The organism is Aeromonas sp. FDAARGOS 1409 (assembly GCF_019048705.1).
GTDB classification, from domain to species: Bacteria; Pseudomonadota; Gammaproteobacteria; order Enterobacterales; family Aeromonadaceae; genus Aeromonas; species Aeromonas sanarellii.
Map to the genome: position 1 here is coordinate 730,782 of NZ_CP077395.1, position 55,560 is coordinate 786,341.

The 55,560-nt window shown below is 63.4% G+C and carries 55 protein-coding genes, 5 tRNA genes and 1 pseudogene (2 of these 61 running past the window's edge); 34 read left to right on the forward strand and 27 right to left on the reverse strand.

Going from position 1 to position 55,560, the window contains the following annotated elements:
* From exeK to exeC, 10 genes and pseudogenes are all read right to left on the reverse strand, one after another.
* Positions 1–57, reverse strand: the start of a protein-coding gene (gene exeK, locus I6L39_RS03405; RefSeq protein ID WP_302055606.1) for a GspK family T2SS minor pseudopilin variant ExeK. 939 nt of this gene lie to the left of the window's left edge; only the first 57 of its 996 coding nucleotides appear in the window; the start codon lies at positions 55–57; its stop codon lies off the left edge, out of view.
* 4 nt (positions 58–61) lie between these two features.
* Positions 62–703 carry a GspJ family T2SS minor pseudopilin variant ExeJ gene (exeJ, locus tag I6L39_RS03410; RefSeq protein WP_042075897.1) on the reverse strand — a complete coding sequence of 214 codons (642 nt, stop codon included), beginning with the start codon at positions 701–703 and terminating at the stop codon, positions 62–64.
* 44 nt (positions 704–747) lie between these two features.
* On the reverse strand, positions 748–1,092 hold the full coding sequence (gene exeI / locus I6L39_RS03415) for a type II secretion system minor pseudopilin GspI (protein ID WP_209794007.1): 345 nt from the start codon (positions 1,090–1,092) through the stop codon (positions 748–750).
* Positions 1,093–1,166: 74 nt separating this feature from the next.
* The gene (exeH, locus tag I6L39_RS03420; protein WP_042075900.1) at positions 1,167–1,718 is read right to left on the reverse strand and encodes a GspH family T2SS minor pseudopilin variant ExeH; all 552 of its coding nucleotides are present in this window, start codon (positions 1,716–1,718) and stop codon (positions 1,167–1,169) included.
* Positions 1,719–1,723: 5 nt separating this feature from the next.
* A pseudogene (locus I6L39_RS03425) lies at positions 1,724–1,834 on the reverse strand (prepilin-type N-terminal cleavage/methylation domain-containing protein); the annotation flags it as partial.
* 47 nt (positions 1,835–1,881) lie between these two features.
* The gene (gene exeG, locus I6L39_RS03430; protein ID WP_216991036.1) at positions 1,882–2,310 is read right to left on the reverse strand and encodes a GspG family T2SS major pseudopilin variant ExeG; all 429 of its coding nucleotides are present in this window, start codon (positions 2,308–2,310) and stop codon (positions 1,882–1,884) included.
* A gap of 91 nt (positions 2,311–2,401) precedes the next feature.
* Entirely contained in the window at positions 2,402–3,622 is a 1,221-nt protein-coding gene (exeF, locus tag I6L39_RS03435; RefSeq protein ID WP_042075903.1) for a GspF family T2SS innner membrane protein variant ExeF, read from the reverse strand.
* 1 nt (position 3,623) lies between these two features.
* Positions 3,624–5,129 carry a GspE family T2SS ATPase variant ExeE gene (exeE, locus tag I6L39_RS03440; RefSeq protein ID WP_042075906.1) on the reverse strand — a complete coding sequence of 502 codons (1,506 nt, stop codon included), beginning with the start codon at positions 5,127–5,129 and terminating at the stop codon, positions 3,624–3,626.
* Positions 5,129–7,189, reverse strand: coding sequence for a GspD family T2SS secretin variant ExeD (gene exeD / locus I6L39_RS03445; protein WP_216991037.1), 2,061 nt, complete (start codon positions 7,187–7,189; stop codon positions 5,129–5,131). The genes exeE and exeD overlap by 1 nt, the downstream gene beginning before the upstream one ends.
* A 21-nt stretch (positions 7,190–7,210) precedes the next feature.
* Positions 7,211–8,065, reverse strand: coding sequence for a GspC family type II secretion system variant ExeC (gene exeC, locus I6L39_RS03450; RefSeq protein ID WP_280136282.1), 855 nt, complete (start codon positions 8,063–8,065; stop codon positions 7,211–7,213).
* 213 nt (positions 8,066–8,278) lie between these two features.
* Between exeC and hslR the strand changes: the two genes are divergently transcribed.
* The 7 genes from hslR (at position 8,279) to I6L39_RS03485 (ending at position 15,308) form a co-directional block, all read left to right on the forward strand.
* Positions 8,279–8,677 (forward strand): ribosome-associated heat shock protein Hsp15, encoded by a 399-nt coding sequence (hslR, locus tag I6L39_RS03455; protein WP_042075911.1) that lies wholly within the window; start codon positions 8,279–8,281, stop codon positions 8,675–8,677.
* A 103-nt stretch (positions 8,678–8,780) separates the two neighbouring features.
* Complete coding sequence (gene hslO / locus I6L39_RS03460; protein ID WP_209794002.1) at positions 8,781–9,665, forward strand: Hsp33 family molecular chaperone HslO; 885 nt, start codon at positions 8,781–8,783, stop codon at positions 9,663–9,665.
* Positions 9,666–9,814: 149 nt separating this feature from the next.
* Entirely contained in the window at positions 9,815–11,440 is a 1,626-nt protein-coding gene (gene pckA / locus I6L39_RS03465) for a phosphoenolpyruvate carboxykinase (ATP) (RefSeq protein ID WP_216991038.1), read from the forward strand.
* A 176-nt stretch (positions 11,441–11,616) separates the two neighbouring features.
* A complete protein-coding gene (locus tag I6L39_RS03470) occupies positions 11,617–12,282 on the forward strand; it encodes a GntR family transcriptional regulator (protein ID WP_042075918.1) in 666 nt (221 codons plus the stop codon).
* Between the two features lie 33 nt (positions 12,283–12,315).
* Positions 12,316–14,118 (forward strand): aminopeptidase P family protein, encoded by a 1,803-nt coding sequence (locus tag I6L39_RS03475; protein ID WP_216991039.1) that lies wholly within the window; start codon positions 12,316–12,318, stop codon positions 14,116–14,118.
* Between the two features lie 137 nt (positions 14,119–14,255).
* On the forward strand, positions 14,256–14,708 hold the full coding sequence (locus I6L39_RS03480; protein ID WP_216991040.1) for an N-acetyltransferase: 453 nt from the start codon (positions 14,256–14,258) through the stop codon (positions 14,706–14,708).
* A 129-nt stretch (positions 14,709–14,837) separates the two neighbouring features.
* Positions 14,838–15,308: a glycine zipper 2TM domain-containing protein gene (locus I6L39_RS03485; protein ID WP_216991041.1), complete on the forward strand. Its 471-nt coding sequence runs from the start codon at positions 14,838–14,840 to the stop codon at positions 15,306–15,308.
* Positions 15,309–15,383: 75 nt separating this feature from the next.
* Here the strand turns inward: I6L39_RS03485 and I6L39_RS03490 are convergent, their stop codons facing one another.
* Entirely contained in the window at positions 15,384–16,346 is a 963-nt protein-coding gene (locus I6L39_RS03490; RefSeq protein WP_216991042.1) for an inorganic triphosphatase, read from the reverse strand.
* Positions 16,347–16,516: 170 nt separating this feature from the next.
* Here I6L39_RS03490 and I6L39_RS03495 point away from each other — a divergent pair, with 170 nt between their 5' ends.
* A complete protein-coding gene (locus I6L39_RS03495; protein WP_042075928.1) occupies positions 16,517–17,197 on the forward strand; it encodes a TIGR00153 family protein in 681 nt (226 codons plus the stop codon).
* A gap of 23 nt (positions 17,198–17,220) precedes the next feature.
* Entirely contained in the window at positions 17,221–18,486 is a 1,266-nt protein-coding gene (locus tag I6L39_RS03500; RefSeq protein ID WP_209793997.1) for an inorganic phosphate transporter, read from the forward strand.
* Between the two features lie 110 nt (positions 18,487–18,596).
* On the opposite strand, the gene I6L39_RS03505 is transcribed toward I6L39_RS03500, so the two are convergent.
* Positions 18,597–19,835, reverse strand: a complete 1,239-nt coding sequence (locus I6L39_RS03505) for a multifunctional CCA addition/repair protein (protein WP_042075934.1) — start codon at positions 19,833–19,835, stop codon at positions 18,597–18,599.
* A gap of 229 nt (positions 19,836–20,064) precedes the next feature.
* Between I6L39_RS03505 and I6L39_RS03510 the strand changes: the two genes are divergently transcribed.
* The 5 genes from I6L39_RS03510 (at position 20,065) to mltC (ending at position 25,020) form a co-directional block, all read left to right on the forward strand.
* On the forward strand, positions 20,065–21,708 hold the full coding sequence (locus I6L39_RS03510) for an ExeA family protein (protein ID WP_042075936.1): 1,644 nt from the start codon (positions 20,065–20,067) through the stop codon (positions 21,706–21,708).
* On the forward strand, positions 21,708–22,391 hold the full coding sequence (gene exeB / locus I6L39_RS03515) for a GspB family T2SS assembly factor variant ExeB (RefSeq protein WP_216991043.1): 684 nt from the start codon (positions 21,708–21,710) through the stop codon (positions 22,389–22,391). Before I6L39_RS03510 ends, exeB begins: the two co-directional genes overlap by 1 nt.
* A gap of 86 nt (positions 22,392–22,477) precedes the next feature.
* On the forward strand, positions 22,478–23,563 hold the full coding sequence (gene mutY, locus I6L39_RS03520; protein ID WP_216991044.1) for an A/G-specific adenine glycosylase: 1,086 nt from the start codon (positions 22,478–22,480) through the stop codon (positions 23,561–23,563).
* Positions 23,560–23,832 (forward strand): oxidative damage protection protein, encoded by a 273-nt coding sequence (locus I6L39_RS03525; protein ID WP_010675742.1) that lies wholly within the window; start codon positions 23,560–23,562, stop codon positions 23,830–23,832. Before mutY ends, I6L39_RS03525 begins: the two co-directional genes overlap by 4 nt.
* 84 nt (positions 23,833–23,916) lie before the next feature.
* Positions 23,917–25,020, forward strand: coding sequence for a membrane-bound lytic murein transglycosylase MltC (mltC, locus tag I6L39_RS03530; RefSeq protein ID WP_042075942.1), 1,104 nt, complete (start codon positions 23,917–23,919; stop codon positions 25,018–25,020).
* A gap of 59 nt (positions 25,021–25,079) precedes the next feature.
* On the opposite strand, the gene I6L39_RS03535 is transcribed toward mltC, so the two are convergent.
* Positions 25,080–25,460 (reverse strand): YgiW/YdeI family stress tolerance OB fold protein, encoded by a 381-nt coding sequence (locus I6L39_RS03535; protein WP_216991045.1) that lies wholly within the window; start codon positions 25,458–25,460, stop codon positions 25,080–25,082.
* Positions 25,461–25,695: 235 nt separating this feature from the next.
* Between I6L39_RS03535 and I6L39_RS03540 the strand changes: the two genes are divergently transcribed.
* A complete protein-coding gene (locus tag I6L39_RS03540; RefSeq protein ID WP_216991046.1) occupies positions 25,696–26,703 on the forward strand; it encodes an SGNH/GDSL hydrolase family protein in 1,008 nt (335 codons plus the stop codon).
* A gap of 289 nt (positions 26,704–26,992) precedes the next feature.
* Positions 26,993–28,024 carry a porin OmpA gene (ompA, locus tag I6L39_RS03545; protein WP_042075948.1) on the forward strand — a complete coding sequence of 344 codons (1,032 nt, stop codon included), beginning with the start codon at positions 26,993–26,995 and terminating at the stop codon, positions 28,022–28,024.
* A gap of 66 nt (positions 28,025–28,090) precedes the next feature.
* Here the strand turns inward: ompA and I6L39_RS03550 are convergent, their stop codons facing one another.
* From I6L39_RS03550 to I6L39_RS03560, 3 genes are read right to left on the reverse strand one after another with little or no spacing between them, the layout of a single operon-like run.
* On the reverse strand, positions 28,091–28,657 hold the full coding sequence (locus I6L39_RS03550; protein WP_216991047.1) for a membrane integrity-associated transporter subunit PqiC: 567 nt from the start codon (positions 28,655–28,657) through the stop codon (positions 28,091–28,093).
* On the reverse strand, positions 28,654–30,303 hold the full coding sequence (pqiB, locus tag I6L39_RS03555) for an intermembrane transport protein PqiB (RefSeq protein ID WP_216991048.1): 1,650 nt from the start codon (positions 30,301–30,303) through the stop codon (positions 28,654–28,656). Before pqiB ends, I6L39_RS03550 begins: the two co-directional genes overlap by 4 nt.
* Positions 30,296–31,567 (reverse strand): paraquat-inducible protein A, encoded by a 1,272-nt coding sequence (locus I6L39_RS03560; protein WP_209793988.1) that lies wholly within the window; start codon positions 31,565–31,567, stop codon positions 30,296–30,298. The genes pqiB and I6L39_RS03560 overlap by 8 nt, the downstream gene beginning before the upstream one ends.
* 177 nt (positions 31,568–31,744) lie before the next feature.
* On the opposite strand from I6L39_RS03560, the gene hfq reads away from it, so the two are divergent.
* Positions 31,745–32,104: an RNA chaperone Hfq gene (hfq, locus tag I6L39_RS03565; protein WP_033128946.1), complete on the forward strand. Its 360-nt coding sequence runs from the start codon at positions 31,745–31,747 to the stop codon at positions 32,102–32,104.
* A gap of 138 nt (positions 32,105–32,242) precedes the next feature.
* Here hfq and I6L39_RS03570 read toward each other — a convergent pair whose 3' ends face one another.
* From I6L39_RS03570 to dapA, 3 genes are all read right to left on the reverse strand, one after another.
* Positions 32,243–32,833, reverse strand: a complete 591-nt coding sequence (locus tag I6L39_RS03570; protein WP_216991049.1) for an HAD family phosphatase — start codon at positions 32,831–32,833, stop codon at positions 32,243–32,245.
* A gap of 130 nt (positions 32,834–32,963) precedes the next feature.
* Positions 32,964–34,604, reverse strand: coding sequence for a diguanylate cyclase (locus I6L39_RS03575; protein ID WP_216991050.1), 1,641 nt, complete (start codon positions 34,602–34,604; stop codon positions 32,964–32,966).
* 95 nt (positions 34,605–34,699) lie between these two features.
* Positions 34,700–35,572 carry a 4-hydroxy-tetrahydrodipicolinate synthase gene (gene dapA / locus I6L39_RS03580; RefSeq protein WP_216991051.1) on the reverse strand — a complete coding sequence of 291 codons (873 nt, stop codon included), beginning with the start codon at positions 35,570–35,572 and terminating at the stop codon, positions 34,700–34,702.
* A 299-nt stretch (positions 35,573–35,871) separates the two neighbouring features.
* On the opposite strand from dapA, the gene rsmC reads away from it, so the two are divergent.
* From rsmC to I6L39_RS03625, 9 genes are all read left to right on the forward strand, one after another.
* Entirely contained in the window at positions 35,872–36,900 is a 1,029-nt protein-coding gene (gene rsmC, locus I6L39_RS03585) for a 16S rRNA (guanine(1207)-N(2))-methyltransferase RsmC (RefSeq protein ID WP_216991746.1), read from the forward strand.
* Between the two features lie 149 nt (positions 36,901–37,049).
* Positions 37,050–38,267: a glucose-1-phosphate adenylyltransferase gene (glgC, locus tag I6L39_RS03590; RefSeq protein ID WP_042075962.1), complete on the forward strand. Its 1,218-nt coding sequence runs from the start codon at positions 37,050–37,052 to the stop codon at positions 38,265–38,267.
* Complete coding sequence (glgA, locus tag I6L39_RS03595) at positions 38,257–39,717, forward strand: glycogen synthase GlgA (protein ID WP_216991052.1); 1,461 nt, start codon at positions 38,257–38,259, stop codon at positions 39,715–39,717. Before glgC ends, glgA begins: the two co-directional genes overlap by 11 nt.
* A gap of 116 nt (positions 39,718–39,833) precedes the next feature.
* A tRNA-Leu gene (locus tag I6L39_RS03600) sits at positions 39,834–39,919 on the forward strand.
* A gap of 56 nt (positions 39,920–39,975) precedes the next feature.
* Positions 39,976–40,061, forward strand: a tRNA-Leu gene (locus tag I6L39_RS03605).
* A gap of 45 nt (positions 40,062–40,106) precedes the next feature.
* Positions 40,107–40,192 (forward strand) — tRNA-Leu (locus I6L39_RS03610).
* Between the two features lie 45 nt (positions 40,193–40,237).
* Positions 40,238–40,323: transfer RNA gene (locus I6L39_RS03615), tRNA-Leu, on the forward strand.
* 71 nt (positions 40,324–40,394) lie between these two features.
* Positions 40,395–40,480 (forward strand) — tRNA-Leu (locus I6L39_RS03620).
* Between the two features lie 102 nt (positions 40,481–40,582).
* Positions 40,583–40,849: a late competence development ComFB family protein gene (locus I6L39_RS03625; protein WP_216991053.1), complete on the forward strand. Its 267-nt coding sequence runs from the start codon at positions 40,583–40,585 to the stop codon at positions 40,847–40,849.
* Positions 40,850–40,857: 8 nt separating this feature from the next.
* Here the strand turns inward: I6L39_RS03625 and I6L39_RS03630 are convergent, their stop codons facing one another.
* Positions 40,858–41,067 carry a hypothetical protein gene (locus I6L39_RS03630; protein WP_216991054.1) on the reverse strand — a complete coding sequence of 70 codons (210 nt, stop codon included), beginning with the start codon at positions 41,065–41,067 and terminating at the stop codon, positions 40,858–40,860.
* 300 nt (positions 41,068–41,367) lie between these two features.
* Between I6L39_RS03630 and nhaC the strand changes: the two genes are divergently transcribed.
* The 7 genes from nhaC (at position 41,368) to I6L39_RS03665 (ending at position 49,468) form a co-directional block, all read left to right on the forward strand.
* Positions 41,368–42,777 (forward strand): Na+/H+ antiporter NhaC, encoded by a 1,410-nt coding sequence (gene nhaC / locus I6L39_RS03635; RefSeq protein WP_216991055.1) that lies wholly within the window; start codon positions 41,368–41,370, stop codon positions 42,775–42,777.
* Between the two features lie 106 nt (positions 42,778–42,883).
* Positions 42,884–43,807 carry a LysR family transcriptional regulator gene (locus I6L39_RS03640; RefSeq protein WP_042075969.1) on the forward strand — a complete coding sequence of 308 codons (924 nt, stop codon included), beginning with the start codon at positions 42,884–42,886 and terminating at the stop codon, positions 43,805–43,807.
* Between the two features lie 200 nt (positions 43,808–44,007).
* Positions 44,008–45,153, forward strand: a complete 1,146-nt coding sequence (locus I6L39_RS03645) for an ABC transporter substrate-binding protein (RefSeq protein WP_216991056.1) — start codon at positions 44,008–44,010, stop codon at positions 45,151–45,153.
* A 68-nt stretch (positions 45,154–45,221) separates the two neighbouring features.
* The gene (locus I6L39_RS03650; protein WP_216991057.1) at positions 45,222–46,235 is read left to right on the forward strand and encodes an ABC transporter ATP-binding protein; all 1,014 of its coding nucleotides are present in this window, start codon (positions 45,222–45,224) and stop codon (positions 46,233–46,235) included.
* The gene (locus I6L39_RS03655) at positions 46,232–47,200 is read left to right on the forward strand and encodes an ABC transporter permease (RefSeq protein ID WP_216991058.1); all 969 of its coding nucleotides are present in this window, start codon (positions 46,232–46,234) and stop codon (positions 47,198–47,200) included. The genes I6L39_RS03650 and I6L39_RS03655 overlap by 4 nt, the downstream gene beginning before the upstream one ends.
* The gene (locus tag I6L39_RS03660) at positions 47,190–48,008 is read left to right on the forward strand and encodes an ABC transporter permease (RefSeq protein WP_216991059.1); all 819 of its coding nucleotides are present in this window, start codon (positions 47,190–47,192) and stop codon (positions 48,006–48,008) included. The genes I6L39_RS03655 and I6L39_RS03660 overlap by 11 nt, the downstream gene beginning before the upstream one ends.
* A gap of 29 nt (positions 48,009–48,037) precedes the next feature.
* Positions 48,038–49,468, forward strand: coding sequence for a gamma-aminobutyraldehyde dehydrogenase (locus I6L39_RS03665; RefSeq protein ID WP_216991060.1), 1,431 nt, complete (start codon positions 48,038–48,040; stop codon positions 49,466–49,468).
* A gap of 137 nt (positions 49,469–49,605) precedes the next feature.
* Here the strand turns inward: I6L39_RS03665 and cyoE are convergent, their stop codons facing one another.
* From cyoE to I6L39_RS03685, 4 genes are all read right to left on the reverse strand, one after another.
* Positions 49,606–50,511 carry a heme o synthase gene (gene cyoE, locus I6L39_RS03670; protein ID WP_216991061.1) on the reverse strand — a complete coding sequence of 302 codons (906 nt, stop codon included), beginning with the start codon at positions 50,509–50,511 and terminating at the stop codon, positions 49,606–49,608.
* Positions 50,508–51,518 carry a heme A synthase gene (locus I6L39_RS03675; protein ID WP_254203726.1) on the reverse strand — a complete coding sequence of 337 codons (1,011 nt, stop codon included), beginning with the start codon at positions 51,516–51,518 and terminating at the stop codon, positions 50,508–50,510. The genes cyoE and I6L39_RS03675 overlap by 4 nt, the downstream gene beginning before the upstream one ends.
* A 76-nt stretch (positions 51,519–51,594) precedes the next feature.
* Positions 51,595–51,948 (reverse strand): hypothetical protein, encoded by a 354-nt coding sequence (locus tag I6L39_RS03680; protein WP_244462917.1) that lies wholly within the window; start codon positions 51,946–51,948, stop codon positions 51,595–51,597.
* A gap of 125 nt (positions 51,949–52,073) precedes the next feature.
* Positions 52,074–52,799: an SURF1 family protein gene (locus I6L39_RS03685; protein ID WP_254203727.1), complete on the reverse strand. Its 726-nt coding sequence runs from the start codon at positions 52,797–52,799 to the stop codon at positions 52,074–52,076.
* 18 nt (positions 52,800–52,817) lie between these two features.
* Here I6L39_RS03685 and I6L39_RS03690 point away from each other — a divergent pair, with 18 nt between their 5' ends.
* Positions 52,818–53,024 (forward strand): DUF2909 family protein, encoded by a 207-nt coding sequence (locus I6L39_RS03690; RefSeq protein WP_209794132.1) that lies wholly within the window; start codon positions 52,818–52,820, stop codon positions 53,022–53,024.
* Between the two features lie 8 nt (positions 53,025–53,032).
* Here the strand turns inward: I6L39_RS03690 and I6L39_RS03695 are convergent, their stop codons facing one another.
* The 3 genes in view from I6L39_RS03695 to ctaD are tightly spaced (at most 9 nt apart) and all read right to left on the reverse strand, a layout consistent with a single transcriptional unit that may run on beyond the window.
* Complete coding sequence (locus I6L39_RS03695; protein WP_216991064.1) at positions 53,033–53,914, reverse strand: cytochrome c oxidase subunit 3; 882 nt, start codon at positions 53,912–53,914, stop codon at positions 53,033–53,035.
* 2 nt (positions 53,915–53,916) lie between these two features.
* Positions 53,917–54,471 (reverse strand): cytochrome c oxidase assembly protein, encoded by a 555-nt coding sequence (locus I6L39_RS03700; RefSeq protein ID WP_216991065.1) that lies wholly within the window; start codon positions 54,469–54,471, stop codon positions 53,917–53,919.
* A gap of 9 nt (positions 54,472–54,480) precedes the next feature.
* Positions 54,481–55,560, reverse strand: the 3' portion of a protein-coding gene (ctaD, locus tag I6L39_RS03705) for a cytochrome c oxidase subunit I (protein WP_216991066.1). 519 nt of this gene lie beyond the right edge of the window; the window shows 1,080 of its 1,599 coding nt (coding positions 520–1,599); its start codon lies off the right edge, out of view — the gene reads right to left on this strand; its stop codon occupies positions 54,481–54,483.

A 55,560-nucleotide genomic window follows, 5' to 3' on the forward strand; every position in this document is an offset into this window, starting at 1 on the left:
GAGGATGAGCAGCACCACCAGCAGAGCCATGCCCCCCTGCCTGGCGGGGCTTGTCATTGGTCTAACCGCCATTCTCGGCCCTCTGGCCACCGGCCCCTATCAGGAACTGGCGACGTATGATGCCGTAATCCTCCAGCTCCAGCTCCACCGCCAGCCCGTAGGGCAGCAGGTCGCGCTGGGTCCACTCCTCCTTCCACTGCCCCCTGTCGTAGAAGTAGAGCCGCAGCGCCGTCACCCCGGTCAGCACGGGCTGGATGCGCGGCTCGGTGCCGATGGCCGGATCCGGATAGAGGTAGCTCAGCCGCTCCAGGGTCTGCCCCTTGAGCCGCCAGCCCACCCGTTGCAGTCCGGAACGCGGCAGCATGCCATCCGGATTGAGCCAGCCACCACGAGTGAAGGCCATGCCCCAGTCGTCGCTCTGCTGGCCGAAGCGCGACGCCGCCAGCAGTACCTTGTTGTTCTCGCCGTCGATGCGACCGCTGCGCGGCACCATCTGGGTGACGTCCCGCTCCAGCAGGCTGAAGGCGAGTTGCAATTCGGAGAGGCGGGCCTCCTTGCGCTTGGCCACCTCGTCGCTGGTCAGCACCCCTTGCAGCACCTGATAGGCCCCCAGGCTCAGAGTGGCGAAGATGGCGATGGCCACCAGCATCTCCAGCAGGGTAAAGCCACTGTGGCACGATGGGCGGGTGTTGCTCTGGCTCATCGGCTGACACCGGCTCCGGATCATGGAGACACGTTGATGAATGTTCATCGGCTGAGATAGGTCCGGATCATGGCCACCGGGCTCTCTGCCTTGGGCGCGGTGCGCACCTCCATGTCCAGCGCCCTGAAGTTGCTGTCCGCCGTGGCGACACCGCGATAGCGCCAGTACCAGGTCTGTCCGGCCATCTCCTCGTCCCCTTCCACCCAGCTGTCTCCCGGCCACTTGCCCTCGAGCCTCTGCTGCACCAGCTGATTCTCCACCACCCAGGTCGCCAGGGTCTTCTGCTCCAGATAATTGAGGCCGGAGAGGTGCTCGCTGGCGGTCTTCATCACCGCCAGCCCGGCGATGGCGAACACCGCCAGGGCCACCATGACCTCCAGCAGCGTCATGCCGCGCCCCCTGCCGGGGCCACCCGCCAGAGAGGTGCGGCAAACCCGAACGCCGCCTGTGTGCCTGGTGCCCCTCACTCTTCTTCCTCTTCATCCTGCAACAGGGAGAGGCGACCGAACTCGTCCCCCCTGACGGTGCGCAGGTACTCCAGGTCCTCGTCCTGCTGGCTCAGGGTCAGCACGAAGGGGGTGAGCTCCCCCCCCGGGAAGACGAAGATCTGGGGCGTGCGCTCCTCTTCGGCACGGCCCTGTTCCTGGCGCTCGTCCGACTCGGTACGCCAGTTGAAGCCTTCCAGCTCCACCGCCAGGGTCATCCCCTCCGGCAGCTGCACCGGCCCCAGCAGCTTGTCCCCAGTCAGCGCCTGCCACTTGCGATCCTTGGCCGCGCGGGACATGAACTGCCAGCCGTTCTCCTCGACCCTCAGCCCCAGCAGCCGGCCATCCATCACCGAATACTCCTGCGCCTGCTGCAGGGTCGCCATGAAGCGGCGCGCCTGCTTGTCCAGTTCCCGATCCCCCCTGGCGCCCCCCATGCTGAGGGTGACGGCAGTGGCCACCAGCCCCATCAGCATGGCCACCAGCAGAACTTCCAGCAGGGTAAAACCGGCATGGCGACTATGCTTCATGGCGCCAGCCCCAACTGCATGGCGGTAGCCTCGAGCCGTCCCATCAACATGGCGACCAGCAACACCTCCAGCAGGGTGAAGCCGGACTGGCGACGGGCAGAGGAGGCCACCTTCATTCAGGCAGCTCCGGGGTGACGGGGTGAGCGCGACGCGGCGGGATCACTTATTGGAAATCCTTCAGGTTCCAGTTGCCGATGTCGTCATCGGTCCCGGCTTCCCCGTCCATCCCCATGCTGAAGATGTCGATCTTGCCGAACTGGCCCGGGCTCAGCAGCTGGTACTGGTTGCCCCAGGGGTCCTGCGGCAGGCGCTTGATGTAGCCCCCGTCCCGGTAGCTGCGCGGCTCGGGAGATGCGGTCGGCTTGTTGACCAGGGCATCCAGACCCTGCTCCGTGGTCGGGTAGCGGTTGTTGTCCAGCTTGTACATGTCCAGGGCGTTTTCCAGCGCCACTATGTCGGAGACGGCTTTCTGCTGATCCGCCTTCTCCTTGTTGCCCATCAGGTTGGGGACCACCAGGCTGGCCAGGATCCCGAGGATCACGATGACCACCATGACTTCCAGCAGGGTAAAACCGCGATGACGACTGTGCATTACTACTTACTCCCTAACGAATGAGATGGCGCGGGCCATCAGAAAGTGATCCATGGGTTCGACGGCCAGCCGGCCCTCGAACGCCTAAGCCTCATAAATTCACCATGTTGTTGAGCTCCAGGATCGGCTGCAGTATCGACATCACGATAAAGAGCACCACCCCGGCCATGGAGACCACCAGCATGGGTTCGAACACCCCGAGTGCTATGTTCACCTGGGTCTCGAACTCCCTGTCCTGGTTGTCCGCCGCCCGCTCCAGCATGCTGTCGAGCTCGCCGCTCTGCTCGCCTGAGGCGATCATGTGCAGCATCATGGGCGGAAAAATTCTGGTTTCATCCAGCGCCTTGCGCAGGCTGGTCCCCTCCCGCACCCGCTCGGTGGCCTCACCGATACGCATGCGGGCGTAGTCGTTGGAGAGCACCTCCCCCGAGATCTTCATCCCTTCCAGCAGGGGCACGGCACTGGCGTTGAGGATGCTCAGGGTGCGGGCGAAGCGGGCTGTGTTGAGCCCCCGGCTGACCCGGCCTATCACCGGCAGGCGCAGGATGACCTGATGCCAGTGACGGCGACGCTTGTCGTCGGTCAGCCACCAGCGCCAGACCAGAGCAGCGAGGCCGAGCAGCAGCAGGAACCAGAGGCCGTAGTGCTGCAGCAGCTCGCTGGTGCCGATGAGGAAGCGGGTGGTGCCCGGCAGTTGCTGGCCCATGTGCTCGAACTGGGCCACCACCTTGGGTACCACGGCGGTGAGCAGTATGGAGATGACGCCGATCGCCACCAGGGTGAGGACTATGGGATAGATCATCGCCTGCAGCAGCTTGGTGCGCATGTGCTGGCGCTGCTCCGTGTAGTCGGCGAGCCGGTTCAGCACCTTCTCCAGGTGACCGGACTTCTCGCCGGCCGCCACCATGGAGCGGAACAGCTGGTCGAACACGTGAGGGAAGGCCCCGAGCGAATCGGCAAGGGAATAGCCCTCCACCACCTTGCTGCGCACCGTGGCCACCAGGCTGCGCAGGTGGGCCTTCTCGCACTGCTCGGCGACGGCCTTGAGCGCCTCCTCTATGGTGAGCCCGGCCCCCACCAGGGTCGCCAGCTGGCGGGTGATGAGGGCCAGCTCGGCGGTGCTGGCGCCGCGGCGCAACAGCACGAAGCGGTTCGCCTCGCGCTTCGCCTTTTCTGTGGTCTCGTTCACCTCGAGAGGCGTCAAGCCCTGTTCGCGCAGCAGCTGGCGCACCTGGCGGGCGGAGTCCCCCTCCATCACCCCGGATTTCTGCCTGCCCCTGGGGTCGAGGGCCTTGTATTCGAACGCCGCCATCTCAGTCTTCCCGGGTCACGCGCAGCACCTCTTCGAGGCTGGTCTGGCCCTGCAGGACCTTGTCGATGCCGTCGCGGCGGATGCTGGGGGTATGGGCCCGGATCAGCCGCTCGATGGCGAGCTCGCCGCTGGCACCGTGAATCGCCTCGCGCACCGCTTCGTCCACCACCACCAGCTCGTGGATGCCGGTCCGGCCGCGATAGCCGGTGTGGTTGCACTGCTCGCAGCCCACCGGGCGCCAGATCTGCTGATCCGGTGGAAGATCCAGCCCCATGGCGAGGCGCTCCTGCTCGGTGATCGGGTGCGCGGTGCGGCAATCCAGGCAGAGGGTGCGCACCAGCCGCTGGGCCAATACCGCCAGCAGGGACGAGGAGAGCAGGAAGGGCTCTATCCCCATGTCCCTCATCCGGGTGATGGCGCCGATGGCGGTGTTGGTGTGCAGGGTCGACATCACCAGGTGACCGGTCAGCGACGCCTGCACCGCGATCTGGGCGGTCTCGAGGTCGCGGATCTCCCCCACCATCACCACGTCCGGATCCTGACGCAGGATGGCGCGCAGGCCGCGGGCGAAGGTCATGTCCACCTTGCTGTTGACCTGGGTCTGGCCCACCCCTTCGAGGTCATACTCGATGGGGTCTTCCACCGTGAGGATGTTGCGATCACGGGAGTTGATCTCGGACAGGGCCGCATAGAGGGTGGTGGACTTGCCCGAACCGGTCGGCCCCGTCACCAGTATGATGCCGTGGGGCTTGCGAATGAGATCGCTGATGATGTTGCGGTTGGCGAGCGTCATGCCGAGCTGCTTGAGCTCGAGGCGCACGTTGTTCTTGTCCAGCAGTCGCAGCACCACCCGCTCGCCGTAGCTGGAGGGCATGGTGGAGACCCGCACGTCCACGGCGCGGCCGCCGATGCGCAAGGAGATGCGGCCATCCTGGGGCACCCGCTTCTCGGCGATGTCCATCCGCGACATCACCTTGATGCGCGATACCAGCAAGGAGGCGAGCTTGCGATGGGGCCGCAGTATCTCCCGCAACACGCCGTCGATGCGAAAGCGAATGACCAGGGCCCGCTCGAAGGTCTCGATGTGGATGTCGGACGCCTCCTCCTTGATCGCCTCGCTCAGCATGGCGTTGATGAGGCGGATGATGGGGGCGTCGTCATCGGCGTCCAGCAGATCTTCGCTCTGGGGCAGCTCCTCGGCCAGGGCGAAGAAGTCCATCTCGTTGCCGAGATCCTCCATCAGCTGGCGCGCCTCGGAGGAGTCGCGCTGGTAGTGGGCCATCAGGAGCGTCTCGAACTCGTCGCTGCCAAGCTGTTCCACCTGGAAGGCGCAACCCGCCACCCGCCGCACCTCCAGCAGGGTCTGCGGGGTCACGCCCTGGCGACAGAGCAGCACTGGGGTCCCCTGGCGCTCGGTCAGGATGACCCCGAAGTTGCGGGCGAAGGCGAACGGCAGTTCCGGCAAGGAGGCCGGCAGCTCGCTGCCATCGAGCTGATAGGCGGCCATCAGGGCTTGCTCTGCACGAAGGGTTGGCTCTGGGGCTGCTGCACCATGGGTCTCACCACAGTGGTCGACTGCTGCTGCGCCTTCATCAATTCGATCTGCTTCTGCACCTCGGGGGAGAGCATCACGTCCTGGCCGTAGGCGGGCAACACCTGGCGGGTCGGCGAGGTGGCATAGCCCTCCTGGGCGGCCAGGTTCAGCTGCTCGGCGCGGAACAGGGTGTACTTGTTGCTGGAGACCCCGGTGTAGACGTTGGCGTCACGCAAGATGGTCGGCCGGATGAAGACCATGAGGTTGCGCTTGGCCGTGGTATTGGAGGTGGAGCGGAACAGGTAGCCCAGCACGGGGATGTCGCCGAGCAGCGGCACCTTGGAGACCTGCTCCTTGGTCTGTTCGTCCATCAGGCCGCCCAGCACCACTGTCTCGCCGCTCTTGACCAGCACGGCGTTCTTCACGGTGCGGGTATCGAAGGTGGGGCCCAGGTTGGCGGTCCCGGTCGCCTGGGTCTGGGCCACGCTGGAGACCTCCTGCTCGATGTTGAGCAGTACCGAGTCCCCCTCGTTGATCTGGGGCGTCACCACCAGCTTGGTGCCCACCGTCTTGCGCTCTATGGTGTTGAACACCTGATCGCTGGTGGTGGAGCTCTGGGAGCCGCTCTGCACCGGCACTTCCTGGCCGACGTTGAAGGAGGCTTCCTTGTTGTCCATGGTGACGATACTCGGGGTCGAGAGGATGTCGTTCTTGGTGTTGGTGGAGAGCGCCGTCACCAGGGCGGCCCAATCCCCCTTGTAGAAGCCCGCCGCCATGCCGCTGAAATCACTGAGCAGGTTTTCGAGCCCGTCGGTGTTGCCGTTGTCGTCGTAATCCTTGCCCGCGATGATGGCGGGGCCGATGGGCAGGCCGGTATTGGTGAACTGGGTGCCGCCGCCGTTGGCGTTGGCCCATTGCACCCCGAGGTTGAGGCCGTCACCGTCCTGGATCTCGACGATGATGGCCTCCACCAGCACCTGGGCACGGCGGATGTCGAGCTTGGCGATCACCTGCTCCAGCTCGGCCATGACGTCCGGCTGGGCGGTGATGACCAGGGCGTTGGTGGTCTCGTCCGCGGAGATGGCGAGCTGGCCGCCCCCAATGCTGGCGCCGCCGGCGGCCGTGGCCGCCGCCCCCCCCTTCTTGTCCGCCGCGATGCTGGAGCTGACGCCCTTGAGCACGTCCACCAGATCCTTGGCCTTGCCATATTTCAGATAGAAGACCCGGGTGTTGCCCTGGCTCTGCAGATCCCGGTCGAGCTGACGCACCATCTGGATGATGCGGGCCCGAGCCTTGGGCTCGCCGCTGATCACCACGGAGTTGGTGCGCTCGTCGGCCACCACCTTGGGGGAGAGCAGCAGGGAGGCGTTGGCCCCCTGATTGCTGCCGTCCTTGTTCAGATTGGTCACCAGCCGCACCATCTCGCCGGCGGAGGCGTACTTGAGCTTGATGACGTCCATGTCCTGGTCACCGGCCTTGTCCACCCGGCGCACCACCTCCACCAGGCGATTCACCACGGCCGCCCGGCCGGTGATGAGCAGCACGTTGGAGGGTTCGTAATGGACCACGTTGCCGCCGCCGGCGTTGTCGTTGAGCTGGCGCAGCAGGGGGGCCAGCTCGCGCACCGACACGTTGCGCACCGGCACCACCCGGGTCACCATCTCGTCGCCCACACCGGGATTGCTGTCATCCACCACGGGAATGGCCGAGGTCTTGGCATCCTTGGAGCGCACCACCTTGAGGACCCCGTTGTTCATGGGCACCACGGCGAAGCCGTAGACGTCGAGCACGCTCAGGAAGAACTGGTAGTACTGATCCTCGTTGAGCAGATCGTAACTGCGCACATTGATCTTGCCGCGCACCGAGGGCTCGATGATGATGGTCTTGTTCAGGTTCTTGCCGACCGTGTTGATGAACTCTTCGATGTCGGCGTTCTTGAAGCTGGCGGAATATTCGGTGGCCCAGGCAGAACCGGCCATCATCAAGGCTGCCGCCACAGTGGCGAGACGCCAGTGCTTCCCTTTATTTGTCATTCTTGGTGCTACTCCGATTCATTATTCTGACAAGCCGACATACACGTCGTAGAGCTGTCCTTGCCGCTCGACGGTGACGGTCATTTCCGTGGCACCCGCCACCTGCTGCATCGCCTGCATGGCCTGTGCGTTGTCACGGAGATCCAGGCCATTGATGCTGACCGCCAGATCGTTGGCGACCAGACCGAGCTGATTGAACACTTCCGGATTGCGGCCTGGATTGAGACGATAGCCGACCATGCGGCCATCCACCCGGACCGGGGAAATATTGAGGTAATCGGTGATCTTGCCTGGATTGCTCAGCAACTCGCTGCGCACCGAGGAGAGCTTGTCGTCCTGGGTGCCCTGCCTGGGCAGCGGCTTGCCATACTCTTCCCCGTCCAGCATCAGGGTCTCGTCGCGCCCCTCCCGGGCGATGATGACCCGGTCGGCGAACACCTGGCGGATCTTGGCCTGGGTGCCGTCGATGTAGTCACCTATGCCATAGGAGTTCTGCAATCCGTTGTGGGCGATGATGGCGATGGACTTGGCCGGATCGGAGCTCGCCAGCACCCCGTTGAGCTGGGCGTTGAGCTGGGTCTTGGGGGCATCGGCTGCGACGGCATCTGCCACCTTGCCGCCCTTGGGCTGCTGCGCCTTGCCAAACAACGAGAGGCGGCTGACATTGGCGATATCCAGGCGATTGCCGCCACTGCCCTGGGCCGAGGTGACCGATGGCTGCCAGGGGACGCTGCGGGATGGCTGGGCCAGTTCGAACAGGCGCCAGGTGAGCACGGCGCACTGCTGCGCCAGCAACAAGAGCAGCAGCCAGAACAGGGGCTGGCTGAAACGGGAGAGTGGTACGGCCTTGCAGCGAGCCAGAAGGGGGCTCAGCAAGTCATCCCTGAACGGTAGCGTCATCTTTATCAAAATTGTCTGGCATCCAAGTCGGTTGGCTATTGTGTACGGCAATGGACCCAGAGACAACCGACCGGATGGGATGAGGGGGTGAAAATCCAGATCCCGTCACACCGCCGTTCTCCCTGTTTCTATCCCCCCCCTTGCCTCTGGTATAATCAGGCGCCCTTTTCAGCCACACGGAGCCGATTCATGCCAAATCTAGCAGAAAACAGCACTCAGGTACGGCTCGACAAGTGGCTGTGGGCCGCCCGCTTCTACAAGACCCGCAGTCTGGCACGGGATCAGATCGACGGCGGCAAGGTCCACTACAACGGCCAGCGCAGCAAACCGGGCAAGACCGTCGAGGTCGGCGCCCTCGTCCGTTTCTGGCAGGGCCAGGACGAACGGGAGGTACGGGTGCTGCAGGTGAGCGAGCAGCGCAAGTCCGCCCCCCTGGCGCAGCAGCTCTATGAAGAGACCGCCGAGAGCCTGAAGAAACGGGCCGAGAACAGCGAGGCCAGGCGCTTCAACAGCCAGTTTGCCCCGAGCCCGGAACGCCGCCCCGACAAGCAGGAGCGGCGCCAGCTGATCAAGGTCAAGCAATCCTAATCTGCCTGTGTGGCCCCTTTATGACGACAGGTGGGGGAATTAGTTCCTAACCACCTGTTTAACAATGTATTTATTTTCCCCAAGAACATCCTAGGACAACATGATGAGTAACCAAGATCTCCTGTATCGCTATCTGTTCGAAGAGTACGAAGTGCGGGGGGAGCTGGTCCAGCTGGATCGTACCTATCGTCACATCATCGATGCCCAGAACTACCCGGTACAGGTACAGCAACTGCTGGGCGAGCTGCTGGTCGCCACCAGCCTGCTGACCGCCACCCTCAAATTCGAGGGCTCCATCACGGTGCAGTTGCAGGGGGACGGCCCGGTGCGTCTGGCGGTGATCAATGGCGATCACAACCAGCAGTTGCGTGGCGTGGCCCGCTACGAAGGGGAACTGCCGACGGACGGCAAGCTGCAGAGCCTGATCGGCCAGGGTCAACTGGTGATCACCATCACCCCGGAACAGGGTGAGCGCTATCAGGGCATCATCGCCCTGGAGGCCGATACCCTGGCGGCCTGCCTGGAGCAGTACTTCGCCCAGTCCGAACAGCTCGCCACCAAGCTCTGGATCAGAACCGGCCACCATCAGGGCGAGCCCCGCGCCGCCGGCATCCTGCTGCAGGAGCTGCCCGCCCAGAGCGAGGATCACAGCGCCGACTTCGAACATCTGGAGCAGCTCACCAGCACCATCAAGGACGAGGAGCTGTTCGGTCTGGAAGCGGAAGAGATCCTCTACCGCCTCTACCACCAGGACAAGGTGCGGGTGTTCGATCCCCAGGCCATCGAGTTCCGCTGCACCTGCTCCCGCGCCCGCTGTGAAGGAGCCCTGCTGCAGATAGAGAAGGAGGAGGCGGTGGCCATGGTGCAGGAGCTCGGCAAGATCGACATGCACTGCGACTACTGCGGCGCCCACTACGAATTTGATGGGATAGACATCGAAACCCTGTTCAGCAGGGCTCCCGGTAATGATGCAAACCAGTTACACTAAATAAAGGCGGGCAAAACCCGCCTTTAACTTAAATAACAAAAAAATACCCTATTTTATAAAGTTTGATGGCGATCGCTAAAAACTACCACCTAGGTGGTAGCATGGACGTCAGATAGAACCCTACACACCTCTGAACCCAGGAGAACATAATGACTATCGTGGTAGAACCCACCCTGGCCCAACAACTGAAGCTGGACCAATACGGTATCAAAAACAGCCAGGAAATCGTTCGCAACCCCTCCTATGAGCAGCTTTTCGCAGAAGAGACTCGCCCTGATCTGGAAGGATTCGAACGTGGCGTCGTCACCGAGCTCGGCGCGGTCAACGTCAACACCGGCATCTTCACCGGTCGCTCCCCGAAAGATAAATATATCGTCAAGGACGGCACCACCCAGGATACCGTGTGGTGGTCTGACCAGGGCAAGAACGATAACAAGGCGATCACCCCGGAAGTGTGGTCACATCTGAAATCCCTGGTGACCAAGCAGCTCTCCGGCAAGCGCCTGTTCGTGGTGGACGGCTTCTGCGGCGCCAACCCGGATACCCGCCTGGCCGTGCGCATCATCACCGAGGTGGCCTGGCAGGCGCACTTCGTGAAGAACATGTTCATCCGCCCGAGCGAAGCCGAGCTGAAAACGTTCGAACCTGACTTCGTGGTGATGAACGGTGCCAAGTGCACCAACCCGAACTGGAAGGAGCAGGGTCTCAACTCCGAGAACTTCGTCGCCTTCAACATGACCGAGAAGATGCAGCTCATCGGTGGCACCTGGTACGGTGGCGAGATGAAGAAGGGCATGTTCTCCATGATGAACTACTTCCTGCCCCTGCGCGGCATTGCCTCCATGCACTGCTCCGCCAACGTGGGCAAGGACGGCGACGTCGCCATCTTCTTCGGCCTCTCCGGCACCGGCAAGACCACCCTCTCCACCGATCCCAAGCGTCAGCTGATCGGCGATGACGAGCACGGCTGGGACGACCACGGCGTGTTCAACTTCGAAGGGGGCTGCTACGCCAAGACCATCAAGCTCTCCGAAGAGGCGGAACCGGACATCTACCACGCCATCCGTCGCGATGCGCTGTTGGAGAACGTGACCGTGGCGGCCGATGGCACCATCGACTTCGACGATGGTTCCCGCACCGAGAACACCCGGGTCTCCTACCCCATCTACCACATCGACAACATCGTCAAACCGGTCTCCAAGGCGGGTCACGCCACCAAGGTGATCTTCCTGACTGCCGACGCCTTCGGTGTGCTGCCCCCGGTCGCCAAGCTGACCAAGGAGCAGACCAAGTACCACTTCCTGTCCGGCTTCACCGCCAAGCTGGCCGGCACCGAGCGCGGCATCACAGAGCCGACCCCGACCTTCTCCTCCTGCTTCGGCGCGGCCTTCCTCAGCCTGCACCCGACCAAGTACGGCCAGGAGCTGGTGAAACGGATGGAAGCGGCAGGGGCAGAGGCCTATCTGGTGAACACCGGCTGGAACGGCACCGGCAAGCGGATCTCCATCAAGGACACTCGCGCCATCATCGACGCCATCCTGGATGGTTCCATCGAGCAGGCGCCGACCAAGGTGCTGCCGATCTTCAATCTGGAAGTGCCGACCGAGCTGCACGACGTGAACCCGGGCATCCTCGACCCGCGCGACACCTATGCCGATCCTACCCAGTGGGACGCAAAAGCCGTGGACTTGGCCCAGCGCTTTATCAAGAACTTCGAGCGCTTCACCGACAATGAAGAGGGCAAACGCCTGGTAGCGGCGGGCCCGCAGCTGTAAAACGGGCGGATCGCCAGCCCCCATCCCGTACCGGTCAGCCCTGCTGACCGGTATTTTTTTGGACGATGCGCGACGTATGACTCCCGCCAAGCCTTGCCTTGTGGCCCCTTGCGCGTTAGATTCAGCCAAACTTTATACAATATACAATTTTGTAACGATTCCCCTGTGACCCGATCATGACCCCACCCTACAAGACCCGCACCCAGATGGTGATGGAGAACCTGCGCGGCCGGATATTGCGTGGGGAATTTCCCGCTGGCGCCCCCCTGCGTCAGGACGCCCTCGCCAAGGAGCTGGCGGTGAGCCGGATCCCGGTGCGGGAAGCCCTGATGCAGCTGGAGGCCCAGGGGCTGGTGAAGTTCGAGGCCCATCGCGGTGCCGTGGTCACCATGCTGGACGCCTCGGCCATCGAGGAGCTCTTTTATTTGCGGGCGCTGCTGGAAGCCGATACCCTGTTCCACGCCGTCGACAAGATGACGGAAGCCACCTTCGCCGAGGCGGAGGCCATCCTCGCCCAGTTCGATCTGGCGCTGGAGTCCGGCACCCAGATCGAGCACTGGGCCGAGTTGAATCACCGCTTTCACGCCACCCTCTATCAGGCTGCCAATCGCCCCCAGGCACTGGAGCTGATCGCCCAGATCAATCTGAGCTGCGACCGCTATGTGCGCTTCGAACTGCTGTTCGCCCAGGGCGGTGTGGACAAGGCCGAGCGTGAGCACGCCCGGCTGCTGGAGCTGTGCCGCACCCGCCGCAAGCACGAGGCAGTGGTGCTGCTAAAGCAACACATCGAGGCGGCAGGCCAGTCGATCAGACAGATCCTGGCAGGCAGCCACCATCCATGAACACTCACATCACCACAATCTGGCAATAACGACATGAATCATTTCGAGATTATTGAAACCCGCGTCGCCCAGGTCAGGGCCACACTGGCCACGTTGGAACTGGACGCCTTCATCGTTCCCCACGACGACGAGCACCTGGGGGAGTACATTCCCGCCCATGCCGAGCGGCTGGACTGGATCACGGGTTTCAACGGCTCCGCCGGTCTCGCCATCATCATGGCGCAGCGGGCGGCCCTGTTCATCGACGGTCGTTATACGGTGCAGGCACGCATGCAGGCGCCGGCCGAGCTGTTCGAATTTCTCCATCTGGTGGAAGATCCCCACGTGCAGTGGCTGGCGGAGCAGCTGCCTGCCGGCGCCCGGGTCGGTTTCGACCCCCGCCTGCACAGCCTGGCCTGGTACCAGAACGCCAGGGCCGTGTTGGCGGATCGCGGCATCGCGCTGGTGCGGGTGGACGAGAACCCCATCGATCTGCACTGGGTCGATCGCCCGACCCCGGCCAAGAGCCCGGTCATCCTCTACAGCGAAGCGCTGGCGGGCCAGTCCAGCCAGGCCAAGCGCGAGATGCTGGCCAGCGATCTGCGCAAGCGCGGACTGGATGCGGTGCTGCTGACCCAGGCCGAGCCCATCAACTGGCTGCTCAACCTGCGCGGCCGTGACGTGGAGCGGCTGCCGGTCGTGCTGGGTTTTGCGGTGCTCTACGCCAACACCAGCATGGATTTCTTCGTCGACACCGACAAGATCGACTGCTTCGCCTTCAGCCAGCACGTGGGCCAGGATGTCTCCGTCTACCCCATCGACAAGCTGGGTGACGTGCTGCAACGCATCGGCGAGGATCAGCAGAAGGTGCTGGCCGACCCCAACACCGCCAACGCCTGGACCCAGCTCGTCATGGAAGAGGCGGGCGCCATCCTGGTGGCCGGTCAGGACCCGACCATGCTGCCCAAGGCGTGCAAGAACGAAGTGGAGCTGGCCGGCATGCGCGCCGCCCACCTGCGCGACGGCGTCGCCGTCACCCGTTTCCTCGCCTGGCTGGACCGGCTGGTCGCCAGCGGCTCCTTCGAGGGGGTGGATGAAGGCACTCTGGCCGACCGGCTGGAAGCCTTCCGCCACGAGCAGGAGCACTACGTCGAGCCGAGCTTCGACACCATCTCGGCGCTCGGCCCCAACGCCGCCATGTGCCACTACCGCCACACCAACGGCGTGCCGCGCGCCTTCGGCCAGGACAGCATCTATCTGGTGGACTCCGGCGCCCAGTATCTGGATGGCACCACCGACATCACCCGTACCGTGAAGGTGGGTGAAGTGAGCGATGAGCACAAGGCCATGTTCACCCGGGTGCTGCAGGGTCACATCGCGCTGGATCAGGCCCGCTTCCCCCGCGGCACCGCCGGCATCCAGCTCGACGTGCTGGCCCGCATGCCCCTGTGGCAGGCCGGCTACAACTATGACCACGGCACCGGCCACGGGGTCGGTCACTTCCTGAGCGTGCACGAAGGCCCCCAGCGCATCGCCCCCAAGGGCAGCCTGGTGGCGCTGCAACCGGGCATGGTGCTCTCCAACGAGCCGGGTTACTACCGGGAAAACGGGTTCGGCATCCGCTGCGAGAACCTAGTGGTGGTGACAGAGCAGGAGGCGCGGGGCGAGCTGCCGATGCTCGGCTTCGAGCGGCTGACCTATGTACCGTTCGATACCCGCCTCATCGATCGCAGCCTGCTGAGCCCGGCGGAATTCCGCTGGATCAACGAATACCATGCCGAGGTCTATCGTCGTCTTAGCCCGCTGCTGGACGGCGAGGATCTCGCCTGGCTGGAGCAGGCGACCAGCCTCCTCTGATGACACAGGGCCTGCGGGCCCTGTTTTTTTGCCCGCCGTCGGCCGGGGCAACCCCTTGCATCAAGCCGGTCACCCTTCTACCCTGTGCCTTTTTTGTGCTGCCGCCCGGCGGCAGAGACCTTATGCCAGGAGCCCGGATGCAGCCTCCCCCCGTTTTGCGCATTGCCACCCACGCCGACATGCACGCCATAGGACGGCTCGACGCCGACATCTTCGGTGAGGATGTCTATCCCCCCTTCTTCTTCCGTCAGGCCATGGATTTGTGGCCCGACCTGCTGGTCGTGGCGGAGCGGGAAGGCAGGCTGCTGGGCTATGCCCTGGGGGGACTCGGTCAGGATCGGTCGCAGGGCTGGCTGCTCTCCCTGGCGGTGCGCCCCGAGGCGCGCGGCTTCGGTCTGGCAGAACGCATGATGCGGCGGGTAGAGCAGGGGCTGGCGACTCTGCTGGTCGCCCGGATCAGGCTGACCGTGGATCCGGCCAATCCGGCCCAGCGCCTCTACCTGCGGCTCGGTTATTCCTTGCTGGCCGAGGAGGCGGGCTACTTCGGCCCGGGCGAGGATCGCCTGCTGCTGGGGAAGACCCTGGGCTGACCCGTTCGGGGTATGGTGCACCATACCCCCTCATAAATGGTTACATTTTGCAGGTTTGACGAGCAATCTGGTTGGCGTAAAGTGGAATCCATCACCCGATTAAACCTATGCCTGCCCAGGAGGCCCATCATGTTGAAACGCATTGCTCTCGTCACCCTGCTGGCCGCCACCACAGCCCTCACGGGCTGCGCCAACAGCGACGTCTACTCCGGCGATGTCTACACCAAGGATCGCGCCAAGCAGGTACAGACCGTCAGCTACGGCACCATAGTCTCCACCCGCCCGGTCAAGATCCAGGCCGATGAGAACTCGGTGATCGGCACCATAGGCGGCGCCGTGGTCGGCGGCCTGCTCGGCAGCACCATAGGCGGTGGCCGCGGCAGCGACATCGCCGCCGCCGGCGGTGCCATCGCCGGTGCCGCCGCCGGCAAGGCGGCCGGTGACAAGCTCAACCAGGTCGATGGCGTCGAGCTCGAGATCAAGAAAGAGAACGGCGAGTCCATCGTGGTGGTGCAAAAAGCCAGCCCCACCTTCGTACCCGGCGCCCGGGTTCGCATGACCCAGGGCAATGGCAGCATCAACGTGGCCGTGGTGAACTGATCGCCTCCATCGGACGCCATAAAAAAGGTGAGCCCAGGCTCACCTTTTTTGTCCGTCTTGTCTGCCGCTGCCGGCTCAGGCATCCTGATGCAGCCAGGCCGCGATGGCCAGTTGCAGACCCACCATACCGGCATCATGAAGCAGGGCGCGAAGTGACCCCGCCTCCCCCGCCGCCACCAGCAGGCGCTGCTGTACCAGGAGCCCGGGCAACCAGGACGGAGCCGGAGTCAGGGCGCCGGCGGCCTCGGCCACCAGGGCCACCCCTTCCAACAGGGCGTGCAGCGCCCGTTGCCGCTCGTCATCATCGCCACTCTCAAGCCAGAGCTGCTCATGGTGCTGCCAGTGTTGCAGGCCAAGGCCGATGCGCTCCTGCTGCGTCCGGCCCCCGACATCTGGCAAGGGCTGCACGGTCAGCGGCTTGCCGAGCCCCGCCAGCCGGTAGCCGCGCTGCGCCTTGGACTGGGCCCCCAACCTGAGCCCGCCCAGCGTCGCCAGCCTCGCCGCCAGGGCGAACAGGGCGCCGCCCTCGCCGGACTTGATCTCCAGCTCCAGCTCGTCGATCCCGGTGCGTCCCAGAGCGCCGACAATCTCCCCCCGATCCCAGGCCAGCTCGATCTCGGCACGCTCTCCGGCGCTCTCGAATGCGATCAGCCAGTGGCGGCGCAGAAAGTCGGTGCTGAACTGGGCCACCAGCCGGGACTGGATCTCGTCGCGCACGGCCAGGCTCGGCCAGATCTCTTCGGGGAAGGTCGCCAGGGTCGGCAGCTCACCCTCGATCGGGGCATTGTACTCGGGCCTGGCGTGCAGCCCCCCCACCGCCTGACCCCGGCATTTGATGGTCTGCTCGGAGAAATGGTCGCTGCGGCGGATGCGCAACCCCATGTCGAGGCGACGCAGATCCAGAGCGGGAGTGTCGAAATAGACATTGCCGAGCCTTGCCTGATCGGAGGAGATAATTTCAAGCGAATTCAGAAAGTTGGAGAGAGAATCTTGAATATTGCTGGTGATGAAAAACTTTATCTCGATCTCAGTTTGCATAGTCATTCCGGGCGGGCAGGCAACTTTGGGGGGCATGATCCGGATCGCGGGGATATAATGCCAGCGATAGATTCAGGATTAATTCACGGTTTTATTGATGGCACAGTTCGGTTACCATGCGCCCCTCATAAAATCGTATCGAGTGTTTTTTCACCGACACAGGTTTGGCCATGCCAGTAAATACTATTTTGGGTCTTTTTGCCAAGTCCCCCATCAAGCCGCTGCAGAAGCATATCGTCAAGGTTCACGTGTGCTGCGAACAGCTCATTCCCTTCTTTGATGCCGTTGCCGAAGAGCGCTGGGAAGATGCCGAGAAAATCCGGCAACAGATCGCCCAGCTGGAAAAAGAAGCGGACATTCTCAAGCGCGAAATTCGCCTGAAACTCCCCCGCGGTCTGTTCCTGCCGGTCGCCCGTACCGATCTGCTAGAGCTGTTGACCCAGCAGGACAAGATTGCCAACCGTGCCAAGGATATTTCCGGCCGCATGCTTGGCCGCAAGATGGAATTCCCCACCGAGATGCGTGCCGATTTCATGGCCTATCTCAAACGTTGTATCGATGCGACCGCCCAGGCCGAGAAAGCCATCAAAGAACTCGATGAGCTGCTCGAAACCGGCTTTAAAGGACGTGAAGTTGAAATGGTTGCCGAGATGATCCACCAGCTGGATCTCATCGAGGACGATACTGACACCATGCAGATCGGGCTGCGCCAACAGCTGCAAGCCGTTGAGCACAAGTACAATCCGATCGACGTTATGTTCCTCTACAAGATCCTCGAATGGGTAGGTGACCTGGCAGATCAGGCCGAGCGCGTTGGCGCCCGCCTGGAATTGATGCTGGCTCGTTCGTAATCGACTGACTGGGTAAACACTGAATGGACATTATCGCGAATTACGGCACCACCCTGGTGCTCGTGGCGGCCTTGTTCGGCTTTTTGATGGCCTGGGGCATTGGTGCGAACGACGTCGCCAACGCCATGGGCACATCGGTCGGCACCAAATCCCTGACCATACGCCAGGCGATCATCATCGCCATGATCTTCGAGTTCGCCGGCGCCTACCTGGCCGGTGGTGAAGTGACCGCCACCATCCGCAACGGCATCATCGACACCAGCGCCTTCGCCGATACCCCGGATCTGCTGGTGCTCGGCATGATAGCCTCCCTGCTGGCGGCGGGCGCCTGGCTGATCCTGGCCTCCTACTTCGGCTGGCCCGTCTCCACCACCCACTCCATCATCGGCGCCATCGTCGGCTTCGGGGTGGTGAGCATAGGTCCGGAAGCGGTGCAGTGGAGCAAGTTTGGCGGCATCGTCGGCTCCTGGGTGGTCACCCCGGCCATCTCCGGCATCATCGCCTACTTCATGTTCATCAGCGTGCAGAAGCTCATTTTCAACACCGACAATCCGCTCGCCAACGCCAAGCGCTATGTTCCCTTCTACATGTTCCTGACCGCGCTGGTGATCTGCCTGGTGACCATCAAGAAGGGTCTGACCCACGTCGGCCTGCACCTGAGCGATGGCGAGGGGATCCTGCTCTCCGTCGCCATCTCGGTGGCCCTCTCCATCGGCGGCTGGTTCTACATTCGCGGCCAGAAATACAACCCGCAGGATGACAACAAGATGCACTTCGCCAACGTGGAGAAGGTATTCGGCATCCTGATGGTGATCACCGCCTGCGCCATGGCCTTCGCCCACGGCTCCAACGACGTGGCCAACGCCATAGGTCCGCTCTCCGCCGTGGTCTCCACCGTGGAAAGCGCCGGCCAGATCAGCGGCAGCAGCCACATCGCCTGGTGGATCCTGCCCCTTGGCGGCATAGGCATCGTCATCGGTCTGGCCACCATGGGCGAGAAGGTGATGGCGACCGTCGGCACCGGCATCACCCACCTGACCCCGAGCCGCGGCTTCGCCGCCCAGCTGGCCACCGCAGCCACCGTAGTGATCGCCTCGGGGACCGGCCTGCCCATCTCCACCACCCAGACCCTGGTGGGTGCCGTGATGGGGGTAGGCCTGGCCCGCGGCATCGCCGCCCTGAACCTGGGTGTGCTGCGCAATATCGTGATCTCCTGGGTGATCACCCTGCCCGCCGGCGCCATCCTGGCCATCGCCATCTTCTATGTGCTGCAGGCCTGCTTCTCCTAATCGCCTCCCGGCGACAGCAAAAAGCCCGAGTCAGTGACTCGGGCTTTTTTACGCTTCTCTTTTGCCTCAAACGGTCGATGACGCTGCGCCAACCGCCCCGACACAGACACTTATTCTTCGATGAAGGTCCACTCGTCGCGCACCCGGCTGATGGCGTCGAGCCGTCGCTTGCCGAGCTGCTCGCGGATCGCCTCCCCCTTGAAGCCCGCCGCCACTATCTCCTTCACCGGCACCGCCGTGGCCGCCTCCAGCGCCTGGGCCACGTAGTCCGGCTGGCTGTAGACCTTCTCCTCGAAACCGGTGCGACCGTGGAAGTCGGCGCGGCAGGCATCCAGCAACTGGGCGAAACGCTCCGGTCTGCGCCAGGCATCGGCCTTGTCGAACACCTTCAGCAGGGTCGCCGGCTTGAGCTCGAAGGCGATGTGGATGTGGGTGTGCAGATCGCTCACCAGCAGGGCCAGATCACGGCACTCGTTCGGTACCCGGAAGCGCTCGCAGAAGTCGCGAATGAGCGGCAGCCCCTTCTGTCCGTGGCCGTGGTGGCTCGGCCAGAACGCCGGCGGGGTCAGTCCCTTGCCGAAGTCGTGGCACAGGGCGGCGAAACGCACGGTCAGCTCGGGGGAGAGGCGGCACGCCTGTGCCAGCACCATCATGGTGTGGATGCCGGTGTCGATCTCCGGATGCCACCTGGCGGGGGCCGGCACCCCGAACAGGGCCTCCAGCTCGGGGAAGAGCGCCTTGAGGGCTCCACATTCACGCAGCACCTCGAAGAAGACCTGGGGGGTCGGCCCCAGCAGCACCTTCTCCAGCTCCTTCCAGACCCGCTCCGGGGTCAGGTGGGCGAGCTCGCCGGCGTCGGTCATCTCCCTCATCAGCCCCAGCGTCTCCGGGGCCACCACGAAGCCCTGGCCGTGGAAGCGGGCCGCGAAGCGCGCCACCCGCAGGATGCGCAGGGGATCCTCGGCAAAGGCCGGGGAGACGTGGCGCAGCAAGCGACGCTCAAGGTCCTCGAGGCCGCCATAGGGATCGTGCAGTTGCCCACCCTCGTCTTCGGCGATGGCGTTGATGGTGAGATCCCGGCGCAGCAAGTCCTGCTCGAGCGTCACCTCGGGATCCGCGTGACAGACGAAGCCGGTATAGCCCCGCCCCTGCTTGCGCTCGGTACGCGCCAGGGCGTACTCCTGATGGGTGCTGGGGTGGAGAAACACCGGGAAGTCGCGGCCAACCTGGGTGAACCCCAGCGCCAGCATCTGCTGCACGGTAGCACCGACCACCAGGTGATCCCTGTCTCCCTGCGGCAATCCCAACAGGCGATCCCGGACCGCCCCCCCGACCAGATAAATCTGCACGCGCACTCTCCTTCGATAAACCTGCCCCGATGATACCGCTTTTGGCCGCCAGAGACGATGACGCCCCCTCCACCAATCCGGGGTGGGCCCTCAGGTTATGGTCCATGATCATCATCATCCGGGCACAATGGCCCTCGCCGTTCGAGCCAGCCCCTCTTATGGAGCCCGGGTCTTTGACTTCCCTCTGGGGAGGCTTTAACCTGCCGCCATAACAATGGAATGGATCCTTATGTACACACAGTTCTTCGGTCTGTCGGAGCCCCCGTTCTCCATCTCGCCCAACCCCAAATACCTCTACATGAGCGAACGCCACGGAGAGGCCCTCGCCCATCTCAACTACGGGTTGCAGGACGGGGGGGGCTTCGTGCTGCTCACCGGAGAAGTGGGCACGGGCAAGACCACTGTCTCCCGCTGCCTGCTGCAGCAGTTGCCCGCCGACACCGAGATCGCCTACATCCTCAACCCCTCCCTGACCGAGCGGGATCTGCTGGCGGCCATCTGCGACGAATACCAGCTCGTTTACGAGCAGGAAGCCAGTCTCAAGCAGCTGTTCGATCTCATTCGCGACCATCTGCTGGTCAACCTGGCGGCGGGCAAGCGCAGCGTGGTACTGGTGGATGAAGCCCAGCATCTGCTGCCCGGCGTGCTGGAGCAGTTACGACTGCTCACCAACCTGGAGACCGACGAGAAGAAGCTGCTGCAGGTGGTGCTCATCGGCCAGCCCGAGCTGCAGCAGATGCTGCGCCAGCCGCTGCTGCGCCAGCTGGCCCAGCGCATCACGGCCCGCTATCACCTGCTGCCGCTCTCCTGCCAGGACGTGGACGCCTACGTGCGCTTCCGGCTGCAGGTGGCCGGCTGCGTCCAGCCCATCTTCACCCCCAGGGCCATCCAGACCCTGCATCGCCTCTCCGGCGGCATTCCGCGCCTCATCAACCTCATCTGCGACCGTGCCCTGATCGCCGCCTTCGCCCGCGGCAGCCACAAGATAGTGCACGGCGACATCAGCCAGTCCGCCTTCGAGGTGAGCGGCATTCGCGACGAGGGGAGCTGGCAGTCCAGCCTCACCGTGACCCTGGCGGGCGCCCTGCTGGTCGCCGCCGGCTGGTGGGGCTGGCAGTTCTTCGGTGTCTTCCCCGCCCGCCCCCTGGTCAAGGTGGAGGTGCCGGTCAAGGTGGATGACACGCCGGAGCAGCTGGAGCAGCTGACCCGCGCCATCAATCAGGCGATCTCACCCGACGTGGCCATGCAGAACCTCTACAGGGTCTGGGGCTACCAGACCGAGCTGGAGGAGGCGACCTGCGACAATGCCCCCCGCGCCGGCCTGCGCTGCCAGGAAGGGGACGCCTCCCTGGCCCAGCTGCAGGCCCTGCAATACCCGGCCCTCATCAGCCTGACCGACGAGACGGGCGGCCTCTATTACGCCACCCTGGTGGGTCTGGGGGCGGACAAGGCCTCCCTGCTCATCGGCAACCAGAGCTGGCAGGTGGACAGACAGTGGCTCTCCGACGCCTGGGGGGGCAGCTACACCCTGCTCTGGCGCATGCCCAGGGGCAATCTGACCCTGATCGGCAGCAATGCCGCGCCGGCCCAGATCCAGTGGCTGGACAACGCCCTGAGCCGAGCCCTGCAACAGCCGGATCGCAAGGTGAGCCGCTTCGACGCCACCCTCAAGAACAAGTTGCAGCAGTTCCAGCGCGAGCAGGGGCTGACCCCGGACGGCATCGCCGGCAGCAATACCCTGCTGCGCCTGAACGTGATGGCCGGGGAGCCCATGCCCAGGCTGGAGGATGAATCCCTGCGCGCCAATACCCCGGTCGACCTCGACAGCGTGGCGGACGACGACATGGAACCCATGGTGGAGGAGGCCTCCTGATGTCTACCCTGCTCAAGGCCCTGCGCCGGGCCGATCAAACCCAGTTCACCCCCCACATGCCGCTCATGGGCCTGCCCATGGGCCAGGAAGAGGAGCCCGGACGCCGCTGGATCTGGTGGCTGCTGGCCCCCCTTGCCCTGGTGATGGGGGCGGGTGCCAACTATGGCTGGCACCTCTATCACCTCAAACCCATAGAGCAGCAGGTCGAGATCAAGGAGGTGGTGACGCCGCCCTTCGTGCGGGTCGAACCCAGGCCCATGATCACCCGCCCGTTGCCCCCGCCGCTGCCGGAGCCCGTGGTCGCCCCCAGGCCCGCCGCGGCGACGCCGGCGACCGCCACCGCCAGCCAGGGCGAGAGCCTGGCCGAACGCCTGATGGCCGCCCTCAACAACACCCCGCTGGTGGAAGAGACGGCACCGCAGGCCCAGGTCCCGACCAGTGCCATCCCCCTCAGCGCCCTGCCCTCAGCCTTGCAGCAGCAGGTACCGCAGATGACCTACGGCGCCCACAACTACTCCTCCGACCCGGCCAAGCGGGCCGTGGTACTCAACGGACGGGAGTGGCGAGAGGGGAACGAGATAGCCCCGGGCGTACTGCTGGCGGCCATCGCCCAGGATTACATCGTCCTGCAGGTCGGCGGCCAGTACGCCAGTCTCAAGGCGCTGCAGGACTGGCGCGGTTAGTCCGGCCGAACCGGCCGATCACCCGCCACTGTCCATTCAGAGGGAGCCCGAGAGCTCCCCTTTTTCATCCATGACATGAGCACAATGTGAGTAATTCGAACGACACCACCTTCGCCGGCCGCATTCTGGACTGGTACCAGATCCACGGCCGCAAGACCCTGCCCTGGCAGCAGGACAAGACCCCCTACCGGGTCTGGATCTCCGAGATCATGCTGCAACAGACCCAGGTCGCCACGGTTATCCCGTATTATCAGCGCTTTATGGCCCGCTTCCCCGATGTGCTGGCACTGGCGGATGCCCCCATCGACGAGGTGCTGCACCACTGGACCGGGCTTGGCTACTACGCCCGCGCCCGCAACCTGCACAAGGCGGCCGTGCAGATCCGCGATCGGCACGGCGGCCTGTTCCCGGAGCGGCTGGAGGAGGTGATGGCGCTGCCCGGCATCGGTCGCTCCACCGCCGGGGCCGTGCTCTCCCTCTCCCTGGGCCAGCCCCACGCCATCCTGGACGGCAACGTGAAGCGGGTACTCACCCGCTGGCTGGCGCTGGCGGGCTGGCCCGGTCAGAAACAGGTGGAGAACGATCTGTGGGAGCTGGCGACCCGCCTCACCCCCAGGGTCGGGGTGGCCCAGTACAACCAGGCCATGATGGACATGGGAGCCACCGTCTGCACCCGCAGCAAGCCCGCCTGCGAACGCTGCCCGGTGCGGGACGATTGCCAGGGGCTGTCGCAGGGCAACCCCACCGCCTATCCCCACAGCAAGCCGAAGAAGAGCATCCCGGCCCGCAGCGGCATCATGCTGATCATCCGCCAGGGGGATCAGCTGCTGCTGGAGAAGCGCCCCCCCCAGGGGATCTGGGGCGGGCTCTACTGCTTCCCCCAGGTGGAATCCCTCGCCGAGGTGGCTGGGCGCCTGCAAGGCTTGGGGCTGGATGGCACCGACTATCGGGAGCTCGCTGGATTTCGCCACACTTTCAGTCACTTCCACCTCGATATCCGCCCTTTGCTGATCGAAATGGCTGCGCCGCCGCCCCCCATGCTCATGGAAGCGGATTCCCGACTCTGGTATAACTTACGCCATCCTGCCGAGGTGGGATTGGCGGCGGCCACGGCCCGCCTGCTCGCCTACCCGGACTTACACCCCGACTTGCAACCACAGAGGTCAACATGAGCCGTACCGTATTCTGCCTGCGCCTGAAAAAAGAGGCGCCGGGTCTCGATTTCCAACTCTACCCCGGTGAACTCGGCAAGCGGATCTTCGACAACATCAGCAAGGAAGCCTGGACCGAGTGGCAGAAGAAGCAGGTGATGCTGATCAACGAGAAGAAGCTGAACATGATGAACCTCGAGCACCGCCAGTTGCTGGAAAAAGAGATGGTCAGCTATCTGTTTGACGCGGGTGAAGTCCAGATCGACGGCTATACCCCGCCCAGCCAGTAAGCCGAGAGTGTGCCAAACGGTGGCACCTCTCCTGGCTCGAGCCAATCAGTGACGGGCGGCCCCACCGCCCGGTTTGAGGATCTTATGGGTCGATTTTTTGGGCTGCTGTGCGCCCTGCTGTTTCTCTCTGCCTGCTCATCCTCTCCCCAGAACGGCGGGAGCGACGATGATGATCTGGTCAACGGCAAGGACGTGCGCGGCTTTGAACACATGATCAGTGCGCTCTCCCACAACGTGAACGAGATATGGGGGCGGGAGGCGCTGTTCGCCGGCAAGTTCGACTACGTCAAGTACACGGATCAGTACAAGAGCCGGGCCCACATCGACTTCTCGGGTGGTCGCATCATGGTGGAGACGGTCTCCGGCCTAGACCCCCGTGCCCACCTGCGCCGTGCCATCATAGAGACCCTGCTGACCCCGGACGATCCGGCGGAAGTGGATCTCTATTCGGACAGGGAGATCATGCCCGGGGGCGAGCCCTTCCTCTATGGCCAGGTGCTGGACAACCAGGGGCAGCCGATCCGCTCCAGCTGGCGCGCGGAGCGCTATGCCGACTACCTGCTCGACACGGCGATGAAGAAGCGCACCCTGGGGATCCGCAACATCTTCTTCATCGACATCCCCATGGTGGCGAACCACGAGGACAGGCGGGGCTACAAGTACGCCAGCATCATCCGTGACGCCTCCCGCAAGTATGGGGTCGCCGAGAGCCTGATCTATGCGGTGATCAAGACGGAGAGCAGCTTCAACCCCTATGCGGTCAGCCATGCGAACGCCTATGGCCTGATGCAGGTGATACCGGCCACCGCCGGGCGGGATGTCTATGTGCGGGTCAAGGGGAAGAACGGACAGCCGACCCGGGAAGATCTGTTCAACCCGGCCTACAACATCGACGTGGGGACCGCCTATCTGCACCTGCTGCAGACCGTCTATCTGGCGGACATCCAGGATCCCCAGTCCCGCCGCTATGCGGTGATCTCCGCCTACAACGGCGGTGCCGGCGGGGTGCTCAACACCTTCTCCAGCAACCGCAAGGCCGCTCCGGACATGATCAACCGGCTCTCCCCCGAGGCAGTCTATCAGGTGCTGACCGAGCAGCATCCCAAGGCGGAGGCGCGCCGCTACCTCTACAAGGTCAACCAGGCCGAGAAGGGGTTCAAGCGAACCGTCGCCAGTCGGGCCGGCTGACGACGTCCAAAGAAAGAGGGGCGCTGATAGCGCCCCTCTTTCTGCTGACTGTTTGTCCCTCACTTGGCGATAAAGCCGCCCTTGCTCTGGAGAGCCGCCCCCACCTTCTCCAGGTGCTCCACCTCGACCTCGGTCTTGTTCCAGCTGTGGTCCACCTCGCCGCGCACGCGGATCAGATCGTCCGGACCCACTTCGGTGCCGCGCCACACATCCCCGTCCACTTCTACTTCCACTTCGCCGCTGTCATCGCGGAACATGTAGTTTTCACCGCCAAGATGCTTGACCAGCTTGCCTTCCAGGGTCACCCACTGGTCATCGGCCACGTCTTTCAACTGGGCGACCGAAACCTTGTTCTGCTCCTTGGGACCTGTGTAGGCCGCCATGGCGAAGGAAGAGACTGACATCAGTGCCACCAGGGCGATTGCCTTTGCTTTGTTCATTTCATGCTCCTGTCATTGGGGTATGCAGGCATCTTGCCCGGCTGTGCGTGAAACAAACGTGAAGCCTCCCCATCCAGGGGGGGCGATGTGACCGCAATCGCTTTAATGGCCCGAAGCGGCTGCAAACATGTATTCGAATGGATAGCTTCCTGCCTGGCCAAGCGGGTTCCCAGCCCGCGGCCATCGAGGAACAGCCCGCAGGCCTCGCCTGCCTTCAACCCATGAGAATACCCAGATGAACAAATGGCTTCTGTGTTTATTGGGGCTAGTCGCGCTGACGGCCCAGGCCACCGAGACACGTCCCCCCTTCTCCCGCATCGTGATGTTCGGCGACAGCCTCTCCGATACCGGCAAGATGTACGGCAAGATGCGGGGTTACCTCCCCTCCAGCCCGCCCTATTATCGGGGCCGCTTCTCCAACGGCCCCGTCTGGCTGGAGCAGCTGACCCAGCAGTTTCCCGGGCTGACCATCGCCAACGAAGCGGAGGGGGGAGCCACCGCCGTGGCCTACAACAAGATCTCCTGGAATCCCAAGTACCAGGTGATCAACAACCTGGACTACGAGATCACCCAGTTCCTGGAGAAGGACAGCTTCAAGCCGGACGATCTGGTGATCCTCTGGGTCGGCGCCAACGACTACCTGGCCTATGGCTGGAACACCGAGCAGGATGCCAGGCGAGTGCGCGACGCCATCAGTGACGCGGCCAACCGCATGGTGCTGGGTGACGCCAAGCAGATACTGCTGTTCAACCTGCCGGATCTCGGCCAGAACCCCTCGGCCCGCAGCCAGAAGGTGGTGGAGGCGGCCAGCCATGTCTCGGCCTACCACAACCAGCTGTTGCTGAACCTGGCTCGCCAGTTGGCGCCCACCGGCATGGTGAAGCTGTTCGAGATCGACAAGCAGTTCGCCGAGATGCTGCGCGAGCCGCAGAACTTCGGCCTGAGCGACACCGAGAACGCCTGCTATGGCGGCGGCTACGTGTGGAAACCATTCTCTTCCCGCAGCGCCACCACCGACAGCCGACTGGCCCCCTTCAGCGCGCAGGAGCGCCTCGCCATCGCCGGCAACCCCCTGCTGGCCCAGTCCGTTGCCTCCCCCATGGCGCGCCGCAGTGCGGGTGAGCTGAACTGCGAGGGCAAGATGTTCTGGGACCAGGTCCACCCCACCACAGTGGTGCACGCCGCCCTGAGCGAGCGGGCCGCCGCCTTCATCGAGCAGGAGTACGAGTTCATCCCCCGGTGATGCTCCTCTTATGCAGCAGGCCGACGTCCGTCGGCCTGTTTTGATCCCTTCATCGAGTGTTTAATGAACACCCCATATGACACCCGTCACAATTCGGATTCATACTACCCCCTCTCTCCCCGGACTCCCCTATGATGGGCATAGTTATCACAATATGTTTTATATCAGTTGCTTGTAGATAAAAGAAAACGAGCTACGTTTAAACATGTTGTGGCTGAACGCTGGCCCAACCCATGAGGCGAGGCGACACGGATCCGTCCTCCCCACCAACAAGATTGCAGAGGCATCTATGAACAAAACACTGATTACCTTGCTGGTTTCAGGCCTGCTTGCGGCCAATGCCCAGGCTGCCGGACAAGACAACACCTGGTATGGCGGTGCCAAGCTGGGTTGGTCCAACTTCTACGGTGTCGATGAGAGCAACACCATCGCCACCACCGACAAAGACGACGACGAAGTCGGTGCCGGCGCCTTCGCCGGTTACCAGATCAACCAGAACCTGGGGATCGAGCTCGGTTACGACTACCTGGGCAAGCTCAAGTACAGCGGTACCCGCAATGCCGCAGCCTTCAATGACTCTGTCGAGGCCCAACTGGCCCAACTGACCCTGAAGCTCGGCTTCCCGGTGGCGGACAACCTGGATCTCTACGGTCGCCTCGGTGGCGGTTACGGCTGGACCAGCAGCGATGAGCTGGACAACGACAGCCGCGCTGTCTTCGTCGGTGCGCTGGGCGCAGAATACGCCCTGAATCTGGACTGGGCAGCCCGCCTCGAATACCAGTACAGCACCCCGTACGGCAGCCGGGAAGATACCGGTCTGCGCATGGACAACGGCCTGCTCTCCCTGGCCGCCGTCTATCGCTTCGGCCAGGTCGCCCCAGTCGTGCCGGCCCCCGCCCCGGCTCCGGCCCCCGAGCCCGTGGTGGTCGACAAGCAGTTCACCCTGAGTTCGGACGTGCTGTTTGACTTCAACAAGGCCACCCTCAAGCCGGAAGCCGGCCAGGCACTGGATACCCTCTACAGCCAGATCGAGGAAGCCAGACCCAAGGATGGCTCGGCCACCGTCATCGGCTATACCGACCGCATCGGTTCCGATGCCTACAACCAGAAGCTCTCCGAGCAGCGCGCCCAGACCGTTGCCGATTACCTGATTGGCAAGGGGCTGCCTGCCGGCAAGGTCAATGTGGAGGGGCAGGGCAAGAACTCCCCCGTCACGGGCGACAGCTGCACCAGCAAGTCCAAGCGTGAGCTGATCGTCTGCCTGGCCCCGGATCGCCGGGTGGAGGTCAAGGTACAAGGGGTCTCCGAGGTGCAGCAGTAACCTCGTCGGCTCTACAGCCCATGACAAGACGGGAGGCCAAGGCCTCCCGTTTTTCATGCCAACTTCTCAGCTGGTCTTGCGCACTTCCGCCGCTATCTGATCGAGCAGTTGCTGCCAGCCCTGTCCCAGCGCGTCGACCAGGGCCCCATAGCCATCGGCCGGCAGGACGTGCTCCTGCTGGAAGGGCACGTCCCGCAGCACGATCCCCTCCTCCGTCAGCAGGCGCCAGCGGCCGCTCAGCAGGGCCCGGCCATCGTGCCGTCCCTGGAAGTGCTCGACCGAGATGGTCAGCACAGGCCCCTTGCGGGCCCCGTCCTGACGCACCACCCAGCCCGGCAAGCGGCTGGAAAGGCCGTTGAGGGTCAGCTGGTTCAACTGGGCATCGAGGGAGCCCGCCCAGCGATGGTACTCGGCGAAGTGCAGCTCATTGCCTTCCAGCTGGTAGACCAGGCTCATCCGGTCGAGCTGGCCGGAGAGGGCCACGGGCCGCAGCACCAACTGGTGCTGCGGCTGCGCCATGACGCCGGCCGGCTGCGGGCTGTCGGCATCGAGGGAATAGTAATGCAGCGTCGGGGCGGCGCTGCACCCCGCCAGCAGGCCCAGCAAGGCCAGGGCCATCATCCGTTTTTTCATTGTGTTCCTCGCTTGGGCTCAGGATCCCTGGGGCGGGATCTGTCGAAGATCAGCGAACTCGGCTGCTCGTTCAACGAATGCACCAGGGGTTGCAACTCGCTCATCAGCTGGTTGAGGGACTGCACAGACTGACGCAGCTCCTGATTGGTCTGGGAGCCGGCATCATAGGTCTGCAGCGTCTCCTGCAACTGCTTGAGGCTCTGGTTGAGGGACGTTGGCAGTTGCTGGGTCGATGGCTGGCCGGTGAACTGCTCCAGATTCGCGCTCACAGCCCTGATGTGCTTGAGTGTCTTGTCCAGGGTCGCCAGGGTGCTGTTGACTTGTGTGAGGGTGGTCGCCATATCCATGTCGACAAACTTGTCGAGGATCTGATTCACCTTGCGCTCGATCTGATCCAGCCCCGCCTGCACGGTCGGGAAGACCTGGTAGCCCGCCAGCTTAATGGGGTGGTAGGCGGGGGCATCCGGATAGAAGTTCAGATCCACCACCTTGCCCCCGGTCAGCAGGCTGGAGGTCTTGAGGCTGGCCCTCAGCCCCTCCTTGAACTGCTTGCCAAAGAGAGTTCTCCATTGCTCTTTTTCCGCATTGGCGTAGCGATGAGAAATTCGCTGCACCTCGATGCGCGCCAGCACCGGGATCTGCCGGCTCTGGAACATCTGCGCGGCTTTGTCATCAATGGGGTAGGGCGCCGAGATGACGGTACCGACCCGGATGCCGCGATATTCCACCGCCGCCCCTGGGTGCAAGCCACCCACGCTGTCCTCGAACAGGAAGACGTATTCGATGAACTGATCCAGGCTACCGGCCAGCACGCTCGCCTCGTCCTTGAACAGCACAAACTCCTCGTTCTGCTTGACCGGTTCACCCGGCAGCCAGCCGGGGGGCAGCCCCATGGTGATGCCGCCGTTGATCAGGCTCTCGAGCGAATCCATCTTGACCTTCATCCCCTCGCTGCTCATGGAGACCTCGAAGCCCGGAGTCAGCCAGAAGCGGGAGTTGCTGCTCACCAGGATGTCGTAGGGGGCGTTGATGAAGAGCTTGTACTCCATCTCGCTCTTCTCGGGCAGGAAGTTGGCCTCCTCCACCTGGCCTATGGTGAACCCCTGGTAGCTGATGGGAGACCCCACCCCCAGCGCATTCGCGTCGCGACTGGACAGGGAGAGGCGCAGCCCCTTTGCATCCAGGGAAGCCAGGGGCGGTCTGTCCAGCATGGCGTATTCGCTGCGGGCCCGGCCTTTCTTGCCGGGAGATAGCTCGATATAGGCCCCGGAGAGCAAAGTGCCCAGGCCCGAGACGCCCTCACGCCCGACCCTGGGCTTGACCACCCAGAACTGGCTGTCCTTCTTCAGCATGCCGGCGGCGGCATTGGTCAACCGCGCCTTGAGCACCGCGTGGCTGTAGTCTTCGCTGAGCTCCACCGTCTCGATGCGACCCACCTCCACCTCCCGGGAGCGGATCACCGTCTTGCCCGCGACTATGCCCTCGGCGGTGGCCACGGTCAGGGTGAAGCTGGGGCCCTGGGAATACCAGTGCTGGAACAGCATCCAGGCTCCGATGAACAGCGCCAGCAGCGGCACCATCCAGATAGCGGCGGCCGAGCTCATGAAATCAGAGCCCGGTTTCCACCTCGTCTTACGCTCACTCACGTTCGCGTTCTCCTTGTTGTAAATCCCAGATCAGGCGGGAATCGAAACTCATGGCGGCCACCATGGTGATCAGCACGACCCCGGCAAAAGCGACGGCCGCGGGGCCAGGATAGATGGTCATCAGATTGTCCAGCCGGATGAGGCCGGCCAGTATGGCCACCACGAAGACGTCGATCATCGACCAGCGCCCCACAAATTCGGTCATGCGATAGAGCTTGAGCTTGCGCAGCGGCGAGGCCCCCTGGCCGCGCTGCACCACGTAGCAGAGCCACAGCAGCGCCAGTATCTTCACCAGGGGGACCACCACGCTGGCAAAGAAGATGACGGCGGCGATGGGGTAGGAGCCCATGGCCCACAGCAGCACCACGCCCCCCATGATGGTCGAGGGGCTGTCATCCCCCAGGAACACGGTGTCCATGATGGGATAGAGGTTGGCGGGAACATAGAGGATCACCGAGGTGATGAGCAGTGCCCAGGTGCGATTCAGGCCGCCCGGCTTGCGGCTGTGCAGATGATCGCCGCAGCGTGCGCAACTGTGGGCATCCCCCTCGTTCAGGGCACCGCAGATGTGGCAGCCCACCAGCCCGCAGGACAGGGCGCTGGCCTCGGGATCCACCTCTCTGGCGGCGGTCGGCCCGAACAGCCGCTGCCACAGCCACATCCGATCCAGGGAGGAGATCATCTTGATGAGCAGCAGGGTGTAGCCGACGAAGGCCCAGAACGACAGCCCCATCTTGATGTCGGCCATGCCCATCAGCTTGACCAGGGAGATGAGCACCCCGATGAGGAAGACATCCACCATCAGCCAGGGCTTGATCCGGCACAGCAGGCGGCCGAGGGAGCGCAGGGCATTGCTGTGCAGATCCTTGTCGAGGCGCCACAGCACCAGCATGATGGAGCCGATATAGACCAGCGGCAGGCCGATCAGGGTCAGACTCAGCACGGCCCCCAGAAACAGGTAGCCCTGATCCACCAGGGTGGTGATGCACTGCAGGAAGGTCATCTCCTGCCCCACCCCGTGGGAAGAAAACGACATGAAGGTGAAGACGTTGGAGAACGCAAACATGATCAGGGCGGCGAAACCATAGGCGATGGGCTTGCGCTCCTGCTCCGGCAGGTGCCGGCTCAGGACATGGCCGCAGCGGGGACAGTCGCTCGCCTCCCCCACCGCAAGCGGTGTCGCGGGCACCAGCAGATCACACTCTTCGCATGCCGTCGCGTCATGGGTATAGATGGTTGGATGTTGGTGTGAAACCGGATGCAAGATAAGACCCCAGCATGAGGCCCGCCACGGGGCCAGAGCCGCCAATTATTACAGCAGCGGCCCGTGCCCACCAGCCCTGTCGTTGCACCATCCGGGCAGGGGGTGAGAATGACTTTGACAAGGCAGTGGCCATTTAGCACAATCAAACGCCACTTTTTTTCCGCGGGACAATAATTTATGACAACTGAATCCCCCAGCTACTCCACCATTGAGCAGGCCTTCTCCCTCGGGAACGGGCAAGATTCTGCCCTCAACTGGCTGCGCAAGAACCGCAGTCAGGTCGCCATCTTCCTGGTGAGCGGCATCAAACTGGAGGGGACCATCAGCGGCTTCGACCAGTACAGCGTGCTGCTGACCGACGCCCACGGCAACCAGCAGCTGGTTTACAAGGCCAAGATCTCCACCATCGCCATGCACTCGGGTCGTCCCGCCGTCAGCATCCAGCGCGCCCGCAAGCCGCGCGTCTCCATGGCTCCGCGTCCCCACGGCGCACCTGGCCGTTACGACGACAATCAGGGTGGCAGCAGCGAGCAGTAAGGCTCGCCCTTCCCTCACCCCGAGGGTGTTGCTGCGTCAGCCGGTGACACCTGCCGATCCCCACTCTCATGTTTTGCCTGTCCCGTATGAGAGTGGGTCTTCTCTTTGGCTTAGACGCTCCCGACCGATACGCCCGGCTCAGTAAGTCAACCCGACCGGTTTTCCCTCTCTGACCATGCAGACCTGCATGCCCGCGGCCCGACCGGCCTGTGCCCCTATGCCCGTATCCTCGAACACCAGGCACTGGCCAGGCTCCACCCCCAAACGGTGCGCCACCAGCAGGAAGGTATCCGGATGAGGTTTGTGCAGCTCGACGTCATCGGCGGTGACCACTACGGGGAAGTAGCGATCCAGCCCGGTATTGCGCAGCACCGCCTCGGCATTGACGCGGGGGGAACCGGTCCCTATCCCCATGGGGATCAGGCCGTGATAGCGTTCCACCAGATCCAGCATGGCCGGGAAGGGGGTCGCCTTGTGCAGGTTGGCGACGTAGTGCTCCGTCTTGCAGCGGGTCACCACCAGGGGATCCAGCGCGATCTGCTGCACCTCGGCCACCAGCAGGGCTATCTTGCGGCTGGGCATGCCCCCCAGTTCATAAAACCAGTCGGCATCGAACCGAAAACCAAACTCGCGGGCGGTGTGCTCCCAGGCGGCCAGGTGCAACGGCATGGAGTCCACCAGGGTGCCGTCGAGGTCGAAAACCAGGCCTTGAAATCCGGATAGGGTCATGGTGCAGGGTCTGTCTCTGTGAAAATGGGCCCCCATTCTAGCCAGAGCTGGGACGCATCGCCATGTGCCGGATGGCGAGAAACGCTTGCCTCCACATTAATCCCGATCGGCTGCGTCGGAGACAGAAGCCTCAGCGGTAAGCCAGGGTGCAGGCCCGCCCTTGGGACTTGGCGTGATAAAGCGCCTGATCCGCCTGCTCGGTCAGGGTTTGCCACCCCTTGTCCGCCGAAGGGACGAGGTAGCTGAAGCCGATGCTGACCGTGAGCCGCTGTGCCACCCGGGAGGCCGGATGGGGGATCTGCAACGCTTCCAGCCCCTGGTGGATCTGCTCCGCCAGCCGCTCCGCCTCCCCGGGTTGCGGGGCACACAGCAGGATCACGAACTCCTCCCCGCCATAGCGGGCCACCAGGTTGGTGCGCCGCCGCTCCGTCTCCTGCAGCAGGGCCGCAACCCGTTGCAGGCACTGATCCCCCTTGCCGTGGCCGAAGTGATCGTTGTAGGACTTGAACTCGTCCACGTCGATCATCAGCACCGCCAAGACCCCCTGATGGCGGCGCGCCCGCTCCCACTCCCGCTCCATGGTGATGTCCCACTGGCGGCGGTTGGCGATCCCGGTCAGGGGATCCTCCAGCGACAGCAGGGAGAGGCGGCGATTGGCCTCTTCCAGCGCCCGATTGGTGTCGGCCAGCTGCCGGGTCCGCTCCTGCACCCGCTGCTCCAGCTCGCGGTTGAAGCGCTCGAGCGCCGACTGGGTGCGCTGGCGGATCAACAGTTGGGAGAGCATGGCCGCATACTGCTTGAAGATCTCGCTCTGATACGCCTTGAGCGGGCGGCGCCAGAGCAGGTTGTCGGCGGCGATCCAGCCCATGGGTGTGCTCCCGTCCCACAGGGAGACCATGGCATTCCAGCCGCGCCCCACCTCCTGCTTCTCGTAGTAGAGCGGCGTGTCCTCCAGCACCAGCACATAGTCCTTGCGCCGCAGCGCCTCCTGCACCATGGGGTGATCCGGTATGGGGCTGATGAAGTGGCGCTCGTCGATGAGCTCCCCCGCCTCGTTGGTGCCCCAGGTGCCGTGCATGGTCTTGACGTCGCCATCCGTCAGGAAGATGGCGACGCGGTCGAATTGCAGGTCCTGGCGGGCCAGCGCCACGGCGTCGTGCAGCAGGCGATCCTCGCTGTCGCAGCGGGCGAGCTTGACGCCCACCTGGTGCAACGCCTGCAACATGCTGAGGAAGGAGTCCTGCAGGGCCTGGCTGCGCACGAGATCGGCCTGGGTATGGAGCCGCTGATCCCGCTCCAGATCCACCTGGCCCGCGAGTCGCCGGCTCTCCAGCTCGGCGGCGAGGTAGTGCATCAGCAGCTGGATGCTCTGTTGCTGGCGCCTGGGCAGGCGATCGAGGCGACGCCGGGTCTCCAGATAGACCACGGCCTCCAGCCCCTTGTGACGCTTGAGGGGGAAGCAGGCACGCAGGCGTGGTATCTCCGGCTCGACGCTCTCCCAGATGGCATGGGTAGGCGCGATCGGTTCCACCAGCAACTGACCGAGTTCGAGGGAACGTGCGATGAAGAGCATGGGCAGCTCGAGGGAGCCAAGGAGGTCGGCGTTCAGGCAGAGCAGCCCTTGCTCGGGACGATAGTGATAGAGCTGGGGCGTCGGTGCCCGCAACCACAGATAGATCTGTTCGGCCTCGGTCTTTTCTCTGACCGCAGACAGCGTCACTTCACAGAGGTGTTCAAAACTGGTGAAGTGCTCGGGATCCCATTCTTCCATGCCGACTCATCCTTGATTGTATCCAAGCGAGTATATCGACAAAGCCCGGTCATTCATTGACCGGGCGATCAAAAGCGAGATCCAGAGCCCAGTTTTTACAACAGATCCAATGCCTGCATGGCGGCGCGGATCCGCTCGCGGGTAGCTTCCGACAACGGCATCACCGGCAGACGGCACTCTTCGCTGCAGAACCCGAGCAGGGAGACTGCGTACTTGGCGCCCGCCGGGCTCGGCTCGGCGAACATGGCCTGGTGCAGCGGGATCAGCCTGTCCTGCAGCTCCCGGGCGGCCTGCCACTCGCCGGCCAGGGTCAGGTTCTGCACCTCGGCCACCAGCTTGGGGGCCACGTTGGCGGTCACCGAGATGCAGCCTTGGCCGCCACCTATGTTGTAGGCCACGGCGGTGGCATCTTCGCCGGAGAGCCAGGCGAACGGCTTCTTGATGAGCTGGCGCTCAACCCAGGGGCGGGCCAGATCGCCGGTGGCGTCCTTCACCCCGGCGATGCGCGGCAGTTCGGCCAGGCGCGCCAGGGTCGCCGGCTGCACGTCGACGATGGCCCGCGGCGGGATGTTGTAGACGATGATGGGCTTGGTGGTGGCATCATGCACCGCCTTGAAGTGGTGGTAGAGCCCCTCCTGATTCGGGCGGTTGTAGTAACCCGCCACGTGCAGGGTGGCATCCGCCCCGGCCTGCTCGGCGTAGCGGGTGTACTCGATGGCCTCGACCGGGTTGTTGGACCCGGCCCCTGCGATGACGGGAATGCGCCCTGCCACCAGCTTGACCACCAGCTCCACCACCCGGCAGTGCTCGTCGTGGGTCAGGGTCGGGCTCTCCCCCGTGGTGCCGACCGGCACTATGCCATGGGTCCCCTGCGCTATGTGCCACTCCACCAAGCGAGTCAGTGCGGCCTCGTCCAGCTGGCCCTGTCGGAATGGGGTGATCAGGGCGACTATCGAACCTTGAAACATGGGATTTCCTTCTCCTACACAGATGAAATGGTCAATAAAAAGCCCCGGTACGGGGGTCGCTACCGGGGCTTGAATCGTCTCAGGGATGAGAGGTTACGCGCGCACGCCAGCAGGCCCGAATGTCAGGCTGTGTTTGTGCTTTCGTTTCGATACGCATGACCGCATTGCATCATCCCCGGGTAAATAAGGCGTCTGGGCATATTTCGGGAACACGGCATAAATGTCAAGGCGAAAGCGGCCATGTATAATGGCCGCCCAAAAATGCGTGGAGAGACCCAATGAGCCGCCCTGCCGGAGCCATCAGCCAGAAAAACAGTGCCGTCAGCCAGATGCTGGAACGTAACCAAGCCCTCTTTGTCGGCAAGCGGCTCCTGGTGTGCGGCGCCCTGGAGGACGATTACCCCCGCCAACTGGCCGAACTGGCCCACTCGCTCACTGTCTTTACCACAGATTACTGCTATTACCGCAGCCAGCAGGTCGCGCTGGGGGATGCCATTCTGTTCGACCACCAGCTCGGCGGCGCCCCCCGCTTCGATGCCCTGCTGCTGCTGATGCCCAAGGCCAAGGCCGAGGCGCAATATCTGCTGGCCATGATGACGCCGCTGCTCGAAAGCGGAGCCGACCTGTTCCTCGCCGGCGAGAACCGCGGCGGCATCAACGGTGCCGACAAGCTGCTGGCCCCCTATGGCGAGCCGCCGATCAAGCGGGACTCGGCGCGCCGCTGCTCCCTCTATCACGGTGAACTGAGCAAGCCGGTGGCCCCCTTCGAGCTGGACGCCTGGTTCAGCCGCTACGAGTGCCGGGCCGGCGACACCGGGCTGACCGTCATGGCTCTACCCGGGGTCTTCAGCGCCGACGGCCTGGATCTCGGCAGCCAGATGCTGCTGGCGAGCCTGCCCCCCATGCAGGGCAAACTGCTGGACTTCGGTTGCGGCGCCGGGGTCATCGGCTCCGTGCTGGCCAAGCGCAATCCGGCCCTGGCCGTGACCATGGTGGACATCAATGCCCTGGCGCTGGAATCGAGTCGCCGCACCCTGGCGGTCAACGGCCTGAACGGCCGGGTCCATGCCTCCGACGTTTACTCCGATATTGCCGAAACATTCCAACATATCGTCTCCAATCCCCCCTTCCACGCCGGGCTCAAGACCTTCTACGCCGCCACCGAAACCTTCCTGGCAAAGGCCCCCGCATTCCTGACCCGCGATGGCGACCTGACCATAGTTGCCAACGCCTTCCTGCGATACCAGCCTATACTGGATGCGCACTTCAAACAGACCGAGGTGATCGCGGGTGATGCCAAATTCAAGGTGTATCTGAGCAAAGCCTAAATAAGTGCAACGGTTGTAATAAAACAAGTAGAGAGTGCCAGACGGGATCTGCTAAGGTACCAAGAAAACGTTTACCACCCCTTTTGGGGTGTTTTTTTCGCAACAGCATGAAAACCTTTTCAAGGCATGAATTCAGGGAGAGAAATACGATGGCAGGCATACTCACCATGATACTGGCCGGCGGTGAAGGAACCCGTCTCCAGCCACTGACCACCACCCGCAGCAAACCCTCGGTCCCGTTCGGCGGCAGCTATCGCCTGATCGACTTCGTCCTCAACAACTTCGTCAACGCCGACTTCCTGCGTATCTACGTGCTCACCCAGTTCAAATCCCAGTCCCTCTATCTGCACATGAAGAAGGGCTGGAACATCGTCGGCATCACCGACCGCTTCATCGACCCCATCCCGGCCCAGATGCGAATGGGCAAGCGCTGGTATGACGGCACCGCCGACGCCATCTACCAGAACCTGCGCTTCATCGAGATCTCCGACCCCGAGCACGTCTGCATCTTCGGCTCCGACCACATCTATAAGATGGATGTGAGCCAGATGGTGAGCTTCCACAAGCAGAAGGCGGCCGCCCTGACGGTCGCGGCCCTGCGTATGCCCATCGAGGAGGCAAGCGCCTTCGGGGTGATCGAGGTGGATCAGGAGGGACGCATGATCGGCTTTGAAGAGAAGCCCAGGCACCCGAAGCACATTCCCGGCGATCCCACCCAGGCTCTGGTCTCCATGGGCAACTACATCTTCGAGACCGAGGCGCTCTATCGCGAGCTCAAGCGGGATGCCGCCGAGGAGAACTCCAGCCACGACTTCGGCAAGGACATCATTCCCAGCCTGTTCCCCCGTGCCCCCGTCTATGTCTACGACTACAGCACCAACGTGATCCCGGGGGAGAAACCCAACGTCTACTGGCGCGACGTGGGAACGCTGGACGCCTATTGGCAGGCGCACATGGACCTGGTGGCCGACGATGCCCCCTTCTCCCTCTACAACCGCAAGTGGCCGCTGCACACCCACTACCCGCCCCTGCCCCCCGCCACCTTCATCGATACCGACGACTGCAAGGTCAAGATTGCCAACTCCCTGATCTCCGGCGGCTGCTTCATCCAGGGCAGCCAGATCCAGCGCTCCATCCTGGGATTCCGCTGCAACATTGGCCCCTGCAGCCACATCAGCGAGTCCGTGCTGCTCGGTGACGTGAAAATCGGCGAGGGCTGCTCCATCCGCCGCGCCATCATCGACAAAAACGTTGAAATTGCACCCGGCACCGTGATCGGTGAGAATCTGGACCATGACAGAGAGCGGTTTACCGTGTCCGAAGGCGGTATCGTCGTGGTACCTAAGGGAGCAAGAGTTGGCTATTAACCCACTGAAAATCCTGTTTGTAGCCTCGGAGGTTGAGGGGCTGGTGAAGACCGGGGGCCTGGCGGATGTCGCCAAGGCCCTGCCGCAGCATCTTGCCCGGGCGGGCCACGATGTGCGCATCATCCTGCCCTTCTACAAGACCCTCAAGCGCCGGGACGAGGCCAAACTCCTCGCCTCGCGCTGGCTGCCCACGCCGCAGGATCGGAGCGATATCGGTTATCGCATCCATCAGTTGGAACTGGACGGGATCTGCGTCTACCTGCTCGATTGCCCCCAGTATTTCGAACGCCCTCAGCTCTACGCCGAAAACAATCAGGCCTATCCCGACAACGGCGAGCGCTTCGCCTTCCTAGCGGCGGCGGCCCTGCACGCCTGCGAGCAGCTGGGCTTTGCCCCCGACATTGCCCACTGCAACGACTGGCACACCGGCCTGCTGCCGCTGCTGCTCAAGACCCGGCACGCCCATAACCCCTTCTTCCAGCGCACCCGCAGCGTGATCAGCATCCACAACGCCGCCTTCCAAGGGGTGTTCGATCGCCAGCAGTTCTGGGCTGTGCCCGAGATCGCCGACTACGAACGGCGCATCAACTACGACTACGGCCACGTCAACCTGCTCAAGTGCGGCGTGCTCTATGCAGACAAGATCAATGCGGTCAGCCCCAACTATGCCAGCGAGCTGCTGACCCACCTGGGGGCCCACGGCATGGCGAGCGTGTTCCAGCAGCGCGCGGCCGACCTGAGGGGCATCCTCAATGGCTGCGACTACCAGGACTGGGATCCCGCCTTCGATCCCCTGCTGCCCGCCACCTATGACGCCGACAACCTGGCCGGCAAACATGTCTGCAAACAGGCCCTGCAGCAGGAGACGGGGCTGCCCGTCTGCAGCCTGCCCATCTATGGCATGGTGTGTCGTCTGACGGAGCAGAAGGGCGTACACCTGCTGATCCCGGCCCTGGACAAGTTCCTGCAGCATAGGGTCCAGGTGGTGATAGTGGGATCCGGCGACCCCTCCCTCGCCGCCCAGTTGCAAAGCATCGCCCAGCAGCATCCCGAGAAATTTGTCTTTATCAACGCCTATGACGACCGCCTGGCCCACCTGGTGGAGGCTGGCGCCGACTTCTTCTTGATGCCTTCCCTGTTCGAACCCTGCGGCCTCAACCAGATGTACAGCCTGGCCTATGGCACCCTGCCGCTGGTGCGGGCGGTCGGTGGCCTGAAGGATACCGTGGTGGACTGGGATGCCGACCCCGAGCATGCGACCGGCTTCTGCTTCAACGATCCCACCGCCAGCACCCTGCTCGATGCGATGCGCCGCAGCCTGCTCCACTACCTGCAAGAACCAGAGCGTTTCGCCCGAATCCAGCACAACGCCATGAACACCCGCTTCGACTGGGCCGGCTCTGTCCCCCTGTACGAGCAGATGTATCGCGATGCCCTGGCCGGGACCTGACTCCGATTGCTGAAGTTTTGTGCCCTTGATGCGGCTTTACCGGTCAACAGCGAAAAAAGTCCCCTTTGGCTGTTGACGCCCCCCCAAAACTCTATAGAATCCCCCACCGCAGTGATGCGAAGGTGGCGGAATTGGTAGACGCGCTAGCTTCAGGTGTTAGTGTCCCACGGATGTGAGGGTTCGAGTCCCTCTCTTCGCACCATACTGCGCCATGCTCTTATCGGACAGCATGTAAAACCAGACTGATAACCCGAATGTGCGAAGGTGGCGGAATTGGTAGACGCGCTAGCTTCAGGTGTTAGTGCCCCCCGGGTGTGAGGGTTCGAGTCCCTCTCTTCGCACCATGCTTTTGTCAGACAGCATGTAAATCCAGACTGATGACCCGATGTGCGAAGGTGGCGGAATTGGTAGACGCGCTAGCTTCAGGTGTTAGTGCCCCCCGGGTGTGAGGGTTCGAGTCCCTCTCTTCGCACCATGCTTTTGTCAGACAGCATGTAAATCCAGACTGATAACCCGATGTGCGAAGGTGGCGGAATTGGTAGACGCGCTAGCTTCAGGTGTTAGTGCCCCCCGGGTGTGAGGGTTCGAGTCCCTCTCTTCGCACCATGCTTCTGGCATGTAAAACACAGAGAATGCGCTCCAACCGCATTTAAAAACCAGCTGGAGAAAATCAGTGTGCGAAGGTGGCGGAATTGGTAGACGCGCTAGCTTCAGGTGTTAGTGTCCCACGGATGTGAGGGTTCGAGTCCCTCTCTTCGCACCATTCCTTCTGCAAAAGGCCCGTCACGACAGTGATGGGCCTTTTGTTTTTGTCCCTGCCATGGCTATGCTGTTGAAGACGTCATGCCACCACAGGGGCTTTCCCATGATCCTGGATACCGACATTCACAACTTCTATGAGCATCTGGTGCTCAAGGAGATAGAAAAACAGGGGCTTAGCCAGACACTGACCCCCCACCAACTGGCCGATCTCTGCTGCCTGACCCTGAACCAGCTCCCTTCCCACTACATCCGCCACGACGTCGACATGATCTACTTCACCACGGATGCAGAACGCACCGAGATGGAGCAGAAGGTCATCGCCTCCCTGCGACTGGCCCATGACAAGATCCAGGCCGTACCCGCCCGCTGACCGCTTTCCTATGGCCAGCTCTGCTGCCAGAGCAGGGTGACGACCCCCGTCATGCCCGCGACCGGCAGCAGGATCAGCGCCGGCCTCAGCCTGGGCTCCAGCATGATCCAGGCCGCCAGCAAGAAACCCAGGCTCCACAGGCCGTACGCCTTGTCCTGACCCCAGACCAGGACCACCAGAAAAGCGGCCAAGAGTAGAGCACGTACTATCCAGTTCATTGGCAATGGCCCGAAAAGACATTAATGATAACCATTATCATCTTTGGTGTTGCCATCTGCAATCGAACTTGCCTATGGGTTTCCGGCTTTCAAACGGCATCGACTGAACAGTGAAAAATGCCGATTGGATCAACTATTTTGTGGGATTTTAAAATTTTAAAGCGGTTTTGCCGAATGAGTGGGGATTTTACACCTCATCTTTATGGTAGATTGCGCCCTCTTTTGGTGAGCCCCTCGGGATACGCGTATCCGCAGGACGAGAGGGACTGACCTTGGCGAGCAAGAATTTAGGGAGCGTCTATGCAAAACCAACAAAACCACATCCGATTGCCGGGCATGTCACAGGTGTTTGCCTGCCTGGCCATCTTCCTGGCCCTGGCCTTCTCCTTCACCAGCGTGCTCGACCTGCCAATCCAGCTGGCACTGTTCATCGCCTGGTTCGTCATCATGGGGCTCGGCATCCGGCTCGGCCATGATTACAAGTCCCTGGAGCAGGCGGCCGTCGACGGCGTCGCCAAGGGGATGGGGGCCATCCTGATACTGGTCTCCGTCGGGGCACTGGTGGGCACCTGGATTGCCGGCGGCATAGTCCCCAGCATCATCTACTTCGGCCTCAAGGTGATACATCCATCCATCTTCCTGCTGGCGACCCTGATCATCTGCTCCCTCACCTCCCTGGCCACCGGCACCTCCTGGGGCTCTGCCGCTACCGCCGGTATCGCCATGATGGGGATAGGCCACAGTCTGGGGGTCCCGGCACCTCTGGTGGCGGGGGCAGTGCTCTCCGGCGTCTACTTCGGTGACAAGCTTTCCCCCCTCTCCGACTCCGTGGTGCTGGCATCCACCATGTCCAACGTCGACGTGGTGGAACACATCAAGGGGATGCTGCCCATCAGCCTGTTCTCCTACGTCATCACCGCCGCCCTGTTCACCGTGGTCGGCATGCAGTACTCCGGCAACGTCAGCCTGGAGCAGGTCAACCTGGTGATGGAGGCGCTCGACAAGCAGTTCAACATCACCCCGCTGGCCATAGTGCCGGTGATCCTGGTGCTGGGCCTCTTGGCCAACCGCAAGCCCGCCTTCCCGGTGATCAGCTTCGGCGCCCTGCTGGGCCTCGTATGGGCCATCGCCTTCCAGGGCATGGATCCGGTCAAGGCGATGCACGCCGCCTACAGCCCCTTCCCCATCGTCTCCGGGGTCGACTTCATCGACAACATCCTGGGTCGCGGCGGCATGGAATCCATGCTGGGCTCGGTGGCCGTCATCATCTTCGGTCTGGGGTTTGGCGGCCTGCTGGAGAAGGTCGGCATTCTCTCCGTCATCGCCAGCGCCTTCGAGAAGCGCATCAACAGCGCCGGCAGCCTGACCAGCCACACCATAGGCACCGCCTTCTTGGCCAACGTGTTCGGCTCCGCCATGTATGTGTCGCTGATCCTGACCCCCAAGATCATGGCTAAGAACTACGACCGGCTGGGGCTGGCGCGCAAGAACCTCTCCCGCAACGCCGAGTTTGGCGGCACCCTCACCTGCGGCATGGTGCCCTGGAGCGACAACGGCATCTTCATGGCCGGGGTGCTGGGGGTGGCCACCCTCGACTACCTGCCCTACATGTGGCTCAGCTTCACCTGCATCATAGTGACCATCACCCTCGCCTATCTGGGCAAGGCGGTGAACCGGGTGCCGGTGATCGAGGCGGCCAACTCCCGCTAACCGCCGGAAAAACCATGACAAAAGGCGCCAGCACGGCGCCTTTTGTCTGGGCGCGATTCGAGGTTAAGCTGGCAGTCACCTTGATCGCACGCGGCAGGACGCCCAGATGAACTTCACCTTTCGCCAGATCCGCTATTTCGTGGCCGTGGCCGACAGCTTCTCGGTCAGCCGCGCCGCCGCCGAGCTGCACATATCCCAGTCGGCGGTCACCAGCGCCATCCGCGAGCTGGAGACCGAGCTCGGCGCCGCCCTGTTCGAGCGCAATCCGCGCGGCGTCAGCCTCACCACCCAGGGTCACCAGTTTCTGCTGCACGCCCGTCGCATCCTCGGCGCCATGACCGAAGCCGGCCAGTCCCTCAAGGCGGTGGCCCAGCAGGATCAGGGGCGGCTCACCATAGGCGTGACCACGCTAGTGGCCGGCTACTACCTGTCGGAGGCACTCGGCCGCTTTCGCCGCGCCTTCCCGGCGGTGCAGATCGAGGTGAAGGAGGACGAGCAGCCCTATCTCGAGCACCAGATCGTCAACGGCGAGGTGGACGTGGGGATCCTGATGACCAACCGCACCATCCGCCAGGAGGCGTTCGATACCGAACTGCTGACCCGCTCGCCGCTGCGGGTCTGGCTCGCCGCCAACCACCCGCTCTGCGCCGAGTCGACCCTCTCCCTCAAGGCGCTCGGCGAAGAGCCCATGATCTCGCTGACCGCCGACCAGCTGGATCAGATCATCGGCGGCGGCCTGCGCCGCTACGGCATCGCGCCACGCATCGTGCTGCGTACCGCCTCGGTGGAAGCGGTCCGCAGCCTGGTGGCTAGCCAGCTCGGGCTCGCCCTGCTGCCGGATTTTGCCTACCGCCCCTGGTCCCTGGAGCAGGAACGGGTCGAGGCCCGCGCCATCAAGGAGCCCATCCCCGCCATCGACATCGGCCTGGTGTGGCGGCGCGGCTCGCGGCTGGACTGGACCGCCCGCGAGTTCATCGACATCGCCAGGGATCAAAGCCGGCTGCGGGCCCGCCAGCACCTTCCCCGCTGAGTGGAGCCTCCTGCTCCGTCACGGGGTCTCTTGCAGAAATTCAGATTCATCTGCACTCGATATCAATTTTTAAGATACCTCTGGCGTTAAAAATTGAAATTCTCATTGCTCATTGCTTCTCCTACGCTCATAGCTGGTTAACAGGATGTTAATTGTCAGCGTGGCATCACAACCGTGCCCGCCCCAGCAAGGAGAGCAAGATGAAACTGACCCCCCTCACCCTGGCCCTGATCCCCGCCCTGCTGGCAGGCCAGACCCAGGCCGCCCCCACCTCCCTCGGCAAGGGTGAAGGCCAGCTCAACATAGTGGCCTGGGCCGGCTATGTGGAGCGCGGCGAGACCGACAAGAACTACGACTGGGTGACCGGCTTCGAGAAGGCGACCGGCTGCAAGGTCAACGTCAAGACGGCCGCCACCTCGGACGAGATGGTGGCGCTGATGAACGAGGGGGGCTTCGATCTGGTGACCGCCTCCGGCGACGCCAGCCTGCGCCTCATCGCCGGCGGCAAGGTGCAGGCGCTGAACCTGGCGCTCATCCCGAGCTACAACAAGATAGACCCCCGCTTGCAGAAGGCCCCTTGGCACACGGTGGACGGCAAGCATTACGGCGTGCCCTACCAGTGGGGCGGCAACATATTGATGTACAACACCAAGGTGTTCCCCAAGGCGCCCGACTCCTGGAGCGTGGTGTTCGAGGAGCAGACCCTGCCGGACGGCAAGTCCAACAAGGGGCGGGTGCAGGCGTTCGACGGCCCCATCCACATCGCCGATGCCGCCCTCTATCTGATGACCCACCAGCCGGCCCTCGGCATCAAGGATCCCTACGAGCTGAACGAGGATCAATACAAGGCCTCCCTCGACCTGTTGCGCAAGCAGCGCCAGCTGGTAGGTCGCTACTGGCACGATGCCTTCGTCCAGATCGACGACTTCAAGAACGAGGGGGTCGTGGCCTCCGGCTCCTGGCCCTTCCAGGCCAATACCCTGATCGCCGACAAGCAGCCCATCGCTACCACAGTGCCCAAGGAAGGCGTCACCGGCTGGGCCGACACCAGCATGGTGCACAGCGAGGCCAAGAACCTGACCTGTGCCTATAAGTGGCTGGAGCACTCCCTCAACAACAAGCTGCAGGGGGATCTCGCCTCCTGGTTCGGCTCCGTGCCCGTGGTGCCAGCCGCCTGCGAGGGCAACGCCCTGCTGGGGAAAGAGGGGTGCAAGACCAACGGCATCGACAACTTCGACAAGGTGCACTTCTGGCGCACCCCTGTCTCCCAGTGCAAGAGCCAGGGAACCTGCGTCCCCTACTATCGCTGGGTCTCGGACTATATCGCCATCCTGGGTGGCCGCTGATCCAGGCAATGCTGTAACCACTGGGCCGGACAGGAGTCCGGCCCGCTTCCCATAGACAAGGACGTATCATGACAGCCGTACAATTTGACCGGGTCAGCCGCCACTATGGCGAGGTGGCCGCGGTTGACGACATCTCCTTCCAGATCCCGGCCGGCGAGTTCTTCACCCTGCTGGGGCCGAGCGGTTCCGGCAAGACCACCTGCCTGCGGATGATCGCGGGCTTCGAATACCCGAGCGAGGGGGAGATCCGACTGTTCGGCGAGCCCTGTTCCACCGTGCCCCCCTACGATCGCAACCTCAATACCGTGTTTCAGGACTATGCCCTGTTTCCCAATATGGATGTGCGCGACAACATCGGCTACGGCCTGATGCTCAAGGGCGTCGCCAAGGCGGAGCGCTACCGCAAGGTGGACGAGATGCTGGAACTGGTGCGCCTGCCCGGCGTCGGCAACCGCAAGCCGGGCCAGCTCTCCGGCGGCCAGCGCCAACGCATCGCCATCGCCCGGGCACTGATCAACCAGCCGCGCATCCTGCTGCTGGACGAACCGCTCGGGGCGCTCGACCTCAAGCTGCGCGAGCAGATGCAGCTCGAACTGAAAGCCTTGCAGCGCCAGCTCGGCATCACCTTCATCTTCGTCACCCACGACCAGCAGGAGGCGCTCTCCATGAGCGACCGCATCTGCATCTTCAATCAGGGCAAGATTGAGCAGATCGCCGCGCCGGATACCATCTACGACGCCCCCGCCACCCCCTTCGTCGCCCGCTTCGTCGGCACCGTCAACCTGTTCGAGGGGGAGCAGGCCCGCAGGCTGTGCGGCGATGCTCGCCAGATGATGGTGCGCCCGGAGCGGATCCGGCTCGCCGAGGCCGGTACACCGGGCTGGTCAGGGGAGGTGCGCGAAGTGGAGTATCTCGGCCCCTTCGTGCGCTACCGGGTCGATCTCGGCGAGCAGCTCGAGCTTATCGTCAACCACCCCAACGAGGGCCAGGCCCGCCTGCCCCGTGGCGCCCGGGTCAGCCTCAGCTGGCCGGAGCAGGCGATCCATCGCCTGCACACCGCCCCTCAGGGAGCTCAACCATGAGCGCCCCCCACAGTGCGAGCCTTGCCATGAGCCAACCCACTGCCACCCTCTCCTATCGGCCGCTGCGACGCCTCTCCAACCTGCTCTACGGGCGGCCAGGTCTGCTGCTGGCCATCCTGCTGGGGCCGCCACTGCTGTGGCTCGGCATCATCTATGTCGGCTCCCTGCTGATGCTGCTCTCCAACGCCTTCTTCGGGCTGGACGAGTTCAGCGGCCAGATCCGCCACGAGCTGGGCCTGCAGAACTTCATCGCCCTGCTGCGGGCGGAGAACCTGGACGTGATCCTGCGCACGGTCGGCATGTCGCTGCTGGTGACCCTGGCCTGTGCCCTGCTCGGCTTTCCGGTGGCCTACTACATGGCGCGCTACACCAGCGGCAAGACCCGGGCCCTGTTCTACGTCGGCATCATGCTGCCGCTCTGGTCCAGCTATCTGGTGCGGGTCTACGCCTGGAAGCTGATCCTGGCCAAGGAGGGGGTCATCAGCTGGCTGGCAGACACCCTGGGGCTGGATTGGCTGCTGGATGCCATCCTCTCGCTGCCGGTGATCGGCGGGCCGTCGCTGTCGTTCTCCCGCATCGGCACCTTCATCGTGTTCGTCTACGTCTGGCTGCCCTTCATGATCCTGCCCATCCAGGCGGCGGTGGAGCGGATACCGCGCTCTTTGCTGGAGGCGAGCGGCGATCTCGGCGCCACCCCGGCCCAGACCTTTCGCACCCTGATCCTGCCGCTGGCCCTGCCCGGCGTGGTGGCGGGATCCATCTTCACCTTCTCCCTGACCCTGGGGGACTACATCATCCCAGGCATCATAGGCAACTCCACCATGTACATAGGTCAGGTGGTCTACATGCAGCAGGGCACGGCGGGCAACCTGCCCTTCGCCGCAGCCTTCTCGCTGGTGCCGATCCTTATCATCGCTATCTATCTGGCGATAGCAAAGCGTCTGGGAGCTTTCGATGCGCTCTAATCCCTCTACCAATCAGCCCTCCGGCCTGCTCAAGTACGCAGCCATCGGCGGCCTCTTGTTCCTGCACTTTCCGATCCTGTTCATCTTCCTCTACGCCTTCACCAGCGAGAGCAAGAGCTATCAGTTCCCGCCCCCCGGGCTCACCCTCAAGTGGTTCGAGGTGACCCTCAACCGCCCCGACGTGTGGCGCGCCATCCAGCTGTCGCTGGAGGTAGCTGGGCTGGCGACGCTGGCCGCCATGGTGCTCGGCACCCTGGCGGCGGGGGCCATCGCCCGCAGCCGCTTCTTCGGCCAGGAGGTGGTGTCGCTCCTGCTGGTGCTGCCCATCGCCCTGCCCGGCATCGTCACCGGCATCGCACTGCGCTCCGCCTACGGGGTGATGGAGATCCCCTTCAGCTTCTGGACCATCGTCATCGGTCACGCCACCTTCTGCGTGGTGGTGGTCTACAACAATGCCCTGGCGCGCTTTCGCCGCACCAACCAGAGCCTCATCGAGGCGTCGATGGATCTCGGGGCCGACGGCTTCCAGACCCTGCGCTACGTCATCCTGCCCAACCTCGCCACCGCGCTGCTGGCGGGGGGCATGCTGGCGTTCGCCCTCAGCTTTGACGAGGTGATCGTCACCACCTTCACCGCCGGCCAGCAGACCACGCTGCCGATCTGGATGTATCAGGAGCTGATCCGGCCACGGGACAGGCCGGTCACCAACGTGGTGGCGCTCATCATAGTGGCCTTCACCACCATTCCCATTCTGCTTGCCTACTACCTCACCCGCGACGGCCAGGACGTCGCCGGCAGTGGCAAATAACGACTCAACGCGTGCGCAAGGATGCAACCATGAAACTCTCAACCCAACTCTTGATCGACGGCCAGTTCGTCACCGGTGACGGCCAGGCCGAGCCCATTCTCAACCCGGCCACCGGCGAGCTTCTCGCCTCGGTGCCAGAAGCCTCGTTCGAGCAGGTGAACCGGGCGGTGAACGGCGCCCAGCGCGCCTTCGCCCAGTGGAGCCGCACCACCCCGGCCCAGCGCAGTACCCTGCTGCTGCGCCTGGCCGATGCTATCGAGCGCCACGCCGAGGAGTTCGCGGCCCTCGAATCCCTCAATTGCGGCAAACCCTATCTGGCGGTGCTCAATGACGAGCTGCCGGCGGTGGTAGACTGCTTCCGCTTCTTCGCCGGGGCCGCCCGCTGCCTGCAGGGGCCGCTGGCGGGGGAGTATATCGAGGGGCACACCAGCATGATCCGCCGCGACCCCATCGGCGTGGTGGGCAGTATCGCCCCCTGGAACTATCCGTTGATGATGGCGGCCTGGAAGATGGCCCCGGTGCTCGCCGCCGGCAATACGGTGGTGCTCAAGCCCTCCGAGCAGACCCCGCTTACCGCCCTGCGCCTGGCGGAGCTCGCCAGCGAGCTCTTCCCGCGCGGCGTCATCAACATCGTCTGCGGCCGGGGCGAGAGCGTGGGGGCACCGCTGGTGGAGCACCCGCTGGTGCGCATGGTGTCGCTGACCGGTGACATCGCCACCGGCCAGAAGATCCTGCAGAGCGCCGCCCGCACCATGAAGCGCACCCACCTTGAGCTGGGGGGCAAGGCGCCGGTCATCATCTTCGACGATGCGGATCTGGAGGCCGTGGTGGCGGGCATTCGCACCTTCGGCTTCTACAACGCCGGCCAGGATTGCACTGCCGCCTGCCGCATCTATGCCCAGGGCAAGATCTACGACAAGTTCGTCGCCGCCATGACCGAGGCGGTCGCCTCCATCAAGGTGGGGGGCCAGCGCGAGGAGGGGGTGGAGATGGGGCCGCTCATCTCGGACCGGCAGCGCAACCGGGTGGCCAGCTTCGTGGAGCGGGCCCAGAGCAGCGGCCACGTGGAGGTGACGACAGGCGGCAAGATCCGCGCCGGCAACGGCTTCTTCTTCGAGCCGACCCTGATCGCCCATGCCCGTCAGGAGGATGAGATCGTGCGCCGGGAGGTGTTCGGCCCCGTGGTGTCGGTGACCCGCTTCAGCGACGCCGAGCAGGTGTTGCAGTGGGCCAACGACTCGGACTACGGCCTCGCCAGTTCGGTCTGGACACGGGATCTCGGCCTTGCCAGCAAGGTGGCCAGCCACCTGCAGTACGGCTGCACCTGGATCAACACCCACTTCATGCTCACCTCCGAGATGCCCCACGGCGGCATGAAGATGTCCGGCTACGGCAAGGATCTCTCCCTCTACGCGCTGGAGGATTACACTGTGCCGCGCCATATCATGGTCAAGCTCTAGGCTCTACTCCGCCCCCCTGAAAACAAGATGGCCCCTTAGGGGCCATCTTGTTTTGCATCACAGCAGTAGCGGTCTGAGCATCCCAGCGGTGCACCGACGCAGCGTCATCATTCACCCAACCTTGGCCCGCATCGACGTCATGACAGCCGCCACAACCAGTGGTGATCCAGAATAAGCAGACCAAACAGCAGCATCAGGTGATAAATGGAGAAACGGAAGGTGCGCATCGCCTGACCGGGCCGCTCCCCATACTTCAGCAGCCAGCCATGCCAGCAGAATCCAAAGTTCAACCCAAGGCTGCCGACCAGGTAGACAAGCCCCGCCATACCGATCAGATAGGGCAGCAGACAGACGAGCGTCAGGATCAGCAGATAGAGCAGGATGGCGGTCTTGGTGAAATCGGTGCCGTGGGTGACGGGCAGCATGGGAATGTCGGCACTGGCATATTCATCGCGCCGGTGGATGGCCAAAGACCAGAAATGGGGCGGCGTCCAGGTAAAGATGATCATCACCAGCAGCCAGGGCTCGGCCGAAAGCTGCCCCGTGATGCTGGTCCAGCCCAAGAGCGGTGGCATGGCTCCCGCCAGCCCGCCGATGACGATATTCTGCGGCGTGGCCCGCTTCAGCAGCAGGGTATAGACGACCGCATAGCCGAACAGGCTGGCCAGGGTCAGCCAGGCGGTCAGGGGATTCACCCCCCAATGGAGCAAGACAAACCCCAGCAAGGCCAGCAAGATCGCAAAGGTCATCGCCTGCCTCGGCGCTATCCGCCCCGTGGCGACCGGTCGCCAGCGCGTTCTTTGCATCCGGGCATCGATGCCGTGGTCAAGGGTGTGGTTCATGGCCGCCGCCCCGGCGGCCAGCAGCCCGATCCCCGCCAGCCCCAGCACCATCTCGTCAAGGGAGGCTTGGGACGGCTCGGCCAGCAGCATCCCGACCCAGGCGGTCAGCAACAGCAAGGCCACCACCTTGGGTTTGGTCAGCTGGTAATAATCCCGCAGCAGCCGGGGATCGATGAAGCGTGCCAAGGAGTGGCTGTTCATGTCTGACTCCTGATCGCCTCGGGCGACAGCAAGGGGGAAAGCCGGGGGATAGAGAGCCGCCCACGGGCCAGCACGCAGCACACCAGCAGGTGCGCCGCCACCAGGTTGTGTGCGAGGGCGTTGACCAGCGGCAGGGCCAGGTGGACATTCGCCAGCCCTAAGGCAATCTGCACTAGCAGCAGGACCAGCAAGAGCGCCCCCAGAAAGCGCAGCGGTGCTCCCTGGCGGATCAGGACGAGGGCAAAGCCCCCCACCAGCAAGGCCGTGGCCAGGGCTCCCAGACGATGGGCGATATGGATGGTCTGGCGCGCCTCCTTGCCCAGCACCCCGAACTCATAGCTGGCATGACCCAGCGGCAGGTGGAAGGCCTCCTCCCATTTCAGCTGTTCCTGCCAGCCCTCTTGGCAGAGAGGGAGTTCGACGCAGGCCATGGCGGCGTAGTTCGCCGACGTCCAGCCCCCCAGCGCTATCTGCAGCAGCAGCACGCCGCAGGCCGCATTGCCGAGCCAGGGCAAGCCCTGACCACGGCAGACGGGCGCATTCGCGGGGGAGCGCGCAAGCTCGGCCCGATAGAGCCAGAGCAGGGTCAGGATGGCGAACCCACCCAGCAGATGGGTGGTCACCACCAGGGGATGCAGCGCCAGCGTCACCGTCCACATGCCCAGCGCCGCCTGCCCAACCACCAGCACCAGCAAGGCCCCCGAGAGGCGACGCAGACGACCGCCAGCGCGCCAGCTCAGCACGAACAGCAGCGCAATCACAGAGCCCAGCACGCCGGCGAAGTAGCGGTGCACCATTTCGCTGCGCGCCTTGTGGGGCTCCAGCGGCGTATCCGGGTAGAGCTGGGCCGCCCGCGCTATGTGGCCAGATTGAGGGACGGCCAGGGAGCCGTAACAACCGGGCCAGTCGGGGCAGGCCAGCCCGGCATCCGTCAGCCGGGTATAGGCCCCGAGCAGGACCACCAGCACCGCCAACGCGATGGCGATCGAGGACAATCTCTTCTGCATTTTCATACACCACCTCGCTGACGCCGACCCGATCGTGCCGCAGCCTGGGCCATGTGATCCCACACCAGCCTCGTCGTCATTGCACGCCTCGCTGATACTTGAGCAGTTGCTGCAGATCCGACAGCACCGCCTTGCCAAACAACGGCCACTGCGCCGTGCTGGCCGGCACTCGGTAGCGCAGGATGGCCAGTCCCTGAGCGTCCACCAACAACATGTCACCAGCCCGGACCTCGTCGCTTGCCCCGCGCTGAGAGGGCAATTGCACCAGCGCCAGCTTGTCCAGATTGCGCCCCAGGGCGCTCTGGATCCGTGCCATCAACTCGGGTACCTGCCGGCACAGCCCCTCGCAGGGTCTGGCCACCAGATAGACCAGTCGCCACTGACTCTGGCTGGACGGGAGCGGGGGCAACAGATAGATCTCCTGGTGCATCCAGACCCCTTTGCTGCGGGTACCTGGCTCATACCAGCCCTGCCTCAGCGTCAGAGCCGCCAGCAAGACCGGTAGCAGGATCACTGCGGCAAAAAGGAGCGGTACCCTCCATCTGCGCCATGGAGTCATGGGGAAAACCTCCTCGCCAGCACCAGCCCCCCCACCAGCACCACCAGCGCCAGCCCAAGCCATTGCACCGCATAGGCCCTGTGCTTTTCTGGGGGCATGACGATCTGCTGATAGTGATAGAGGAAGGGGGTGCGTTTCTGATAGAACACGGCGTCTGCGAGGGGGGAACCCATGGCCTGTCCCAGGGCATCCACCCGGATGGCCTGCACCCGGTTCGGGTAGGGGCCGGTCTCGATATTCTGGCCAAGCAGGATGCCACCGGGGGCCGTGCGCAGTACGCCTTCAAGTGTCAGGTCAGCCGGGATGACGGGATTGGGCAGTTGTTCCCGACTCAGAGGGGCGGGTACCCAGCCCAGATTGACCAGCAGCAGGGAAGAGACCCCCTCCGCTCGCACCGGGATGAGCACGTCATAGCCTATCTCGCCCCCTACGGCCTGGTTGTCCAGCAACCAGACATGGGGGGATATCCACTCGACCTCCCCTCTCAGGGGCATGCCGTCCAGCGCTCCGGGATTTTGCCAGTCGAGCTGGGCCAACGTCCTTGGCCCGGCCTGCTGCATCTGCGCCATCCGCGCCAGCCAGTCCACCTTCTCCGCACCGCGCTGCCACTGCCAGAGCGCCAGCTTGCACAAACCGGCCGCCACCACCAGAGTGAACAACAGCACGAGCCAGCGTCTGTGATGCCAGGGTCGTTGCTTGTTCCATGTTGCCAAGTCGCTCATATCAAGAAGGATCCCGACATGTTGCTCAAGATAGTGCTGGTACTCATGCTGCTGCTCATCATAGGTCAGCTGTTTCACGCCCTCTGGCTGATGATGAGCGCAGGCCATACGCAGAAGATGTCGGCCCCCCTGGGACGCCGCGTCTTCTTCTCCCTGCTAGTAATCGTCATCCTGCTGCTCTCCCTTGCAATGGGCTGGCTGGAGCCCAACCCCCGCCCCTATTAAACACGCCTTCAGAGCAGGTAGACGAAGACGAACAGACAGAGCCAGACCACGTCGACGAAGTGCCAGTACCAGGCCGCGGCCTGAAAGGCGAAATGACGCTGTGGGGTGAAATGGTCCCTCAGCATGATGCGCAGCCAGATGATGGTCAGGAAGAGGGTGCCCAGCATAACGTGCAGACCGTGGAAGCCGGTCAGGATGAAGAAGGTATTGCCATAGATGCCCGAGTCGAACCGCAGCCCCAGATCCCGGTACGCATGCAGGTATTCATAGCCCTGCAGCCACAGGAATGTCAGCCCGAGCACCACTGTCACCAGCAGCATCCCCTTGAGTCGGTTGCGCTTCCCGGACTCCAGTCCGGTATGTGCAAACAGCAGGGTGACGGAGGATCCGAGCAGGATCACAGTGTTGATCAGGGGAATGCCATGCCAGGGCATCGCCTGGGTCGTGGTGCCCCCCGGGGTCTTGAGCAGGGGCCAGTGGGCGGTGAAATCCGGCCACAGCAACTGGGCCGTCATCGCCTTGTTGCCCGCGCCGTCGAGCCAGGGCATGGCGAGCTGGCGGGCATAAAACAGCACGCCGAAGAAGGCCAGAAAGAACATCACCTCGGAGAAGATGAACCAGACCATGCCCTGTCTGAAGGATCTGTCCATCTGGGCGCTGTAGAGCCCAGTCATGGACTCCTGGATGATGTGGCGAAACCAGCCGAACAGCATGAATGCCAACAGGGCAACACCGGCCATCATCAGATACCGACCGATACCTGTCTGTTCGCTCGCCAGCTCGTTGACCAGATGCCCTGCCCCCAGCGCCAGGAGAAACAAGGCCATGGCGCCTATGATGGGCCAGCGACTCTGGTCCGGGACGTAATATGTCTGATTCACCTTGGCCATGATTATTTCCTCTGTGCCAGTGCCGGAACGGGTGCGGCCTGGGTGATGTCATAGAGCGAGTAGGAGAGCGTGATGGTGTTGATGTCGTCAGGCAGCGCCGGGTCGATATAGAACTTGAGCGGCATCAGCTTGCTCTGCCCCGGTTGCAGCTCCTGGCGGTTGAAGCAGAAACACTCCACCTTCTTCAGGTAGGCAGCGGCAGGACCGGGTGAGACGGACGGCACCGCCTGACCCACCATGGTACGCTCAGTGGGGTTGAATACCCGGTAATTGACCAGCTTCACTTCCCCCGGTCGCACCGACAGCCGCACCGTTTCACCGCTGAACTCCCAGGGCATCCTGGCATCCGCATGGGCAAGAAACTCGACCTGTATGCTCCGCGTGCTGTCGGGCACCGCCCGCTCCGTCGTGGCTGGCCGGTCGTCGGTCTTGCCATTGAGACCGGTGATCCGGCAGAAGACGTCATAGAGGGGGACCAGCGCAAAGGCGAAACCAAACATGGCGAGCACGACCAGAGCCAGTTTTCTGAGCAGGGGGCCGTGATTGATCTGGGCCATATGGCCTCCTTACCGATCTTCCGGCCCTATGTCGGGCGGAGTCTTGAAGCTGTGATAGGGGGGCGGTGATGGCAGGGTCCACTCCAGCCCCTCAGCCCCCTCCCATACCCGATCGCTCGCCTGTTTCCCCCCCCTGATGCACTTGATCACCCCCCAGACGAACAGCAGTTGTGACAGCCCGAAGGCAAAACCACCGAGGCTGATCAGCATGTTGAAGTCCGCAAATTGCAGGGCGTAATCCGGTATGCGGCGTGGCATGCCCGCCAAGCCGACAAAATGCATGGGGAAAAACAGCACATTGACCGAGACGAGCGAGCACCAGAAATGCCATTGCCCGAGCCGCTCGTCATACATGTGCCCAGTCCATTTCGGCAGCCAGTAGTAAGCGGCAGCCAGGATCGAGAAGACGGCACCGGTGACCAGCACGTAGTGGAAATGCGCCACCACGAAATAGGTGTCGTGATACTGGAAATCCGCCGGCGTCATGGCCAGCATCAACCCCGAGAAACCGCCTATGGTGAACAGGGTGATGAAGGCGATGGCGAACAGCATGGGGGTCTCGAACGTCAGGGAACCGCGCCACATGGTGGCAACCCAGTTGAACACCTTCACCCCGGTCGGCACTGCAATGAGCATGGTGGTGTACATGAAGAACAGCTCGGCCACGACCGGCAATCCCGTTGTGAACATGTGGTGCGCCCAGACCATGAAGGAGAGCAGGGCGATGCTGCTGGTGGCATAGACCATGGAGCGATAGCCAAACAGCTTCTTGCGGGAGAAGGTCGGTATGATGCTGGAGACGATGCCGAAGGCCGGCAATATCATGATGTAGACTTCCGGGTGACCGAAGAACCAGAAGATATGCTGGAACATCACGGGATCCCCGCCTCCGGCCGCGTCAAAGAAGCTGGTGCCGAAGTACTTGTCCGTCAGCACCATGGTCACCGCCGCCGCCAGCACCGGCATGACGGCGATGAGCAGAAAAGCCGTGATGAGCCAGGTCCAGACAAACAGCGGCATCTGCATCCAGCCCATGCCGGGCGCCCGCAGATTGAAGATGGTCACGATGACGTTGATCGCCCCCATGAT

Bases quoted from the DNA above. Each gene is read 5' to 3' on its own strand.
- exeJ (WP_042075897.1), bottom strand. From the start codon at position 703: ATGAGCCAGAGCAACACCCGCCCATCGTGCCACAGTGGCTTTACCCTG.
- exeI (WP_209794007.1), bottom strand. From the start codon at position 1,092: ATGACGCTGCTGGAGGTCATGGTGGCCCTGGCGGTGTTCGCCATCGCC.
- exeH (WP_042075900.1), bottom strand. From the start codon at position 1,718: ATGAAGCATAGTCGCCATGCCGGTTTTACCCTGCTGGAAGTTCTGCTG.
- exeG (WP_216991036.1), bottom strand. From the start codon at position 2,310: ATGCACAGTCGTCATCGCGGTTTTACCCTGCTGGAAGTCATGGTGGTC.
- exeF (WP_042075903.1), bottom strand. From the start codon at position 3,622: ATGGCGGCGTTCGAATACAAGGCCCTCGACCCCAGGGGCAGGCAGAAA.
- exeE (WP_042075906.1), bottom strand. From the start codon at position 5,129: ATGGCCGCCTATCAGCTCGATGGCAGCGAGCTGCCGGCCTCCTTGCCG.
- exeD (WP_216991037.1), bottom strand. From the start codon at position 7,189: ATGACAAATAAAGGGAAGCACTGGCGTCTCGCCACTGTGGCGGCAGCC.
- hslR (WP_042075911.1), top strand. From the start codon at position 8,279: ATGCCAAATCTAGCAGAAAACAGCACTCAGGTACGGCTCGACAAGTGG.
- hslO (WP_209794002.1), top strand. From the start codon at position 8,781: ATGAGTAACCAAGATCTCCTGTATCGCTATCTGTTCGAAGAGTACGAA.
- pckA (WP_216991038.1), top strand. From the start codon at position 9,815: ATGACTATCGTGGTAGAACCCACCCTGGCCCAACAACTGAAGCTGGAC.
- I6L39_RS03470 (WP_042075918.1), top strand. From the start codon at position 11,617: ATGACCCCACCCTACAAGACCCGCACCCAGATGGTGATGGAGAACCTG.
- I6L39_RS03475 (WP_216991039.1), top strand. From the start codon at position 12,316: ATGAATCATTTCGAGATTATTGAAACCCGCGTCGCCCAGGTCAGGGCC.
- I6L39_RS03480 (WP_216991040.1), top strand. From the start codon at position 14,256: ATGCAGCCTCCCCCCGTTTTGCGCATTGCCACCCACGCCGACATGCAC.
- I6L39_RS03485 (WP_216991041.1), top strand. From the start codon at position 14,838: ATGTTGAAACGCATTGCTCTCGTCACCCTGCTGGCCGCCACCACAGCC.
- I6L39_RS03490 (WP_216991042.1), bottom strand. From the start codon at position 16,346: ATGCAAACTGAGATCGAGATAAAGTTTTTCATCACCAGCAATATTCAA.
- I6L39_RS03495 (WP_042075928.1), top strand. From the start codon at position 16,517: ATGCCAGTAAATACTATTTTGGGTCTTTTTGCCAAGTCCCCCATCAAG.
- I6L39_RS03500 (WP_209793997.1), top strand. From the start codon at position 17,221: ATGGACATTATCGCGAATTACGGCACCACCCTGGTGCTCGTGGCGGCC.
- I6L39_RS03510 (WP_042075936.1), top strand. From the start codon at position 20,065: ATGTACACACAGTTCTTCGGTCTGTCGGAGCCCCCGTTCTCCATCTCG.
- exeB (WP_216991043.1), top strand. From the start codon at position 21,708: ATGTCTACCCTGCTCAAGGCCCTGCGCCGGGCCGATCAAACCCAGTTC.
- I6L39_RS03525 (WP_010675742.1), top strand. From the start codon at position 23,560: ATGAGCCGTACCGTATTCTGCCTGCGCCTGAAAAAAGAGGCGCCGGGT.
- mltC (WP_042075942.1), top strand. From the start codon at position 23,917: ATGGGTCGATTTTTTGGGCTGCTGTGCGCCCTGCTGTTTCTCTCTGCC.
- I6L39_RS03535 (WP_216991045.1), bottom strand. From the start codon at position 25,460: ATGAACAAAGCAAAGGCAATCGCCCTGGTGGCACTGATGTCAGTCTCT.
- I6L39_RS03540 (WP_216991046.1), top strand. From the start codon at position 25,696: ATGAACAAATGGCTTCTGTGTTTATTGGGGCTAGTCGCGCTGACGGCC.
- ompA (WP_042075948.1), top strand. From the start codon at position 26,993: ATGAACAAAACACTGATTACCTTGCTGGTTTCAGGCCTGCTTGCGGCC.
- I6L39_RS03550 (WP_216991047.1), bottom strand. From the start codon at position 28,657: ATGAAAAAACGGATGATGGCCCTGGCCTTGCTGGGCCTGCTGGCGGGG.
- hfq (WP_033128946.1), top strand. From the start codon at position 31,745: ATGACAACTGAATCCCCCAGCTACTCCACCATTGAGCAGGCCTTCTCC.
- I6L39_RS03570 (WP_216991049.1), bottom strand. From the start codon at position 32,833: ATGACCCTATCCGGATTTCAAGGCCTGGTTTTCGACCTCGACGGCACC.
- I6L39_RS03575 (WP_216991050.1), bottom strand. From the start codon at position 34,604: ATGGAAGAATGGGATCCCGAGCACTTCACCAGTTTTGAACACCTCTGT.
- dapA (WP_216991051.1), bottom strand. From the start codon at position 35,572: ATGTTTCAAGGTTCGATAGTCGCCCTGATCACCCCATTCCGACAGGGC.
- glgC (WP_042075962.1), top strand. From the start codon at position 37,050: ATGGCAGGCATACTCACCATGATACTGGCCGGCGGTGAAGGAACCCGT.
- I6L39_RS03625 (WP_216991053.1), top strand. From the start codon at position 40,583: ATGATCCTGGATACCGACATTCACAACTTCTATGAGCATCTGGTGCTC.
- I6L39_RS03630 (WP_216991054.1), bottom strand. From the start codon at position 41,067: ATGAACTGGATAGTACGTGCTCTACTCTTGGCCGCTTTTCTGGTGGTC.
- nhaC (WP_216991055.1), top strand. From the start codon at position 41,368: ATGCAAAACCAACAAAACCACATCCGATTGCCGGGCATGTCACAGGTG.
- I6L39_RS03640 (WP_042075969.1), top strand. From the start codon at position 42,884: ATGAACTTCACCTTTCGCCAGATCCGCTATTTCGTGGCCGTGGCCGAC.
- I6L39_RS03645 (WP_216991056.1), top strand. From the start codon at position 44,008: ATGAAACTGACCCCCCTCACCCTGGCCCTGATCCCCGCCCTGCTGGCA.
- I6L39_RS03650 (WP_216991057.1), top strand. From the start codon at position 45,222: ATGACAGCCGTACAATTTGACCGGGTCAGCCGCCACTATGGCGAGGTG.
- I6L39_RS03655 (WP_216991058.1), top strand. From the start codon at position 46,232: ATGAGCGCCCCCCACAGTGCGAGCCTTGCCATGAGCCAACCCACTGCC.
- I6L39_RS03660 (WP_216991059.1), top strand. From the start codon at position 47,190: ATGCGCTCTAATCCCTCTACCAATCAGCCCTCCGGCCTGCTCAAGTAC.
- I6L39_RS03665 (WP_216991060.1), top strand. From the start codon at position 48,038: ATGAAACTCTCAACCCAACTCTTGATCGACGGCCAGTTCGTCACCGGT.
- cyoE (WP_216991061.1), bottom strand. From the start codon at position 50,511: ATGAACAGCCACTCCTTGGCACGCTTCATCGATCCCCGGCTGCTGCGG.
- I6L39_RS03675 (WP_254203726.1), bottom strand. From the start codon at position 51,518: ATGCAGAAGAGATTGTCCTCGATCGCCATCGCGTTGGCGGTGCTGGTG.
- I6L39_RS03680 (WP_244462917.1), bottom strand. From the start codon at position 51,948: ATGCACCAGGAGATCTATCTGTTGCCCCCGCTCCCGTCCAGCCAGAGT.
- I6L39_RS03685 (WP_254203727.1), bottom strand. From the start codon at position 52,799: ATGAGCGACTTGGCAACATGGAACAAGCAACGACCCTGGCATCACAGA.
- I6L39_RS03690 (WP_209794132.1), top strand. From the start codon at position 52,818: ATGTTGCTCAAGATAGTGCTGGTACTCATGCTGCTGCTCATCATAGGT.
- I6L39_RS03695 (WP_216991064.1), bottom strand. From the start codon at position 53,914: ATGGCCAAGGTGAATCAGACATATTACGTCCCGGACCAGAGTCGCTGG.
- I6L39_RS03700 (WP_216991065.1), bottom strand. From the start codon at position 54,471: ATGGCCCAGATCAATCACGGCCCCCTGCTCAGAAAACTGGCTCTGGTC.